This window comes from Mycobacterium kyogaense, from assembly GCF_036946525.1.
GTDB lineage: Bacteria > Actinomycetota > Actinomycetes > Mycobacteriales > Mycobacteriaceae > Mycobacterium > Mycobacterium kyogaense_A.
The window spans coordinates 55,931-110,596 of the sequence record NZ_JAQIIY010000016.1; the positions used below are offsets into that span (position 1 = coordinate 55,931).

At 67.5% G+C, this 54,666-nt stretch carries 63 protein-coding genes (2 of these 63 only partly in view); 35 read left to right on the forward strand and 28 right to left on the reverse strand.

Translation table 11 applies throughout. The annotated features are described in order from the left end of the window. The 3 genes in view from PGN37_RS14335 to PGN37_RS14345 are tightly spaced (each overlapping or abutting the next) and all read right to left on the reverse strand, a layout consistent with a single transcriptional unit that may run on beyond the window. A protein-coding gene (locus PGN37_RS14335) for a sugar phosphate isomerase/epimerase family protein (RefSeq protein ID WP_335331690.1) crosses the window boundary here: on the reverse strand, positions 1 to 142 show its start. 692 nt of this gene lie to the left of the window's left edge; 142 of the gene's 834 nt are visible here — the first part of the coding sequence; it begins with the start codon at positions 140 to 142; its stop codon lies off the left edge, out of view. Then, positions 139 to 1,332, reverse strand: a complete 1,194-nt coding sequence (locus tag PGN37_RS14340; protein ID WP_442932932.1) for a dihydrodipicolinate synthase family protein — start codon at positions 1,330 to 1,332, stop codon at positions 139 to 141. The genes PGN37_RS14335 and PGN37_RS14340 overlap by 4 nt, the downstream gene beginning before the upstream one ends. After that, on the reverse strand, positions 1,329 to 2,483 hold the full coding sequence (locus tag PGN37_RS14345; RefSeq protein ID WP_335331691.1) for a Gfo/Idh/MocA family protein: 1,155 nt from the start codon (positions 2,481 to 2,483) through the stop codon (positions 1,329 to 1,331). Before PGN37_RS14345 ends, PGN37_RS14340 begins: the two co-directional genes overlap by 4 nt. Positions 2,484 to 2,597: 114 nt before the next feature. On the opposite strand from PGN37_RS14345, the gene PGN37_RS14350 reads away from it, so the two are divergent. The 5 genes from PGN37_RS14350 (at position 2,598) to PGN37_RS14370 (ending at position 6,542) form a co-directional block, all read left to right on the forward strand. Next, entirely contained in the window at positions 2,598 to 3,671 is a 1,074-nt protein-coding gene (locus PGN37_RS14350) for a LacI family DNA-binding transcriptional regulator (RefSeq protein ID WP_335331692.1), read from the forward strand. Positions 3,672 to 3,805: 134 nt separating this feature from the next. Further along, the gene (locus PGN37_RS14355) at positions 3,806 to 4,042 is read left to right on the forward strand and encodes a hypothetical protein (protein ID WP_335331693.1); all 237 of its coding nucleotides are present in this window, start codon (positions 3,806 to 3,808) and stop codon (positions 4,040 to 4,042) included. An 18-nt stretch (positions 4,043 to 4,060) separates the two neighbouring features. Further along, the gene (locus PGN37_RS14360; protein WP_335331694.1) at positions 4,061 to 4,669 is read left to right on the forward strand and encodes an ABC transporter permease; all 609 of its coding nucleotides are present in this window, start codon (positions 4,061 to 4,063) and stop codon (positions 4,667 to 4,669) included. A 20-nt stretch (positions 4,670 to 4,689) separates the two neighbouring features. Then, positions 4,690 to 5,724: an ABC transporter substrate-binding protein gene (locus PGN37_RS14365; RefSeq protein WP_335331695.1), complete on the forward strand. Its 1,035-nt coding sequence runs from the start codon at positions 4,690 to 4,692 to the stop codon at positions 5,722 to 5,724. Positions 5,725 to 5,732: 8 nt separating this feature from the next. Continuing rightward, positions 5,733 to 6,542, forward strand: coding sequence for an ABC transporter ATP-binding protein (locus PGN37_RS14370; RefSeq protein WP_335331696.1), 810 nt, complete (start codon positions 5,733 to 5,735; stop codon positions 6,540 to 6,542). 104 nt (positions 6,543 to 6,646) lie between these two features. Here the strand turns inward: PGN37_RS14370 and PGN37_RS14375 are convergent, their stop codons facing one another. Then, on the reverse strand, positions 6,647 to 7,954 hold the full coding sequence (locus tag PGN37_RS14375) for an MFS transporter (protein ID WP_335331697.1): 1,308 nt from the start codon (positions 7,952 to 7,954) through the stop codon (positions 6,647 to 6,649). Between the two features lie 81 nt (positions 7,955 to 8,035). Here PGN37_RS14375 and PGN37_RS14380 point away from each other — a divergent pair, with 81 nt between their 5' ends. The 3 genes from PGN37_RS14380 to PGN37_RS14390 are packed head-to-tail and all read left to right on the forward strand — an operon-like array spanning position 8,036 to position 10,181. Next, a complete protein-coding gene (locus PGN37_RS14380) occupies positions 8,036 to 9,004 on the forward strand; it encodes a GlxA family transcriptional regulator (RefSeq protein WP_335331698.1) in 969 nt (322 codons plus the stop codon). Positions 9,005 to 9,043: 39 nt separating this feature from the next. Then, positions 9,044 to 9,490 (forward strand): hypothetical protein, encoded by a 447-nt coding sequence (locus PGN37_RS14385; protein WP_335331699.1) that lies wholly within the window; start codon positions 9,044 to 9,046, stop codon positions 9,488 to 9,490. Beyond that, positions 9,471 to 10,181, forward strand: coding sequence for a hypothetical protein (locus PGN37_RS14390; protein WP_335331700.1), 711 nt, complete (start codon positions 9,471 to 9,473; stop codon positions 10,179 to 10,181). Before PGN37_RS14385 ends, PGN37_RS14390 begins: the two co-directional genes overlap by 20 nt. 11 nt (positions 10,182 to 10,192) lie before the next feature. Here PGN37_RS14390 and PGN37_RS14395 read toward each other — a convergent pair whose 3' ends face one another. The 4 genes from PGN37_RS14395 to PGN37_RS14410 all read right to left on the reverse strand — a co-directional run bounded on the left by PGN37_RS14395 (position 10,193) and on the right by PGN37_RS14410 (position 13,296). Beyond that, positions 10,193 to 11,590, reverse strand: a complete 1,398-nt coding sequence (locus PGN37_RS14395; protein ID WP_335331701.1) for a hypothetical protein — start codon at positions 11,588 to 11,590, stop codon at positions 10,193 to 10,195. A 73-nt stretch (positions 11,591 to 11,663) separates the two neighbouring features. Continuing rightward, the gene (locus PGN37_RS14400; protein WP_335331702.1) at positions 11,664 to 12,071 is read right to left on the reverse strand and encodes a transcriptional regulator; all 408 of its coding nucleotides are present in this window, start codon (positions 12,069 to 12,071) and stop codon (positions 11,664 to 11,666) included. Positions 12,072 to 12,238: 167 nt separating this feature from the next. Next, positions 12,239 to 12,877: an HAD-IA family hydrolase gene (locus tag PGN37_RS14405; RefSeq protein ID WP_335331703.1), complete on the reverse strand. Its 639-nt coding sequence runs from the start codon at positions 12,875 to 12,877 to the stop codon at positions 12,239 to 12,241. Beyond that, positions 12,874 to 13,296 carry a GIY-YIG nuclease family protein gene (locus PGN37_RS14410; RefSeq protein ID WP_335331704.1) on the reverse strand — a complete coding sequence of 141 codons (423 nt, stop codon included), beginning with the start codon at positions 13,294 to 13,296 and terminating at the stop codon, positions 12,874 to 12,876. The genes PGN37_RS14405 and PGN37_RS14410 overlap by 4 nt, the downstream gene beginning before the upstream one ends. Before the next feature lie 727 nt (positions 13,297 to 14,023). Between PGN37_RS14410 and PGN37_RS14415 the strand changes: the two genes are divergently transcribed. Then, positions 14,024 to 14,179 (forward strand): hypothetical protein, encoded by a 156-nt coding sequence (locus PGN37_RS14415; RefSeq protein ID WP_335331705.1) that lies wholly within the window; start codon positions 14,024 to 14,026, stop codon positions 14,177 to 14,179. A 10-nt stretch (positions 14,180 to 14,189) separates the two neighbouring features. Here the strand turns inward: PGN37_RS14415 and PGN37_RS14420 are convergent, their stop codons facing one another. Both PGN37_RS14420 and PGN37_RS14425 read right to left on the reverse strand, forming a co-directional pair. Then, positions 14,190 to 14,660, reverse strand: coding sequence for a hypothetical protein (locus tag PGN37_RS14420; RefSeq protein WP_335331706.1), 471 nt, complete (start codon positions 14,658 to 14,660; stop codon positions 14,190 to 14,192). 70 nt (positions 14,661 to 14,730) lie between these two features. Next, on the reverse strand, positions 14,731 to 16,614 hold the full coding sequence (locus PGN37_RS14425) for an alpha/beta hydrolase (RefSeq protein ID WP_335331707.1): 1,884 nt from the start codon (positions 16,612 to 16,614) through the stop codon (positions 14,731 to 14,733). Between the two features lie 168 nt (positions 16,615 to 16,782). Between PGN37_RS14425 and PGN37_RS14430 the strand changes: the two genes are divergently transcribed. After that, the gene (locus PGN37_RS14430) at positions 16,783 to 18,039 is read left to right on the forward strand and encodes an HNH endonuclease signature motif containing protein (protein WP_335331708.1); all 1,257 of its coding nucleotides are present in this window, start codon (positions 16,783 to 16,785) and stop codon (positions 18,037 to 18,039) included. Between the two features lie 10 nt (positions 18,040 to 18,049). Here PGN37_RS14430 and PGN37_RS14435 read toward each other — a convergent pair whose 3' ends face one another. Further along, the gene (locus tag PGN37_RS14435) at positions 18,050 to 18,937 is read right to left on the reverse strand and encodes a phytanoyl-CoA dioxygenase family protein (protein WP_335331709.1); all 888 of its coding nucleotides are present in this window, start codon (positions 18,935 to 18,937) and stop codon (positions 18,050 to 18,052) included. Positions 18,938 to 19,001: 64 nt separating this feature from the next. Then, positions 19,002 to 19,583, reverse strand: coding sequence for a TetR/AcrR family transcriptional regulator (locus PGN37_RS14440; RefSeq protein WP_335331710.1), 582 nt, complete (start codon positions 19,581 to 19,583; stop codon positions 19,002 to 19,004). A 185-nt stretch (positions 19,584 to 19,768) separates the two neighbouring features. Here PGN37_RS14440 and PGN37_RS14445 point away from each other — a divergent pair, with 185 nt between their 5' ends. From PGN37_RS14445 to PGN37_RS14455, 3 genes are all read left to right on the forward strand, one after another. Continuing rightward, a complete protein-coding gene (locus PGN37_RS14445; RefSeq protein ID WP_335331711.1) occupies positions 19,769 to 20,203 on the forward strand; it encodes an MmpS family transport accessory protein in 435 nt (144 codons plus the stop codon). Next, entirely contained in the window at positions 20,182 to 23,022 is a 2,841-nt protein-coding gene (locus PGN37_RS14450) for an MMPL/RND family transporter (protein ID WP_335331712.1), read from the forward strand. The genes PGN37_RS14445 and PGN37_RS14450 overlap by 22 nt, the downstream gene beginning before the upstream one ends. A 161-nt stretch (positions 23,023 to 23,183) precedes the next feature. Further along, complete coding sequence (locus PGN37_RS14455) at positions 23,184 to 23,387, forward strand: hypothetical protein (protein WP_335331795.1); 204 nt, start codon at positions 23,184 to 23,186, stop codon at positions 23,385 to 23,387. Between the two features lie 4 nt (positions 23,388 to 23,391). On the opposite strand, the gene PGN37_RS14460 is transcribed toward PGN37_RS14455, so the two are convergent. Continuing rightward, positions 23,392 to 23,574 (reverse strand): hypothetical protein, encoded by a 183-nt coding sequence (locus tag PGN37_RS14460; RefSeq protein WP_335331713.1) that lies wholly within the window; start codon positions 23,572 to 23,574, stop codon positions 23,392 to 23,394. A 56-nt stretch (positions 23,575 to 23,630) separates the two neighbouring features. Further along, positions 23,631 to 24,191 (reverse strand): hypothetical protein, encoded by a 561-nt coding sequence (locus PGN37_RS14465; protein ID WP_335331714.1) that lies wholly within the window; start codon positions 24,189 to 24,191, stop codon positions 23,631 to 23,633. A 121-nt stretch (positions 24,192 to 24,312) separates the two neighbouring features. On the opposite strand from PGN37_RS14465, the gene PGN37_RS14470 reads away from it, so the two are divergent. Together PGN37_RS14470 and PGN37_RS14475 are read left to right on the forward strand one after the other, a co-directional pair. Then, positions 24,313 to 25,269, forward strand: coding sequence for an NAD(P)/FAD-dependent oxidoreductase (locus tag PGN37_RS14470; RefSeq protein WP_335331715.1), 957 nt, complete (start codon positions 24,313 to 24,315; stop codon positions 25,267 to 25,269). Beyond that, positions 25,266 to 26,246 (forward strand): MOSC domain-containing protein, encoded by a 981-nt coding sequence (locus tag PGN37_RS14475; RefSeq protein WP_335331716.1) that lies wholly within the window; start codon positions 25,266 to 25,268, stop codon positions 26,244 to 26,246. The genes PGN37_RS14470 and PGN37_RS14475 overlap by 4 nt, the downstream gene beginning before the upstream one ends. 4 nt (positions 26,247 to 26,250) lie before the next feature. On the opposite strand, the gene PGN37_RS14480 is transcribed toward PGN37_RS14475, so the two are convergent. After that, the gene (locus PGN37_RS14480; protein ID WP_335331717.1) at positions 26,251 to 27,183 is read right to left on the reverse strand and encodes a LysR family transcriptional regulator; all 933 of its coding nucleotides are present in this window, start codon (positions 27,181 to 27,183) and stop codon (positions 26,251 to 26,253) included. A 135-nt stretch (positions 27,184 to 27,318) separates the two neighbouring features. Between PGN37_RS14480 and PGN37_RS14485 the strand changes: the two genes are divergently transcribed. From PGN37_RS14485 to PGN37_RS14515, 7 genes are all read left to right on the forward strand, one after another. Next, positions 27,319 to 27,984: a cysteine hydrolase gene (locus PGN37_RS14485; protein ID WP_335331718.1), complete on the forward strand. Its 666-nt coding sequence runs from the start codon at positions 27,319 to 27,321 to the stop codon at positions 27,982 to 27,984. Continuing rightward, entirely contained in the window at positions 27,981 to 28,442 is a 462-nt protein-coding gene (locus PGN37_RS14490; protein ID WP_335331719.1) for a nuclear transport factor 2 family protein, read from the forward strand. The genes PGN37_RS14485 and PGN37_RS14490 overlap by 4 nt, the downstream gene beginning before the upstream one ends. After that, a complete protein-coding gene (locus PGN37_RS14495) occupies positions 28,439 to 29,065 on the forward strand; it encodes a pyridoxamine 5'-phosphate oxidase family protein (protein ID WP_335331720.1) in 627 nt (208 codons plus the stop codon). The genes PGN37_RS14490 and PGN37_RS14495 overlap by 4 nt, the downstream gene beginning before the upstream one ends. 148 nt (positions 29,066 to 29,213) lie before the next feature. Continuing rightward, positions 29,214 to 30,644: an amino acid ABC transporter substrate-binding protein/permease gene (locus PGN37_RS14500; RefSeq protein ID WP_335331721.1), complete on the forward strand. Its 1,431-nt coding sequence runs from the start codon at positions 29,214 to 29,216 to the stop codon at positions 30,642 to 30,644. A gap of 12 nt (positions 30,645 to 30,656) precedes the next feature. Next, positions 30,657 to 31,427 (forward strand): amino acid ABC transporter ATP-binding protein, encoded by a 771-nt coding sequence (locus tag PGN37_RS14505; protein ID WP_335331722.1) that lies wholly within the window; start codon positions 30,657 to 30,659, stop codon positions 31,425 to 31,427. 51 nt (positions 31,428 to 31,478) lie between these two features. Next, entirely contained in the window at positions 31,479 to 31,901 is a 423-nt protein-coding gene (locus PGN37_RS14510) for a nitroreductase family deazaflavin-dependent oxidoreductase (protein ID WP_335331723.1), read from the forward strand. 6 nt (positions 31,902 to 31,907) lie between these two features. After that, positions 31,908 to 33,206 carry a ClC family H(+)/Cl(-) exchange transporter gene (locus PGN37_RS14515; RefSeq protein ID WP_335331724.1) on the forward strand — a complete coding sequence of 433 codons (1,299 nt, stop codon included), beginning with the start codon at positions 31,908 to 31,910 and terminating at the stop codon, positions 33,204 to 33,206. A gap of 9 nt (positions 33,207 to 33,215) precedes the next feature. Here the strand turns inward: PGN37_RS14515 and PGN37_RS14520 are convergent, their stop codons facing one another. Then, a complete protein-coding gene (locus PGN37_RS14520) occupies positions 33,216 to 33,359 on the reverse strand; it encodes a hypothetical protein (RefSeq protein WP_335331725.1) in 144 nt (47 codons plus the stop codon). A gap of 51 nt (positions 33,360 to 33,410) precedes the next feature. On the opposite strand from PGN37_RS14520, the gene PGN37_RS14525 reads away from it, so the two are divergent. Together PGN37_RS14525 and PGN37_RS14530 are read left to right on the forward strand one after the other, a co-directional pair. Next, complete coding sequence (locus PGN37_RS14525) at positions 33,411 to 34,238, forward strand: GNAT family N-acetyltransferase (RefSeq protein WP_335331726.1); 828 nt, start codon at positions 33,411 to 33,413, stop codon at positions 34,236 to 34,238. A 307-nt stretch (positions 34,239 to 34,545) separates the two neighbouring features. Next, entirely contained in the window at positions 34,546 to 35,274 is a 729-nt protein-coding gene (locus PGN37_RS14530; RefSeq protein ID WP_335331796.1) for a TMEM165/GDT1 family protein, read from the forward strand. Here the strand turns inward: PGN37_RS14530 and PGN37_RS14535 are convergent. The 5 genes from PGN37_RS14535 to PGN37_RS14555 form a co-directional block, all read right to left on the reverse strand. Further along, positions 35,271 to 35,519 carry a hypothetical protein gene (locus tag PGN37_RS14535; RefSeq protein WP_335331727.1) on the reverse strand — a complete coding sequence of 83 codons (249 nt, stop codon included), beginning with the start codon at positions 35,517 to 35,519 and terminating at the stop codon, positions 35,271 to 35,273. The genes PGN37_RS14530 and PGN37_RS14535 overlap by 4 nt on opposite strands. Positions 35,520 to 35,618: 99 nt before the next feature. Then, positions 35,619 to 35,921, reverse strand: a complete 303-nt coding sequence (locus PGN37_RS14540) for a hypothetical protein (protein WP_335331728.1) — start codon at positions 35,919 to 35,921, stop codon at positions 35,619 to 35,621. 160 nt (positions 35,922 to 36,081) lie between these two features. Then, a complete protein-coding gene (locus PGN37_RS14545) occupies positions 36,082 to 36,405 on the reverse strand; it encodes a hypothetical protein (protein ID WP_335331729.1) in 324 nt (107 codons plus the stop codon). A gap of 112 nt (positions 36,406 to 36,517) precedes the next feature. Continuing rightward, positions 36,518 to 37,528, reverse strand: a complete 1,011-nt coding sequence (locus PGN37_RS14550) for a cobalamin B12-binding domain-containing protein (protein WP_335331730.1) — start codon at positions 37,526 to 37,528, stop codon at positions 36,518 to 36,520. Continuing rightward, positions 37,516 to 38,667, reverse strand: a complete 1,152-nt coding sequence (locus PGN37_RS14555; RefSeq protein WP_335331731.1) for a PP2C family protein-serine/threonine phosphatase — start codon at positions 38,665 to 38,667, stop codon at positions 37,516 to 37,518. Before PGN37_RS14555 ends, PGN37_RS14550 begins: the two co-directional genes overlap by 13 nt. Before the next feature lie 311 nt (positions 38,668 to 38,978). On the opposite strand from PGN37_RS14555, the gene PGN37_RS14560 reads away from it, so the two are divergent. From PGN37_RS14560 to PGN37_RS14575, 4 genes are all read left to right on the forward strand, one after another. Continuing rightward, positions 38,979 to 39,317 (forward strand): STAS domain-containing protein, encoded by a 339-nt coding sequence (locus PGN37_RS14560; RefSeq protein ID WP_335331732.1) that lies wholly within the window; start codon positions 38,979 to 38,981, stop codon positions 39,315 to 39,317. Between the two features lie 109 nt (positions 39,318 to 39,426). Then, positions 39,427 to 39,663 carry a microaggregate-binding protein 1 gene (gene mbp1 / locus PGN37_RS14565; RefSeq protein ID WP_335331733.1) on the forward strand — a complete coding sequence of 79 codons (237 nt, stop codon included), beginning with the start codon at positions 39,427 to 39,429 and terminating at the stop codon, positions 39,661 to 39,663. 145 nt (positions 39,664 to 39,808) lie between these two features. After that, entirely contained in the window at positions 39,809 to 40,099 is a 291-nt protein-coding gene (locus tag PGN37_RS14570; RefSeq protein ID WP_335331734.1) for an STAS domain-containing protein, read from the forward strand. A 493-nt stretch (positions 40,100 to 40,592) separates the two neighbouring features. After that, on the forward strand, positions 40,593 to 41,600 hold the full coding sequence (locus PGN37_RS14575; protein WP_335331735.1) for a YVTN family beta-propeller repeat protein: 1,008 nt from the start codon (positions 40,593 to 40,595) through the stop codon (positions 41,598 to 41,600). A gap of 7 nt (positions 41,601 to 41,607) precedes the next feature. On the opposite strand, the gene PGN37_RS14580 is transcribed toward PGN37_RS14575, so the two are convergent. Together PGN37_RS14580 and PGN37_RS14585 are read right to left on the reverse strand one after the other, a co-directional pair. Beyond that, a complete protein-coding gene (locus PGN37_RS14580) occupies positions 41,608 to 42,300 on the reverse strand; it encodes a response regulator (RefSeq protein WP_335331736.1) in 693 nt (230 codons plus the stop codon). Continuing rightward, on the reverse strand, positions 42,297 to 43,856 hold the full coding sequence (locus PGN37_RS14585; protein ID WP_335331737.1) for a sensor histidine kinase: 1,560 nt from the start codon (positions 43,854 to 43,856) through the stop codon (positions 42,297 to 42,299). The genes PGN37_RS14580 and PGN37_RS14585 overlap by 4 nt, the downstream gene beginning before the upstream one ends. 113 nt (positions 43,857 to 43,969) lie before the next feature. On the opposite strand from PGN37_RS14585, the gene PGN37_RS14590 reads away from it, so the two are divergent. After that, a complete protein-coding gene (locus PGN37_RS14590; protein WP_335331738.1) occupies positions 43,970 to 45,352 on the forward strand; it encodes a cation:dicarboxylate symporter family transporter in 1,383 nt (460 codons plus the stop codon). A gap of 64 nt (positions 45,353 to 45,416) precedes the next feature. Here the strand turns inward: PGN37_RS14590 and PGN37_RS14595 are convergent, their stop codons facing one another. Then, a complete protein-coding gene (locus PGN37_RS14595) occupies positions 45,417 to 46,604 on the reverse strand; it encodes a lipid-transfer protein (RefSeq protein ID WP_335331739.1) in 1,188 nt (395 codons plus the stop codon). Positions 46,605 to 46,692: 88 nt separating this feature from the next. Here PGN37_RS14595 and PGN37_RS14600 point away from each other — a divergent pair, with 88 nt between their 5' ends. Genes PGN37_RS14600 through PGN37_RS14610 form a run of 3 tightly spaced genes read left to right on the forward strand, consistent with a single transcriptional unit; the run spans position 46,693 to position 49,458 of the window. Continuing rightward, positions 46,693 to 47,739 (forward strand): NAD(P)H-dependent amine dehydrogenase family protein, encoded by a 1,047-nt coding sequence (locus PGN37_RS14600; protein WP_335331740.1) that lies wholly within the window; start codon positions 46,693 to 46,695, stop codon positions 47,737 to 47,739. Continuing rightward, a complete protein-coding gene (locus PGN37_RS14605) occupies positions 47,740 to 48,591 on the forward strand; it encodes a class II glutamine amidotransferase (RefSeq protein ID WP_335331741.1) in 852 nt (283 codons plus the stop codon). A 9-nt stretch (positions 48,592 to 48,600) separates the two neighbouring features. After that, positions 48,601 to 49,458, forward strand: a complete 858-nt coding sequence (locus PGN37_RS14610) for a patatin-like phospholipase family protein (RefSeq protein WP_335331742.1) — start codon at positions 48,601 to 48,603, stop codon at positions 49,456 to 49,458. Positions 49,459 to 49,463: 5 nt separating this feature from the next. Here PGN37_RS14610 and PGN37_RS14615 read toward each other — a convergent pair whose 3' ends face one another. Beyond that, complete coding sequence (locus PGN37_RS14615) at positions 49,464 to 50,441, reverse strand: patatin-like phospholipase family protein (RefSeq protein WP_335331743.1); 978 nt, start codon at positions 50,439 to 50,441, stop codon at positions 49,464 to 49,466. A 51-nt stretch (positions 50,442 to 50,492) separates the two neighbouring features. Between PGN37_RS14615 and PGN37_RS14620 the strand changes: the two genes are divergently transcribed. Further along, complete coding sequence (locus PGN37_RS14620; protein ID WP_335331744.1) at positions 50,493 to 50,858, forward strand: VOC family protein; 366 nt, start codon at positions 50,493 to 50,495, stop codon at positions 50,856 to 50,858. On the opposite strand, the gene PGN37_RS14625 is transcribed toward PGN37_RS14620, so the two are convergent. Continuing rightward, positions 50,855 to 51,310 carry a lipoprotein LpqV gene (locus tag PGN37_RS14625; RefSeq protein ID WP_335331745.1) on the reverse strand — a complete coding sequence of 152 codons (456 nt, stop codon included), beginning with the start codon at positions 51,308 to 51,310 and terminating at the stop codon, positions 50,855 to 50,857. The two genes, PGN37_RS14620 and PGN37_RS14625, sit on opposite strands and share 4 nt — an antisense overlap. A 177-nt stretch (positions 51,311 to 51,487) precedes the next feature. Here PGN37_RS14625 and PGN37_RS14630 point away from each other — a divergent pair, with 177 nt between their 5' ends. Together PGN37_RS14630 and PGN37_RS14635 are read left to right on the forward strand one after the other, a co-directional pair. Then, positions 51,488 to 52,006: a cysteine dioxygenase gene (locus PGN37_RS14630; RefSeq protein ID WP_335331746.1), complete on the forward strand. Its 519-nt coding sequence runs from the start codon at positions 51,488 to 51,490 to the stop codon at positions 52,004 to 52,006. Position 52,007: 1 nt separating this feature from the next. Next, positions 52,008 to 52,379: a rhodanese-like domain-containing protein gene (locus PGN37_RS14635; RefSeq protein ID WP_335331747.1), complete on the forward strand. Its 372-nt coding sequence runs from the start codon at positions 52,008 to 52,010 to the stop codon at positions 52,377 to 52,379. Between the two features lie 5 nt (positions 52,380 to 52,384). Here PGN37_RS14635 and PGN37_RS14640 read toward each other — a convergent pair whose 3' ends face one another. Together PGN37_RS14640 and PGN37_RS14645 are read right to left on the reverse strand one after the other, a co-directional pair. Then, complete coding sequence (locus PGN37_RS14640) at positions 52,385 to 54,076, reverse strand: alpha/beta hydrolase (RefSeq protein ID WP_335331748.1); 1,692 nt, start codon at positions 54,074 to 54,076, stop codon at positions 52,385 to 52,387. 22 nt (positions 54,077 to 54,098) lie between these two features. Further along, on the reverse strand, positions 54,099 to 54,666 hold the 3' portion of the coding sequence (locus PGN37_RS14645) for an enoyl-CoA hydratase (RefSeq protein WP_335331749.1). 209 nt of this gene lie beyond the right edge of the window; 568 of the gene's 777 nt are visible here — the last part of the coding sequence; its start codon lies off the right edge, out of view; its stop codon occupies positions 54,099 to 54,101.

The window sequence follows — 54,666 nt, forward strand, 5'->3', positions numbered from 1 at the left end:
CGCCGGCCTCGGCGACGCGGTCACGCCACAACCCGACCGCGGGCAGTCCCGCGGCTGCAGCTCCCTCGACCGCCTCACGCAGAGTCCACGAGTTCGTGGTCTTGGTGTTGAGCGAGAGCCGAGAGAAATCTGTGCCGCTCATTGCGCGATCCCGTTCAGCTCGAGGAACACTCGCATCCGATGGGCTGCGCGGTCGGGATCGGCGAGCAGTCCGGCCCGGTCGGCGAGGACGAAGATTTTGGTCAGGTGCGTCACCGACCGACCGGAGGCCAGCCCGCCGACGAGAGCGAACCCCGGCTGATGGCCGTTGAGCCAGGCGAGGAATGCGATGCCGGTCTTGTAGTAGTACGTGGGGGCCTCGAAGATGTGCCTGCCGAGTTCCTGTGTCGAGTCGAGGATCTCGCGGGCACGCACCGGGTCACCGGCGTCGATCTCCTGCAGGGCCGTCGACGCGGCGGGATAGATCGCCGCGAAGATGCCGAGCAGGGCATCGGAGTGTCCGTGCTCGTCGCCCATGATCAGCTCGGGGTAGTTGAAGTCGTCGCCGGTGTACAGCCGGACTCCCGCGGGCAGCGCCCGGCGCAGCATGACTTCATGCTCGGCGTCCAGCAGGGATACCTTGACGCCGTCGACCTTGTCCGCGTTCTCCTCGATGAGACGCACGAATGTGGCTGTAGCTGAATCGATGTCGGTGCTTCCCCAGTATCCGCGCAGCGCCGGGTCGAACATCTCACCCAGCCAGTGCAGGATCACCGGGCGCTCCACCTCCGACAGCAGCGCCCGGTAGACCGAGAGGTAGTCGTCGGCGGAGGCGGCCACGGCTGCGAGCGCACGCGACGCCATCACGACCACGTGCGCACCAGCCTCGCCGACGGCGGCGATCTGCTCACGGTAGGCGTCGGCAACCGTGGTCAGACCCGCCGTCCCCGACGGGACGTCGGCGAGCTCGAGCTGATCGGTGCCCGCGCCGCAGGCCAGTCGCCCGCCGACGGAGGCGGCCTCGGATGCGCTGCGGCGGATCAGCTCGGCCGTGGCGGCCCAGCTCATGCCCATCCCGCGCTGCGCGGTGTCCATCGCATCGGCGACACCGAGGCCGTAGGACCACAACTCGTGCCGATAGGCCAGCGTCGCGTCCCAGTCGAGATCGGCAGGCGCACCAGGGGTGTTGTCAGCGGTCACCCTCGGCACGACGTGCGCTGCGGCATAGGCGATCCGCGACGTGATCGGACCGTCGGGCCGTCGCCACGCACCCGGCGCGGACAGCTGGTAGGGACGTACGGCGCCGTCGAGGGGGAGCGCGATGCGTGCGGTGGTGTCCGCGGTGACGGTCACAGCACGATCTCCGGAACCTCGAGGCGCACGCCGCGTGCGGAACTGTCGAGGCCCAGCTGCGCGAGCTGGACACCGCGTGCGGCCGAGAGCAGTCCGAAGCGGTGCGGCCGCTCGGCGAGCACGTCGCGCAGGTACTCCTCCCACTGCAGCTTGAAACCGTTGTCGAGTTCGGCGTTGGCCGGCACGTCGAGCCACTGGTCGCGGAACTTCTCGGTGGCGGGCAGGTCGGGGTTCCACACGGGCTTCGGCGTGTGCGCTCGCTGCTGCGCGACGCAATTCCGCAGTCCGGCAACGGCAGAACCGTGCGTGCCGTCGATCTGGAACTCGACGAGTTCGTCGCGATGCACGCGCACTGCCCATGACGAGTTGATCTGCGCGATGACGCCCCCGGCGATCTCGAAGATGCCGTACGCGGCGTCGTCGGCGGTGGCGGTGTATTCCTTGCCCGCCTCGTCCCAGCGCGTCGGGATGTGGGTGACGGTCTTCGCCGTGACGGCTTCGACCTTGCCCAGCAGGCCCTCCATGACGTAGTTCCAGTGGCAGAACATGTCGACGGTGATCCCGCCGCCGTCCTCGGCACGGTAATTCCAGCTCGGCCGCTGCGCGGCCTGGCTGTCACCCTCGAACACCCAGTAACCGAACTCGCCGCGCATCGAGAGGATGCGGCCGAAGAAGCCCTCGTCGACCAGACGGCGCAGCTTGACCAGGCCGGGCAGGTAGAGCTTGTCGTGCACGACGCCGGCCACGATCCCGGCGTTCTCGGCCATCCGGGCGAGCTCGACGGCCTCGACCAGCGTTTCGGCCGTGGGCTTTTCGGTGTAGACGTGCTTGCCCGCCTTGATCGCGGCGGTCAGCGCCTCCACCCTGCGGGAGGTCACCTGGGCGTCGAAGTAGACGTCCACGGTCGGATCCGCGATGACTGCGGCGGTGTCGGTGGTCCAGTGCTCGACCCCGTGCTGTGCGGCCAGATCGGCGAGACGGTCGGCGTTGCGGCCGACGAGGATCGGCTCGACGGCCACGCGGGTGCCGTCCTCGAGCACCAGGCCCGAGTCGCGCAACGGCAGGATCGAGCGCACCAGATGCTGGCGGTAGCCCATGCGGCCGGTGACGCCGTTCATGGCGATGCGCAGGGTCTTGCGGGGAGTGGTCATGGGAACGTGCTCCATCGTGGGGCGCGGCGTCGACGACGCCGTGCGAAAGGGCGGTGGATTGCACTTCGGAATGCGCTTTCCAAGGTAAGCTGACAGCCGCGCATCGGTCAACCCATGCGCGAAAACTCGCCCCGCGACGTGGCGATCGAGGAAGGCGTGCGGATGGCGGTCACCCTGCAGGACGTGGCGACCCGTGCGGGCGTGTCCCAGGCGACGGCGTCCCGGGTGCTCAACGGGTCCGCACGTGTACCCGGGGAGGGCGTCGCCGATCGGGTCAGGGCGGCGGCGAAGGAACTGGGTTACGTACCGAACGCGCAGGCCCAAGCGCTCGCGCGGGCGTCGACCGGACTCCTCGGTCTGGTCGTGCACGACATCGCCGACCCGTACTTCTCGTCGATCGCCCGCGGCGTGCAGAAGGCCTCGCGCGCGGCCGGAAAGCAGGTGCTGCTCGCCAGCACCGACCGTGACTACGACGTCGAACGCGACGCAGTCAGCACGTTCATCTCGCACCGCGCCGACGCCATCCTGCTGGCCGGTTCCCGCCAGAGCGGACACCTCGACCGCGACATCGAAACAGAGTTCGGGCGCTACCGGGACAACGGCGGCCGCATCGTCGTCATCGGTCAGCCGCTCGCCTTCGGCGGCGCCGTCGAACCCGAAAATGCCTTTGCTTCAGCGCAACTCGCGGATCAACTGGTCGAGCTCGGACACACCCAGTTCGCCGTGATCGGCGGGCCGGGCAGCATCCGCACCGCGGTGGACCGCCGCAACGGATTCGTCGATGCACTAGGCAGGCGGGGAATCACTCCGCTGGTGGAGGTCTCTGGCGACTTCACCCGCGACGGCGGACACTCGGCCGCCCGGCGGCTCGCCGCTGCGCTGCAGCTCAGCCCCGGTGCGGGCACCCCGCCGGTCTGCGTCTTCGCCGTCACCGACGTCATGGCCATCGGCGCCATCGCCGCGTGGCGGGAGCTGGGCCTCGAGGTCCCGCGCGACGTCTGCATCGCCGGCTTCGACGACATCCCCACGCTGCGCGACCATTGGCCGAGCCTTTCGACGGTGGCGCTTCCTCTCGAGCGCATCGGGGAGCGGGCCGTGGAGCTCGCGCTCTGCACCGATCCGGGGGCCGACGATCTGCGCGAACGCATTGCCGGCGAGGTCGTGCTCCGCACCAGTACACAGCTCTGACCTCGGCTGACGCGCGCTTGACGGGTAGCGTCGTTGACAGTGTGTGCTGCATCACGTTAGTGTCGGAACTACTTCGGAAAGCGCATTCCCATCGGGTGCTCACCCACCCGGACCTTCGAATCAAGGATTCATCCATGGCCGTAACCGCACCCGCGGAATCGCGCCGGGCCACGCGCCCCGCCGCCCAACAGAAACGCCCGCGGAGGTCGCTGTCGCCGATGGCCACGCTGTCGAGCCTCTGGCGTCCGTCTTCTCTGCTGCTCGCCCTCCTCATCGCGTGGTGGGCCGTCACCGAGGCCGACCTCGTCGCGCCCTACATCCTGCCCTCACCCGCAGATACATGGCAGACCGCCGTCGACAACGCTGCGTAACTTGCCCAGAACACCTGGGTGACCACCTGGGAGACGGTGGTCGGCTTCGCGATCGCCACCGTGGTAGGCGTTTTCGTCGCAGTCGTGATGGTCTACTCGTCGAACATCGAGAAGACCGTCTATCCGCTGATCCTGTTCGCTCAGGTGATCCCGAAGATCGCTATCGCGCCCTTGTTCATCGTCTGGTTGGGTTTCGGCACGTCTCCCAAGATCCTGGTCGCCGTCCTGATGGCGTTCTTTCCCATCGTCATCTCCGGGCTGGCCGGCTTGCGGTCGGTCGATCCCGAGATCCTCGAGCTGACGTCGACCATGGGTGCGAGCAAGCTCAAGACCTTCGCCAAGATCCGTTTTCCTGCCGCGCTGCCCCAGTTGATGTCGGGACTCAAAGTCGCCGCCACCCTCGCCGTCACCGGTGCGGTGGTCGGCGAGTTCGTCGGCTCCAACGAGGGACTCGGATACGTCATCCTGCAAGCCAACGGAAACGTCGACACCGCAATGCTGTTCGCCGCACTCGTGATCATGTCCGCGCTGGGCATCGCGCTCTTCGCCATCATCGAGATCGCCGAGAAGCTCCTCATCCCGTGGCACTCGTCGCGCCGCATCAATTCATCCACCACCCAAGCCTGACCCGGAAACCAGGAGACACCATGTCGTTGCACCGACGGGCCGTCGGCATCGCTGCCGCAGCCACTGCCACCCTGCTGACGCTGACCGCCTGCGGCGGAAGCGGATCCGAAAACACCACCGCCGCTGACGGATCGACTCAACCGGCGACCCTGATGCTCAACTGGTACCCCTATGGCGAGCACGCGCCGTTCTACTACGGCGTCGAGAAGGGCATCTTCGCCGAGCACGGAATCAACCTGAAGATCGATGCCGGACAAGGGTCGACGAAGACCGTGCAGGCCGTCGGTTCCCAGCAGGTCGACTTCGGTTGGGCCGATACGCCTGCCGTCCTGAGCAACATCGACAAGGGCGTCAAGGTGAAGAGTGCGGGCGTCTTCCTGCAGACGACGCCGTCTGCGGTGCAGGTGTTCGCGGACTCGGGCATCAACACCCCCGAGGATCTCGTCGGCAAGACCATCGCGGTGTCCGCCGGCGACGCGCCGACCACGACGTTCCCGATCTACCTCGAAAAGGTGGGAGTTTCCGCGGATCAGGTGAAGCAGCAAAGCCTCGATGCCGCGGGCAAGATGTCCGCCGTCATGTCGGGTCGCGTCGACGGTTTGATCGGCTTCGCCCACGACCAGGGCCCGACGATCGCGAACAAGAGCGGGCGCGAGATGCGCTACCTCCGGTACAGCGACGCCGGCTTGAACTTCTACAGCAATGGACTCATCGCCAACACCGAAACACTCTCCGACAACAAAGAACTCGCGCAGCAGATGGTTGAAGCCACCAGTGAGGCGTTCGAAGCCGCGGTCGCCGACCCCGAGGGTGCCGTGGACGCCATGGCGGGTAAGGACCCGCAGATGCCGCCGCGTGAGGTGCTGCTCGAACAGTGGCGTCAGACCATCCCGCTGCTGAGCACCCCCGCGACCGCGGGCCAGGCGCCGGGCGTCAACTCCGAAGCCGACTGGAAGTCCACGATCGCCACGCTGAACGAGGCCGGTCTGCTCGAGACGGCCAAGGAGCCCAGCGAGTACTGGGAGTCCTCTATCAGCCCGCGCGGCAACGAGTAGGAGATCAGATGACCACCGCCACCATCGATCCGTCGACCGGAGTGACCCCCGCCGGCATCACCGTCGATGGCCTCACCGTGACGTTCTCCTCCAAGCGCGGAACCACCACCGCGCTGCAGGACATCGATCTGCAGGTCGCCGACGGCGAGTTCGTCACCATCGCGGGCCCCTCGGGATGTGGAAAGTCGACGCTGCTCAAGGTGATCGCCGGGCTGACCGGTTCCACCAGCGGCGAGGTGCGGCTGCGCGGCAAGGCTGTGCGCGGCCCGCAGCGCGAGATCGGCTACGTGTTCCAGCGAGCCGCCCTGCTCGAATGGCGCAGCGTGCGGAAGAACATCCTGCTTCAGGCCGAGATGCGCGGTATGTCCCGCCAAGCCGCTGCGCGCCGGTGTGACCACCTCCTGGAGATGACGGGGCTCGACGGCTTCGCCAACGCGATGCCGTATGAGCTCTCGGGCGGTATGCAGCAACGGGTCTCGCTGTGTCGAGCGTTGCTGCACGAACCGGATGTGCTGCTGATGGACGAGCCGTTCGGCGCACTCGACGCGTTGACTCGGGAGAAGATGAACGTCGAGCTGCACCGCATCTGGCGGGAGACTCAGACGACCGTCGTCCTGGTGACCCACTCCGTGGCCGAGGCTGTGTACCTGGCCAACCGCGTCGTGGTGATGAGCCCCCGTCCCGGCCGGATCGTCGAAACGCTCGACGTCGACCTGCCGGCGGACCGCGACTACTCCGACACCATGGAGCGGCCGGAGTTCATCCGCGTCGCCAACCGGGTCCGGGATCTCCTGGGGAGTTCGACCGCCGCGGACTGATCGGCCGGCGCCGGAAAGGGGGCACTCGCGCCCCTTCCGGCGGGGTGGTCAGGTCGATGTCCATCGCATGTGCTCGTCAGCGCCGGCTGCCCCGCGGGTAGCGGCTATTTTCCAGGCCCCACCTGGCTGACGGACGAGTGTGCCGTGCCCACTCTGCGCACCGACAGGCACATCACCGCCGCCACAGCGCACAGGCCTGCCGCGAGGTAGAACGCGAGGTCGTAGTCGCCGCGCAGGTCGCGAATCCAGCCGGCGCCCGCGGCGGCGACCGCCGCTCCGAGCTGGTGCGAGGCGAACACCCAACCGAAGACGATCGGCGTCTTGTCACCGAAGTACTGGCGGCACAGCGCGATGGTCGGAGGAACCGTCGCCACCCAGTCCAGGCCGTAGAAGATGATGAACACCCATGTTCCGGGCTCGGCGTGCGGAGAGAGCAGGGCCGGAAGTGCGAGCAGCGACAACCCCCGCCCGCTGTAGTAGATGACCAGCAGCACGCGGGCATCCACGCGGTCGGTCAACCATCCGGAGAACACCGTGCCCGCGACGTCCATGATGCCGACCACCGCGAGAAGGCCGGCCGCCACGGTCGTCGGCATCCCGTGGTCGTTGGCGGCGGGGATGAAGTGGGTGCCGATCAGCCCGTTGGTCGTCATGCCGCAGATCGCAAAGCTGCCGGCCAACAGCCAGAACGCCGGCACCCGCGCACCGAGCCCCAGCCCCGAGAACGCCGCCGCGAAACTGCTGCCCGGCGGACGTGACGCCGGTCCCGCATCGACGGTCGGCTGCTGCCCGTAGCGGCCAAGGCCCCTGTCCTGCGGCCAGTTTCGCATCAACAGCAGGACGGGCGGGAGCACGGCGAGCGCGGCGGCAGCGACCAGCAGCGACGCCCACCGCCAGCCATGGTGGGTGGTGATGGCGGCGACCACCGGCAGGAAGATCAGCTGACCCGTCGCGCTGGCGGCGGTCAGCACGCCGGTGACCAGTCCGCGGTGTGCGTCAAACCAACGGGTGGCGATCGTCGCAACGAAACCCATCGAGATGGCTCCGGTCCCTGCGCCGACCAGCACCCCCCACAACAGGACCAGCTGCCAGCTTGCGGTCATCGTCACGCTCAGCGCACTGCCGGCCGCGATCAACGTCAGCGCGACGGTCAACACGGGCCTGATCCCGAAGCGGTCCATCAACGCCGCGGCGAACGGCGCGGTCAGGCCGAACAGCGTCATGTTCACCGACATCGCGAGCCCGACGGTCCCGTGCGACCAGCCGAATTCGTGATGCAGCGGGTTCATCATCACCCCGGGCACGGAGCGGAAGCCGGCGGCACCCAGCAGCGCAACGAAGCTGACGGCCGCCACAACCCAGGCCCAATGCAGGCCGACGATGCTGCGCGGGGAGCGGTCGGTCACGGTCACCGCTCGACTATGGCGGCCGGCGGCCTTGGCGGCTAGTGGCAAGACTGCCGTTATTCGTCGAAAACGTGCCATCATGGCGTCATGTCCGCTCACCGGGTCGCCGTGTTGCTGCTCGAGCCGGTCATCGGCTTCGACGCCGCGATCGCGCCCACCCTGTTCGGGGCGGCCGTGGGTTCCGACGGCAATCCGCTCTACGAGGTGATCACCTGCGGGGTGACCGCCGAACCCGTCCTCGCCAACACCGGGTTCGCGATGATCCCGGCCGCGGGAGCCGAGGTCCTGGCCACCGCCGACACCGTTGTGGTCCCCGGGACGCGGTATGAGCCCGCCCGCGTGGACGGCCGGCTGGACCCCGAGGTCGCTGCTGCGCTGGCCACGCTCTCACCCTCGGCCCGCGTCGCCTCGATCTGCACGGGCGCCTTCGTGCTCGCCGCGGCGGGACTTCTCGACGACCGCCCGGCCACGACCCACTGGCAGCACGCCGACGCGCTGCGCGCGCTGTACCCGCAGGTGCTGGTCGACGAGAACGTGCTGTTCGTCGACGACGGCGACGTGCTCACCTCCGCGGGTCTCGCCGCGGGTATCGACCTGTGCCTGCACATCATCCGGCGCGACCACGGGACGCAGGTCGCGAACGCGGTCGCCCGTTACTGCGTCGTCCCGCCCTGGCGCGAGGGCGGGCAGGCCCAGTTCATCGAAAGTCACGTTCCGATGGACGATTTCGCGTCGACAGCGCAGACCAGGCACTGGGCCGCCGAGAACCTGCACCAACCGCTGACGATCCGTCAGCTCGCCGAGCATGCGGGCATGAGCACCCGCACGTTCATCCGCCGGTTCCGCGAGGAGACAGGCCAGCCACCCGGGGAATGGCTCCGGCACCGCCGCGTCGATCGCGCTCGCGAACTACTCGAAAGTCATGACCTGAGTGTCGACGAGGTCGCCCGCCGCTCGGGGTTGGGCTCCGGCGGCAACCTCCGTCACCACCTGCGGCGTGGCCTGGGCATGTCGCCGTCGAGTTATCGCAAGGTCTTCGCCGGCCACGAGCGGTAGCCGAAACGGCACATCCGCGTCCGTCGCTACTCTCGAAACATGCAGATCGTCGGCGCCTTCCTCGCCGAGCACGCTGAGATCGTGGACGGCAAGCTCAACGTGACGGGCGGCGTCCTCGACGTCGTCAAGGTTCCGGCGGTAGGCCTGACGAACGGCAACGGTGAGCAGTTGGCCCTGCCCCTGGCCCTGGTGACGCTGATGCAGGCAGGCCCCGACGACGAGGGCAGGCCCTACCGCATGAAGCTCGAAGTGGTCTCGTCCAACGACGACATCACGGTGCTCGGCGACCAGGAGATCCCCGGCGCACATCTCGCGGGAGAGAACCACTTCTGGATCAGCGCCTTCGGGCTGACCACCCGGACAACCGGACGCGTCGCGCTGATCGCCAGCATCGAAGGGGGCGGCAGCGTCAGTGTCCCCGTGTTCGTCGAGCGGGTCGACCGTCACCCGGCCGAAGCGGGTCGAGATGACACGCAGTCCGGCTGACGGTCCCCGCCGGGCGGTGGGCGCGACTGCGCTGCGCGCATCGGTCGCGGTCCTCCACATCGCCGTGATCGCAGGCGGATTCACCGTCCTCTCCGGTCATGCAGCGCACTCAGATCGCGGCGCTGGTCGGCCCGTGCTGCCCGACATCCATGTCCTGACCGAGGACATGCCCATCGACGACAGCGCGGTGCCACCGCTGCCCGGCACCCAGTGGGGCACCATCATCGCCGTTCCGCAGGGCGGACCCGCCCCGGTCGAACCGCCCCAGTGTGGGATCTTCCTCTCGCAGGGCGAGGTCACGCAGAAGGCGCTCGCGATGCGCTCCTCAGGTGGTGCGGCGATCGGCATCGAACTGGCGGTCACACCGCGACCGGTTCAGGTACACGGGCTCGACGCGCACTGCGAGTCGTTCTCACTGACCACACCCGAGTTGCAGTCCACTACCCGCGTCGAGCCTGCCGACTTCGGTCCGATTCCGGCGGAGGCGATCAGTGTGGTGATGCACACGCGGACGACCACGAAGACCCAGTCGCTGGCCTGGGACATCGCCATGATCGTCGGCGTCCACCGCGGCCTGTTGGTGACCGCCGAATACACCCCCGGCCCTCGCGGTGCAGCCTTCGATTCATCACTGGCGGAACAACTTCCGGCCCTGTACGAGGCTCAGACCACGAGGTTGGACAAGAGCTGATCCGCAGGACGTCAGGCGCTGTCGCGCAGATGCGTGGCGACGGCGTGCAGGCGTGGCCGTTCAGCATTCGGGCGTCGCGACCCGATCTGCACGAACCCTGCGTCCCGCACGAGGCCCAGCGGGCCGGGGCCGCTGAATCGAGCCAGGCCGGCGGCCCGCAACGCGTAGCCCGCCTTGGCCTGACGGAAGCCGACCATGGCCCCGAGGCCGGTCATGCTGATCATGCCGAAGATCCCGAGGGCGGCAGCCGTGAACAGGGCCCATATCGACACGTTGCGGATGAACGCGCCGACGCAGGGCGCGCTCAGCTGGAGTCCCGAGCGCGCGTTCACCTGATCGGTCAGCGCCTTCGCGATCGCGGGCAGCCGTGCCGTCTCGGCCGCCAATGTCGCCGACGTTCTCTGCAGCAGCGCAGGATCGACCGGGAGGCCGAGTAGTCGCATGCCCTGAAGGGCGTCCAGTGTCGTTCTGAGCCACGATAATTGCATCGGAGGATCAGCCGTCGTGGACAAATTCGGGTACACAGCGCTGATCAGTCGAGGGTCTGCACCGCCGAGGCGGCCCAGGACGGGTGTGACACCCGGTCCACCCAGCTGCTGTTGTATGAGCCACTGCAGCTGTGCCCAGGTCAACAAAGCGAACCACTGCAGAATGCTGGGCGGCGCGATCGCCGCCGTCAGCGAGGCGAGTGGCACCGTCGTGACGACTGCCGAAACCGGCACGGAGACAACGGTGTTGGCTTCGGCGGCGGAGACGACCGGTGCATCGACGGTGACGGGAGAGTTGTCCACGGCAGGGGACACGCTGACGACCGGCGCGGGCTCGACGTCGGGCACGGAGATCGTCGAGGTGTCCGTGCTGACCGGGTTTTCGGTGATCCCCGCGGTGGCGTCGCCCGACGTCGGCCCCGTAGTGATCACGGTGGCGGCCGGCACCGATCCTGAGGACGAATCCGGCTGTGTGGTCGACGGATCGGTCTCGGTCTCGGTGCCGGCTCCGGTGTCGACGGTGGGTGGGTCGATGGTCGGATCATCGTCGGGCGGCACATCGCCTGGTATCTCAGGCGACGGATCCACGGTGCCGTCCGTCGACGTGTCCTGGTAACCAGGCGGCACGGCGGGATCGTCGGTCCGCGGAGACTCGTCGGAACCGTCCGCGTCGTGGGGGTCCGTGGCTCCGGTCTCCGCGGTCTCCGTTTCTGTCTCTGTCTCCGTCTGTGACGACGATTCCGTCATTCGGTGCCGAGGCGTCGAGTCTTGCGAGCGGTCCGTGATGGAGGGAGTGTCTCGGCTGCCCGAGTCGACGGCGCTCGGCGCGCGATCGTCGGCGTACGCGACGGCTCCGCCGCCGAAGACGAGGAGGATCGACGAGATCGCGCCGCCTGCGGCGATGTATCGCCATGCCGGCACCGTGCAGTTGCTGGGCTGCCGGGCCCGTGGCCCCATCACTATGTCCGGGCTCGGTGGCGCGAGGCGGGCCTGATCACACCGACTCATCGTCGGCGAGGTGTTCCTTGCGCCGCAATTCGTCGACCTTCTGCACCACATCGCGCTGAGATTCCGGCGATAGTCCGATGGTTCGTGCGGCCACGCGGCGTACCCCTTCGTCGCGGAGACCGGCCAGAAGCGTCAGTTCTTGGTCGAGTTTCGCGTAGTAGGAGTCATCGGTGAAGAATTCAGGTCTGATGCGGAAAAAGTTTGCCAATGCGGCCATTGTCGAACTCGATGGATTGGTTCGGTTTCCCGATCTCAACTGCGACAAATAGGGAGCCGACATCGTCAATCCCTCGGCTTTGAGCGCCGTGACCACTTCGGCGGATGTGTGCGGTCCACGCCCCGGCGGATACACCGTGTCGAAAAGCCGGTTCAGTCGATCTGCGAATGTGTTCATCTCTGCTGTCCCCCTCGCGCGGCCGGTGAGCGGATTCCGGGCCGATCGAATCAGGATAAGTTCTGAACCCGCAATTCCCCGGCTATTCCAGAATTCGAGATCTATTGGTAAGAATCGCTGTCACCGCCGCGCTGCGCAGAATGGCTTTCGAAACTTTGTGCACACGTTCACGGCATTCTCAGGACATCGCCGACGAGCGGGTGGAGATTGTCGTGTTCGGCCATCGGTGCGGGCTGATCACCGCGGTCCATGTGCACGCGGTTGTGCCACCAGACGGGCATGCCGAGGGTGCCCGCTCCGGCGATGTCATAGCGTGAGCCGGCGACGAAAAGGACGCGGTGCGGTTCGAGCCGCAGCTCCTGCAAGGCCAGAGAATAGGGCGCCGGCTGCGGCTTGTATGCACCCGCCGCCTCGGCCGTGACGACGACGTCGAGGGGAACGCCCAGCCGCGCGGCGGCGAGCTGCCCCAGACGTTCTGAGCAGTTGGTGACGACTCCGAGCTTGACACCGGCCGAGGCCAATTCGGCCAGGACCGCGGGGGCATCACTCCACGGCTGCAGCTCAGCCCATCGGGCGGCCAGCCGCGCGGCCAGGCCGCGATCGAGGCCGCAAGCCTCGGCCGCCTCGGCGACCAGGGTCTCGTAGTCGCGATACGACCCCTGTCCATAGGTGATCGCGAGGTACGTGTTTCGCCACAGGGCTCCGGTGCGAGAATCGCCGGCGACGTCGTTCCACACGGTCCACGAATCAAGCAGCGCGGTGAGCAGATCGAACAGCACCGCGTCGTACCGCGGGCGGCGACTCACGACCACTCGGCGAGCACCCGCATCTTTCCGGCCTTGACCGCCGCGTCCCGACGCAGCCGCTTCAACTCCGGTGCAAAAGCGTTGCGCTCGTTGCCCTGCAGGTTCAACGGCAGCACCAAAGCGGTCAGTAGCCTGGCTTCCATGTGCCAGGGCTCCGGGTGCAGCACCCAGGACACCGCGGCGTTCTCCGCCATCCATTGAGTCAGGATCGCCTCTCCGCCGGCGAACGTCTGGCGCTTACCCGACCCGACCCTGCGTAGCGCGAAACCCAGTTCTCCGCCCAGCAGGACCCCCAGCGACTTACGGAGCGTCGAGCCGTCCGCGCCGGCGTTCCCCGCGCCGAAGTGGTAGCGGATGCGTTTGCGAAGATCCTGCGGGGTCTGCGGCTTGCCGTCGGCCCGCGGCGGGCCGGGGCTCACGCCGACCGTAGAGCAGGGTCCAGCCGTCGCGCTGCTCGCATGCGGAGGCGTCGATCCCGCCCGGGATCTCCCGGAACCACCATCCGTGCGCCCCCCGCCTGAGCCGGCACCGGATCAGCGTCGGAGAACACCTCGTCGCGCGTATACCGTTGCGCTGCAAGGAAGGTGGACACAAGGTCCGCGGTGCGTCGTTCGGACATCCGGCCGGCCATGCCCCACAGCCTAGCCGTCGGTGAATCAGGCGAAATGCGACTTGTACACCTACCCGTGCACCCCGACCGTCCAGATCACTGCCCTGCCCGCCGCCCGACCCCCGGCTTGCACACCGACAAGCCGGCGTCGAGCGAAGTCGGTCATCTGTCACCTTTCGTCGGAAGACACGAAAGGTGTTCCCGCGCAGTGTTTCCATCGTGCTACGCGGGCGGAACGTCTGAGTTAGGCGGCGGCTGGGTACTGTCGAGGTACCGCCGACGAGAGGGACTGCCATGCCGGAAGGCGACGTACGGACGTCAGCGAGAGCGTTCCTCGTCACGGCCAGGGGCTTCGCGCTGGCGTCGGTCGCGGTGCTGATCGTCTCGTTCGTGACCGCGGGTGAACTGGTCCAGTTGCACGAACTCGAAGACATCCACGGCGGCGCGGCGATCGCGCTGCACGTCGTCACGGGCGGGCTGACCGTCGCGCTGGCCGGGTTGGCCTACTACCCGGCGCAGCGGGTGGGTGGACGGCGGTGGTCGCAGGGCTCGCGTTCGTCTACTCGTTCATCCAGGCCGCCCTGGGCGAGGGCGACCTGCTGAAGTTCCACATCCCCGGCGCCCTGCTCATGGTCGTCGCCGTCGTCTGGGTCACCGCGTGGCTGTTCTCGTCGTCGGTCGCTGACCGCTGACGCGAACGCCTCAGCGGTTCTTCACCTCACCGGTGATGTCTTTCAGTGCGCTGTCGTCGCGGTGATCGGTCATGTTCCGGCATTCGCCGAAGATCTGCAGCGAACCCCGCTCGGGGTAGTTGCCCACCGAAGCGATCGCCATCACGCCACCCTTGTGCACCACTTCGCCGTACGGATTCAGTCCCGGCGGTGGACCGGGCGCCCAGCCGGGCTGCTGTGCTGCGGTCGCCGCGACCTGCTTGGCCATCGTCGCGCTGTCGGTGCCCTGCGGCACTTCGTATGCCACGTCCACGCGACCGTGGTACGGCGGCTCACCCTGGTCGTTGCACCACTCCCACTCGAATGTGGCATACGTGACGCGCAGATTCGCCGCTCTGGCGATATCCCTGGCCGCATCGACCACCTGCGCTCTGGCCTGATCGTCGGGTAGGCCTTGGGCCGTCGGACCGGCGGACGCGGTGTTCTCGGGTGGGGGAGACATCGATGAACAACCTCCTGTGAGGACGGCGAGCACGACGAACGACGCTGCCGCGCAGACGCGTAACCGCATTTCAATACCTGTGGTCATTGGTGACGTTCTCTCGGTCCCATTCTGGGTCGTAGATGATCGGGGTCTGGACGTCCACACCGGGGATCGGCACCTTACCGATGATGGGTACGTCGACCTCGCGGGGTGTACTCACGGTCACCGGATGGCGGTGCTCGGCGATGAGGTTGTCGGTGGCCAGACGATCGGCGTTGCCGGACGCGATGTCGGTGATGCCGCGCAGTGATTCGCTGCCGACCTTGTAGTAATTCGAATGGTCGGCCGGGTCGATACCGTCGGCGCCGGCGACCTCGGCCCGGAACCTGACCGACCCGAAATCCTGGCCCGCAGGATCGGTTCCCAGCCCGGCGGACACACCCATCATGTTGCCCAGCTTGTCGTTGAGCGCATTCGGCAGACCGGGGCCTGCCTCGCCGAGCATGCCGACCGGATCGGTCGAGGCGTCCCCGACGTAGACCTGACCGCCGTTGAGATGGAAGTCGGCGGCGCTGCGGGCGGCGTCGGTGCCCGGGCAACCGAGCAGCACCGCATCGTTGGCCTGCATCCCGCTGCGCGCGAACGCATCCGCCACCGTCGTCGACCCGTACGAATGCCCGATGACCGTCGTGTGTTGCGGCACCGACGGATCGTGGGTGACCCCGAGGCTGTTGACGTCCCAAGCCAGCGCGTCACCTCCGGTGCGCGCCAGGCCGGGGGTGGCGATGTTGGGATCGGTGAAGCTCTCCGGCGTGTCGTAACCCATCCACGAGATCACCGCCGTGGGGTTGCTCGGGTCGGCCTTCAGAGACTGGTCGTAGAGATTGCGTGCGTCGTTGTGGCCGTCGGAGAGCCACCCGTCGCGGACGCTGGACCCGGTGCCGGGCACGATGACCGCGGTGTTGGGCGACTTGTCGGGATTGCCGATCGAGACCGCCGCCCGGCCTTTGCCATCGAAAGCCGTTGGCTCGTAAGCCCACAGCATGGTGGGGCGGAGGTTTCGGTCTTTCCGCTCCTGCGGGCTGATATCGCTGTAGCGGCGGTTGTTGCGTTCGTCGCCGTCGATGCCCATCTGGTGCAGGAGACCGTCCTGCGTTTTCTTGGCGTTCTCGAACCGCGTGACGTCGTCGCGGGAGAGGCCGAACCTGCTCGGGTCGGATGTCACGTCGTCGACCGACACGCCGTTTCGCTGGGCGGTGTGCTCGACGCGGTCCAGATCGTCGTCCATCACCGCGACGTTGACCTGATCGCGGACCTCGGCCGGCACCCCGTTCAGATTGCCCAGGATCGGCGGGTGCTTCGCGATCAGCTCCTGGCGCTGCTGCTCGGTCAGGCTGTCCCACCACTGCTTGACGTCCGCGGGCGCGGTGTCCATCGACGGGATCGGTACATCCTGACCGCCGACGTTGAGCGTCGGGTTGTCCAGATTCGGGCCGTCCGCCTGATCGATCGCGGACGCCGTGTTCTCGTCTAGATCGGTGAACAGCTGCAAGATCTTCTTCAGCATGGTGCTGCAGTTGGCGGCGATGCTGTCCAGGAAGCGTCCCACCAGCCACTGATGCGGGGTCACCGTGCCGTCGTCGGCGACCGAGAAACCCATCGTCTCCAGTGACGAGACCAGGTTCAGCAGCGTGTCGCGTAGTGCGCCCATCTGCAGGCCGGCGTTCTGCAGCGCCGACTGCAGTTGTTGCAGACGCATCGCGGTCCGCTCCTGGATCGCGATGTCCTTGAGTCCGCGGGCGATGGCGGCCTCGGCGGCCGCGCCCTTCCAGTGGTCCTGCAGGTGCGAGAGTGTCTCCCGCTCGCCGGCGATCGTGGTCTGGACCTCGGAGTACTGGCGACCCAGCTCGGTGGCCGCATCGACCAGCGAGCCGGGCTGCGTCGCCCTGACCACCGAGATCGATACCGGCATGACCCTCCGCTCGTTTGCGCAAGACGATGGTGTCACATGGTGGGGAGTGGGTCGGCGCGTTCCTCGCCGGTACCACATCGTGGCGACTGCGACGGTGAGTTGTCCCCAGAGCCGATTTCATCCCCAGGCTCGGGGTGAATTGTCGGTGGGCGCTGGGAGATTGGGGTCATGTCTCCGAGCAGTTCTCTGGCCATCGATGAGCGGTTGTCGGTGTTGCATGAGGAATTGGCGGAGCTGACGGGGCAGCGCAATGCGATCGATGCGCGGATCGTGGGGATCGCCGCGGAGATCGATCGGGATGAGTTGTGGGCGGCCGCCGGAGCGCGGTCGACGGCGGGGTGGGTGGCGTGGAAGGCGGGGGTGTCGCGGTCGCGGGGTGAGACGATCGCGGCGATCGCAGCGCGCTACGACGAATTCCCCACCTGCATCGAGGGATTAAGGGAGGGCCGGTTCTCGGTCGATCAGGTCGGGGTCATCGCCGAACATGGTCTACCCGGCTCGGACGCCCATTTCGCGACCATGGCCCAGTGCGCGACGGTCAGCCAGTTGCGCACCGCACTGAGCATGCAACCCAAACCCCAGCCTGAACCAGCACCCGAACCCGACGATGACGGCGAGGAGGCCGCGACAGTCGATCCGGGGCCGCAGCCCTCGATCACCTCGACCTCCGATGAGCAGTACACCTACTGGCAGATCGCGTTACCGCATGTCGAGGCCGCGGCGTTCGAAGCTGCGCTGGCATCTCATCGCGACGCGTTGATCACCGAGTGGAAAGCCGCCGACCCCGATGGGCGGGCAGCGATGCCGACCACCGCGGCGGCGTTTCTGCGTCTGGTCCACATGAGTTGGGACGCCGAGGCCGCGGCTCGCCCGCACGGGCAGCGCACCACCGTCGTCGTGCATGTCGATGTCGCGGACAAGGTCGCAGCGCTGCACCTGGGACCCGTTCTCTCAGACCGTGACCGCCACTATCTGACCTGCGATGCCACGTGCGAGGTGTGGTTCCGTCGCGACGGGCGGGTGATCGGGGCCAGCCGCTCAACCAGGACGGTGAACCGGCGGCTGCGTCGCGCGCTCGAGCATCGCGACCGCTGCTGTGTGGTGCCCGGCTGCGGGGCCACCCGGGCGCTGCACGCCCATCACCTGGTGCACTGGGAAGACGGCGGCCCCACCGAGCTGTGGAACCTGGCGCTGGTGTGTCCGTATCACCATCGGGCACATCACCGCGGCCTGATCACGATCACCGGCCCCGCCGACCAGCTCGTCGTTACCGACGCCGCCGGTCGAGCGTTGACCTCCGCCTCCCTGGCCCGCACACCCACGCAACCACCGCCAGAGGTCGCGCCGTGTCCCGGTCCCACCGGCGAACGCGCGAACTGGTGGTGGTACCAACCCTACGAACCACGCCCACCCTCGACGGACTAGTGCATGCGGATCACTCGCTGTGCGTGAGCGAGTCGGTGAAGGCCGCGTTCGCCGCGCCGGTGAGGCGGTTGCCGTCGAAGCCGTACTCGACGGCGTCACCGCGGATCGCTCGCAGCGGATCCTCGAAGTCCCGGAAATACCCCATCGCCCAGGCACCCTCCTGATAGCCGATGAGCTTCAGCAGATCGTCGTCGAGAGTTCGCGCGACATCGAGAGGCACCGAGAGGAATTGGTTCTCCTCCTGGCGAACCCAGCCGACGCAGTAGTTGACGTTGATCGCGCGCCGGACCCGATCGGAACGATTCGCGGCCCCACTGTGCACGATCTTGCCCGTGTAGATCAGCACCGAACCGCGCGACATCTCGGCCTGCAGGCACTCGTCGTCGCCGTAATCGGTGGGCTTCTTGTCGCCGACCTGACTGCCGGGAACCACTCGGGTGGCGCCCATTTCGGCGGTGTAGTCCGACAGCGCCCACAGCGTGTTGCACTGCACGTGATAGTCGTCGGGGAAGGGGTAGAAGTCGAAGGCGTTCTGATCGCGGTGCAGTGCTTGCGCCGACTCGCCGGGTTCGATCGAGATCACCTGCGTGAGCATCAGCTGGAAGGCCGACGCGTGGCCGAGGAAGTCGGCGCACACGCCCATCACCGTGGGGTTCTGGATCAGCGTGCGGCACGCAGGGGACCGCGCGACCAGCGCGCCGGTGCGACGGGTCCGCCGCCCGATCATCGCGTTGTAGCCGAGCGGCGTGGCGTCGAAGTAGGGCGCGAGTTCGCGATCGATGTCGTCCATCAACTCGGTGGACGCGAGATCGTCGACGATCACATAGCCGTCGCGACGCAGTAGATCGGAGATCTCCTCAGGCGGTGTGGTGGCGGGGACGTGATTCAGTTCCTGCATGCCGTCGAGTATCGCGATCGCGTGTGTTGACCTGGTAAAACAGCGTCACGTCGCCGTTACGTGATCAGGACACGGGTGCGGCGGTCGGCGCCGGCGCGAGAAGGCGGATCGACAGCTCGACGAGGTTTCGCTGCAATTCGCCGTCGTCGATGTCGGACATGTCGGGATCGGCGGCGACCCGGCAGACGCCGGAGAGGAAGACCCGCAGGGCGATGCGGTCGGCAACACACGGCTGCGGTCCCTCGAGAAGCTCCTTGAGGCGAACGGTGACGACGCTGAATTCTGGTTCGTCGCGCACCATTTGGTCGATTCCCGGATCGCCGTAGAACAGGACCGACAACTCGCGGTGTCGGACCACCATCTCGATGAGGCCGCTGACCAACACCTCGCGACGGCGCTGCATGTCGGGAAGTACTTCGGCGATCCGGATGACCCGGGCCATGTCGTCGATCGACGGCCGCAGGACTTCCAGAGCGATGTCTTCCTTCGAGCGGAACTGGTAGTAGACCGCCGCTTTGCTCACTCCGATGCGGTCCGCGATCATCTGCAGCGACGTTCCGTGGACGCCGTGTTCGGCGAACAGCGCCAGAGCGGCGTCGAGGACCCGCTGCCGGGCCAGGCCGCGTGGTGCCGTCGGTCGCGCCATCCGTTCGCCCTCTCCGTCCCGCCGGGTACGCGCCCAACAATAAACGCCCAGCCTACCGGCGCCGGTGTTTCGACCTATACGGATCAATTAATTAGAGCTAGCCGATCGGCTTGCTGAAATTATTCAGTCCATCTATGTTTGCTTGGCCGACACACGTGGTGTCGCGCGGCGCATAAGGGGCGTGCATGGTCGGGATCTTGAAGCGGGCCTGGATACCACTCGTCATCGTGGCGGTGATCGCTGTAGCGGCGACCGTGGTCTACCGCATGCACGGGTTCTTCGGATCGGACAACGAGACGACCCGGCCAGGGGCCGGTCTGGCCCAGGATGCCGAACCCTTCAACCCGAAGGCCGTCACCTACGAGATCACCGGGGACTCCGGTGCCGTCGCGACCATCAACTACCTCGACCTGGACGCCAATCCGCACCGCATCGACGATGCGCCGCTGCCGTGGTCGCTCACGTTGGAGACCACCAAGCCGTCGGCCGCGGCCACCATCATCGCTCAAGGCGACGGATCGTCGATCAGCTGCAAGATCCTGGTGGACAACGAAGTTCGAGACCAACAGACCTACGACGGAGTGAACGCACAGACCTCATGCCTGGTGAAGTCACTGTGAGCGCGGCGCAGACCGGCCACGCCCGGATTCCCCGCTTCCTGCGGCTGTTCTGCGTTCCCGTCCTGCTGGGCTGGCTCGCGCTGACCGCTCTGCTCAACGTCGTCGTACCCCAGCTCGAAGCGGTGGGCGCCGCGAACTCCACATCGCTGACACCCAACGACGCGCCGTCGCTGCAGGCCACGCAGTTGGTGGGGAAACTGTTCGGAGAGTACACATCCAACAGCTCGGCGATGATCGTGCTGGAGAGCGACACGCCACTCGGCGCCGAAGCGCACCGGTACTACGACGGATTGATCGCCGCGCTGCGCAAGGACACCACCCACATCCAACACATCCAGGACCTGTGGGGTGATCCGCTCACGTCGTCGGGCTCCCAGTCGGCGGACAACCTGTCCTCCTACGTTCAGTTGTATCTCGCGGGGAACCAGGGCGAGACGCTCGCCAACGAATCCGTCGAGGCGGTGCGCGACATCGTCGCGGCCAACCCGCCGCCGCAAGGTCTGCGCGTCTACGTCACCGGTGCCGGACCACTGCTCTCCGATCAGCAACACGCGGGCGACAAGAGCCTGCAACTGGTGACAGCGCTGACCTTTCTCGTGATCATCACGATGCTGCTCCTCGTCTACCGCTCGATCGTCACCGTGCTCATCGTGCTGGTGACCGTCGTACTCGAACTCGCGGTGGCGCGGGGTGTGGTGGCGTTCCTGGGTTACCACCACATCATCGAACTGTCGACGTTCGCGGTGAACCTGTTGACACTGTTGGCCATTGCCGCAGCGACCGACTACGCCATCTTCCTGGTCGGCCGCTATCACGAGGCGCGCAGCGCCGGCGATGACCGCGAGAGCGCCTTCTACGTCATGTATCACGGCACCGCGCACGTGATCCTGGGGTCCGGCCTGACGATCGCCGGAGCGACGTTGTGCCTGCACTTCACACGGCTGCCCTACTTCCAGACCCTCGGCATTCCACTGGCGATCGGCATGTTCGTCGTCACGGTGGCTGCGTTGACGTTGGCGCCGGCGATCATCACCGTCGCGTCCCGGTTCGGTCTGCTCGATCCCAAGCGCAGCCAGCGGACCCGGGGCTGGCGGCGCGTCGGAACCGCCGTGGTCCGGTGGCCCGGCCCGATCCTGGTGGCCTCGCTGGCGGTGACGCTGGTGGGCCTGCTCGCCCTGCCGTCCTACACCACGAGCTACGACGACAAAAAGTACCTACCCTCTGACGTCGAGGCCAATGTGGGCTATCAGGTTGCGGCCAAACACTTTCCGCAGGCACGGCTCAATCCTGAGGTGCTGATGCTCGTCGCCGACCACGATCTGCGCAACCCGACCGACATGCTCATCGTCGACCGGGTCGCCAAGGAGGTCTTCCATCTGCCGGGCATCGCGCGGGTGCAGACGATCACGCGACCGCTCGGGACTCCGATCGAAGGCTCCTCGATTCCGTACATCGTCGGCCAGCAGGGCGTGAATCAGAAGCTGACGCAGTCCTCCGCCGAAGCGCGCACGGCCGACCTCCTCCGGCAGGCCAGCGACATCAACGATCAGATCGACGTTCTGCGGCGGCAATTGGAGCTGCAGAAGGAAAGCGCCAACGCACAGCAGGAGCAGACCGACGTTCTCAAGCAGACCGTCGCCGTCACCAACGACCTGCGCGACAAGATCGCCAACTTCGACGACTTCTTCCGGCCCATCCGGAACTACTTCTACTGGGAACCGCACTGCTACGACATCCCGGTCTGCTACTCGCTGCGCTCGCTGTTCGACGCGCTGGACGGGATCGACGAACTCTCCGGACTTCTCGCCGAGACCACAATCAGCCTCGACAAGATCAACGCCCTTCAGCCCAAGCTGTTGGCGCTGATCCCGCCGCAGATCGCCAGCCAAGAACGAAACCGCGATCAGATCATGACGAACTATGCGACGCAGAAGGATCAGCAGGATCTGCAGGACCGGCAGCAGTCCGACCCCGCCGCGATCGGAAGAGCGTTCAACCAGTCCAAGATCGACGACTCGTTCTACCTACCACCCGAGGTCTTCGACAACCCCGACTTCAAGCGCGGGCTCAAGCAATTCGTCTCACCTGATGGCAAGGCGGTGCGCTTCATCATCTCCCACCAGGGGGATCCGGCGACGCCAGAGGGTATTTCGCACATCGACCAGATCAAGAACTCGGCGTTCGAGGCCATCAAGGGCACCCCGCTCGAGACCTCCAAGATCTATCTGGGCGGTACGGCGGCCACCTACAAGGACATGCGGGACGGCTCGAACTACGACCTCGTCATCGCGGCGATCTCGGCGATCTGTCTGATCTTCATCATCATGCTGATCATCACCCGGTCGGCGATCGCGGCGCTGGTCATCGTCGGAACGGTGGTGCTGTCCCTGGCCGCATCCTTCGGCTTGGCAGTTCTGTTGTGGCAGCACATCATCGGGCTCGAACTGCACTGGCTGGTGCTGGCGATGTCGGTGATCATCCTGCTGGCCGTGGGATCGGACTACAACCTACTGTTGGTCTCGCGGTTCAAGGAAGAACGCGACGCGGGACTGAACACCGGGATCATCCGCGCCATCGCGGGCAGCGGCAGCGTGGTGACCTCCGCCGGTCTGGTGTTCGCGTTCACGATGATGTCGTTCGCGATCAGCGACCTGAAAGTGATGGCTCAGGTCGGGACGACGATCGGGCTGGGACTCCTGGTCGACACCCTGATCATCCGGTCGTTCATGACGCCGTCCATCGCGGCGTTGATGGGTCGGTGGTTCTGGTGGCCGCAGAACGTCCGTCCCCGGCCGGCCCGGCAGGTGAGCGCTCCCTGACCCGGCAACCGGGAAGGACGTTGCCGACCGTCGGTGCAGGAAACGCGGTTGATCCGAAAAGCGAACAGCTGCCGCGTTTTGGGTTCACCGTCCCGTAGCGGCAGTTAGCGTCGGGTCTCGTGAGCAAAGTGAGTGCGGCGGTCGTCGTGGCCATCGGTCTGATGACGTGGGTCCCCACGCCGGTTGCGCAGGGCGCGGACTGCGATCCGAACTACTCGGGTGCATGCGTGCCGATTGCCAGCGACGTCGACTGCGCGGGTGGCAGTGGAAACGGGCCGGCCTACGTACAGGGTCCTGTCACCGTCGTGGGCACCGACATCTACGATCTGGACCGCGACGGCAACGGAACTGGTTGCGAATCCTAGCCTTTCACGACGGTGTGATCTGACCGTTCGGCGTGACGTGCACGGTGCCGTCTTCGTGCGCGCCGGGAAGGTCCGGCATCTCGTGCCGACCGCCGGCGGACCGGCGACGGGCAGACCACACCACCCCGCCGACCGCAGAGACCGCTGCCACCGCGAGCGGCAACACCAGCCGAGACCTCTCACCCATGTGCCCAGGTATGCCCACGGGGCGGAGCCGAGAAACCGACCCGCGCCGGCCGCGTGTCAGCAGGGGTAGAAGAAGCCGCCGCCCGCCAACCGCCACGACACCTTGCGCCAGTCCTCGAACCACGACACGTAGTCGCGGTCGCGGATCACGTAGTAGGCCTCGTGGTTGTCCCATCCGCAGTCGGTGGTGAAGTCCTGGTACGGGAATCCCCATGAGAACATCGGGCCGCCGTCGCGATTGAGGAAATAGAGCCCGTGCGGCACCCCCAGCGTCTCGCCGGCCAGGGAGCCCCTGCCGGTCCGCCAGCCGCGCGACGTCACCCGATAGCCGAACGCGATGAACAACCAGTGCGTCCCATCGTGCGGATCGGTCATCTTCGTCACGGTGGTCGACATCCCGGTCAGTGATGCGAGCACCGTGTCGTCGTTGGCCAGGATGTCCCGATCGCGCATCCTGATCGTTCTGGTGGTGGCGCTGCGCTGCGGGTGGTGCTCGAGACCGAGCATGTCGCTGATGTCGTGTCCCAGGTAGAAGTCGTCGTGGACCACCTCGTCGCTCAACGTGTCGGTGATGTCGACGTCGGTGCTGCGCGCGACGCGGGAGGCGATGTGAGTCATGTCTGCTCCTGATTCCCGGCCCCCTGCGGGCCGTCGGCTCCAGCCAACGCCGGTCGCGATCCGCACACATGCGTAGTGAGGTACTCAGGTGTCGAGCACACGGCAGGGCTACCGTGGCCTGATGACCGAGATGCCCCGCCCGCGCGTCGCCGTGCTCGGGGCGGGACTGTCGGGGGCGGCCTGCGCGCAGGCGCTGCGCGAACGCGGCGTCACCGTCGAGATCGTCGAACGCGGCCGCGGCCCCGGCGGCCGGATGGCCTCGCCCACGGTGCAGGGGCGCCGGGTCGACCTGGGGGCGGCGTACTTCACCGTCAAGGAGTCGGCGTTCCAGACCGTTGTCGACGACTGGGCGAGCCGCGCACTGGCCCGACCCTGGACCGACACCTTCGACGTGCTGTCGCCCGGCGGTCGCGACAGCACCACCGGCCCGATGCGCTTCGCCGCAGGCGGGGGACTGCGCTCACTCGTCGCCGACCTGCTGCCCGACGATGTCCGCTACGGGACTCCGATCGACACCCTCGACGACCTTCCCCACGACGCCGTGGTGCTGGCGATGCCCGACCCGCAAGCCGCGCGACTCACCTCCGCGCCGCCCGGCGACTGGGCGGCCTACGACCCCGTGATCGCCGTCGCCGCCGGGTGGCCGCAGCGCAGCTGGTCGACCGATGCCGCCTTCGTCAACGACGACCCGGACCTGTCGTTCCTCGCCGACGACGGATCCCGCCGCGGCGACGGCGCCGCCGTGCTCGTCGCGCACAGCACCGCCGACCGGGCGCGCCGGCACCTCGAGAACCCCGACCAGGCCGTGGCGCCCATGGTGGCGGCCATGCGCCGACTGCTGGACATCGCAGGCGAACCGGACTGGACACACGTGCACCGGTGGACGTTCGCCAAGCCCGCCGACACCCACGGCGACGCCGAGTTCCACCTCGACACCACGGGACGGCCGGTCGGGTTGTGCGGCGACTCCTGGTGCCCGTCCGGTGCGCCACGTGTCGAAGCGGCCTGGCTGTCCGGGCAGCGTCTCGGCGCCGCACTGGCGGCCCATCTCACGGAGGGAATGGCACAAAAGTCATGAAAATCACTGAGCTCTGGCGCTTTCCGGTCAAATCGATGGGTGGCACCCGCGTCGACGAGCTGCGCATCGACGAGCGGGGCGTGCACGCCGACCGGCTGTGGGCGGTGCGCGACATCGAGAAGGGAGTCACGGCATCCGCCCGCAGAATCCCCACGCTGCTGCAGTGCTCGGCGCGCTACGTCGAGGACCCCGGCCCCGATGCCGGGCCCGGAAAGGTGCCCGCCGTCGTGATCTCACTGCCCGACGGGCGGGAGATCACCAGTGACGACCCGACCGTGCACGCCGCGCTCAGCGAGCTGGTCGGGCGGGAGGTACGGCTCACCGCGCTTCCGTCGGTGAACGACACCAGCGCCCACCGCATGTCGCTGCAGACCTCGCTGGGAAACTTCGCCGCCGACCAGGTCCGGCAGGACTTCGGTCTCGGCGACAGCGACGAACTGCCCGACACCTCCGTGTTCACCACGCGCCAAATGGTCACGCTGGCACGGTATTCCACACCCCCAGGCACGTTCGTCGACCTCAGCCCGGTGCACCTGCTCAGCACAGCGAGCCTGCGTAGCCTCTCGGTCGACGGGACGCCGTACGACGTGCGACGCTTCCGGCCCAATGTGCTCGTCGACATCGAGAGCCCCGACCCGTTCCCCGAATCCGCCTGGGTCGGTGGCGAAGTGCACCTCGGCACCGTCGTGCTGTCGGTGACCAACCCGACGATCCGGTGCGTGGTCGGATCACGCCCGCAGCCCGGCCTGGAGAAAGACCTGTCGGTGACCCGGCAGCTGGCCGAGAAGACCAACCGCTTCCTCGGCATCTACGCCGACGTCGCCACCGCAGGCACCGTCCGCGTCGACGACGAGGCGACCGTGTATCTGCCGCCGCCGCCGAACGTGGTCGAACGCACGGCAACCGCGGTCGGCAAGTCGGCAAGCCGGGGCCTGCAGAAGATCGTCGAAGCCACGGTGCTGCGCTTCGCCAAGTGACGGATCACCGGCCCGGGTGCCGGAGGTGGTCGGGCTGGCTCACCCAGCCGGGCGGCACGTCGACCGACAACGCCAGATGCACGAACCTGCCCACGGCGGCGGTCGTCGCCCGAATCGGGCACCACTGCAACGTGTAGGGGATGAATCGCGGAGGATCCAGCGGTACGAGGGTGACCCCGGGCGCACTGCCTGCCACGGCGGCGGTGGTCAGCGTCCAGTCGACCTCGCGCTGTTCGGGCCAGCGGTGCGCCGACAGGTCGATCTCCGTCAATTCCACTGTGGGCGGCGCGATTCCAGCGTCATCGAGGATCTGCTGCAAGGCCAGAGACCACGCGGGGAACAGCGCCTCGCTGTGCGCACCCAGGGTCTCGCCGGCCAGCTCGACGAGGTCGAGAGCCGCGCAGTGAGCGAGGCGGTGGGTGGCCCGCAACCCCACCACCGCGGGCTCCGCGCAGAACACCTCGCTCAAGATACCCGGGGGATTGGTGACCGGTCCGCACGTGATGGCGACGTCGAGCGCACCCTCGCCGATGGCCTGTTGCAGGTCGGGAAGCCACATTCGGCGCACGGCCAGCTCCACCTCGGGCGCGGCTCGTTGAAGCGCCTGCGCGAGGTGCGGCGTGAGCAGCGGGGCGGCGGGCGGCGTGATGCCCAGCCGAACGGTGCCGGTGTCACCGTCGGCGAGCCGGCGCACCGCCGCTGCGGCCCCCTCGACATCGTCGAGGATGCTGACCGCGCGCCCGAACAGCTCAACGCCGGCCTGCGTGAGGGCCACCCGGCGGGTGGTTCTGGTCAACAGCGGGGCCCCGACCTCCCGCTCGAGGCGGCGGATCAGTTCACTCAGCGTGGGCTGCGAGATGTGGAGTTTCTCGGCGGCGCGACCGAAATGCAGCTCCCGCGCCACCGCGACGAACGCCTCCAGTTGGCGCAACTCCACCCGACGATCGTAGAGCGTGCGACGCGATTGATCAGCCGGCCTGATGAATGCGATCGGAAGATCAGCCTTGTTCGCCGCACCGTGCACGCGCAGGCTGAGTAGGTGTCCGACCCTCAGCCGAAAGTTGGTGCAGCAGTGAACTACACGACAGCCCACACCGCGGTGGTCGTGATCGACCCGCAGAACGACGTCCTCAGCCCCACCGGGAAGAACTGGGAGGTGTTGCGCGACAGTGTCACCGAGAATCGGACCGTCGAGCATCTGGTCCAACTGCTCACCGCCGCCCACGACGGCGGGTACGGCGTGTTCGTCTCGCCGCACTACTTCTATCCCACCGATCACCGGTGGTTGTTCAACGGCCCGCTGGAGACCGACGAGTTGCGCACCGACACCTTCGCCCGCCGCGGCCCGCTGACCCTCGACGGGTTCGCCGGCTCCGGGGCGGACTGGCTGCCCGAGCTGGCACCGCTCATCGACCACCCGGACACCGTCGTCGCCAGCCCACACAAGGTCTGGGGACCACAGACCAACGACCTGGTCCTGCAGCTGCGTAAACGCCGGATCAGCACGGTGGTGCTGTGCGGGATGCTGGCCAACATCTGCGTCGAATCACACCTGCGCGACCTCCTCGAGCAAGGCTTCGAGGTCGTCGTCGTCACCGACGCCACCGCCGGTCCGCGTCATCCGGTGTTCGGCGACGGCTACCAGGCCGCCCTCGTCAACTACGCGTTCCTCGCCCACGCAGTCGTGACGACGAGCGACGTGATCACCGCGATGACACAGGAAGGTGCCCGATCATGACCGGATCCCGCCCACCGTTTCCCCCGTTCGACCTGACCGCCGCGCTGCAGAAAGTGCAGGCCGCCGAAGACGCCTGGAACACCTGCGACCCGCACCGCGTCAGCCTCGCCTACACCGAGGACAGCGTGTGGCGGAACCGCGACCAGTTCGTCACCGGGCGTGCGCAGATCGTGGAATTCCTCACCGCCAAGTGGGAGCGGGAACACGACTACGCACTGCGCAAGAGCCTGTGGGGTTTTCGCAACAACCGCATCGGCGTGCGCTTCCAGTACGAATGCCGCGACGCTTCAGGGCAGTGGTGGCGCAGCTACGGCAACGAGCTGTGGGAGTTCGACGATCGCGGCCTGATGCGGCGGCGGGAGGCAAGCATCAACGACGTCGCGATCGACGAATCGCAACGGCGCTACTTCGGCCCGCGCCCCGAGTCTGAACACGGCCACGAGATCCCGCTCCAATGAGCAAACGCTACGGATCGATCGCGTTCACGCGGGCGGTGCGGTCGGTACAGGAGCAGCACGGCAGCGCCACGTTCTACGGACGTAAGGCCGACTCCGGTGCCGCGACATCGGGGCCGGACCGGCTCACCGACGACGAACGCGGCTACCTGGCCGAGCAGGACCACTTCTACCTCGCGACGGTCGGGGAGACCGGCTGGCCCTACGTGCAGTTCCGGGGCGGACCCGCCGGATTCGTCCGGGTTCTCGACGACCACTCCGTCGGGTGGGCCGATTTTCGCGGCAACCTGCAATACATCAGCACCGGCAACATGGGCGGCGAGCAGCGCGTCGCACTGATCTTCCTGGACTACGCACACCGGCGGCGCCTCAAGGTCTTCGGGCATGCCCGCATCGTGACCGCCGAGCAGAACCCCGAGCTGGTCGCGTCGATGACCGATCCCACCTACGACGCGGTCGTCGAACGCGCCGTCGTCGTCGGCATCGCCGCCTACGACTGGAACTGCCCGCAGCACATCACCCCCCGCTACACGGCGGCCGAACTGGACGGCGCCCTGGAGCCGATGCGGCGCAGACTCGCCGCGCTGGAGGCCGAGAACGCTGAGCTGCGGGCACGACGATTGTGACCGTGTCGCGTCGATAACCGGCTCCCGCGCCCCCCGGAGGGCTAGCGTGTTCGCGTGATCATCGCCGACAGGGAGGTTCAGCATGCGAGCCGGTAGGTGGGGACGCGCAGTCCCGCACAGAGCTCGATCGTGGACGCGTGGGAGCGCCATGTTCATCTCGCTGCTCGGGGTGCTCCTCGTGCTCGGCGTCGGCTCCGCGCTGACGGTTCCGCAGACCCTCCCTGAGGCCAAGGCGCAGGGGCAGACCTACACGGTCGCCACCGACACCACCTTCGCGCCGTTCGAATTCCAGGACAAAGAGGGCAAATTCGTCGGTATCGATATGGACCTGATCCGGGCGATCGCCAAGGACCAGGGCTTCACCGTCGACATCAAGCCCCTCGGATTCGACGCCGCACTGCAGGCTGTGCAGGCCAACCAGGTCGACGGCGTCATCGCCGGCATGTCGATCACCGACGATCGCCGCAAGGTGTTCGACTTCTCCGAGCCGTACTTCGAATCCGGCATCCAGATGGCGGTGCTGAAGTCCAACAACGACATCAAGTCCTACGAGGATCTCAGGGGCAAGCGGGTGGCCGTCAAGAACGGCACCCAGGGCTCGGATTTCGCGAACTCGATCAAGGACAAATACGGCTTCCAGGTGGTCTCCTTCGCCGACTCGTCGTCGATGTTCGACGAGGTGCGGACCGGTAACTCCGATGCGGTGTTCGAGGACTACCCGGTGCTGCTGTACGGCATCGCGCAGGGCAACGGCTTCAAGACCGTGACCCCGAAAGAAGACCCGACCGGCTACGGCTTCGCGGTCAACAAGGGCCAGAACGCCGAATTGCTCACCAAGTTCAACGAGGGCTTGAAGAACCTGAAGGCGTCCGGCGAGTACGACAAGATCATCAGCGTCTACCTCGGCGAAGAGGCGAGCACCGACGACAATTCGTTCCTCGGTCTGATCAAGAGCACCTTCCCGCTGCTGCTCGAAGGCCTCAAGATGACGATCATCCTGACGGTCGTCTCGATCTTCTTCGCCCTGATCCTGGGCGTCATCTTCGGGTTGTTCCGGGTGTCGCGGGCCATTTGGCTACGCGCCATCGGCACCACGTTCGTCGACATCTTCCGCGGCACACCGCTACTGGTGCAGGCGTTCTTCATCTACTTCGGCATCCCGTCGGCGCTGGGCTTCCAGATGTCGGCGCTCACCGCGGGCATCATCACGCTGTCGCTGAACGCGGGCGCCTACATGACCGAAATCGTGCGCGGCGGCATCAATTCCGTGGACAAGGGACAGATGGAGGCGGCACGCAGCCTCGGTATCGGCTACCTGCCGACCATGCGCAAGGTGATCCTTCCGCAGGCCATCCGCACGATGATCCCGTCCTACATCAACCAATTCGTCATCACGCTGAAGGACACCTCGATCCTGTCGGTGATCGGCATCGCCGAACTCACCCAGACGGGGCGCATCATCATCGCCGGCAACTACCAGTCGTTCAACATGTGGCTGATCATCGGCATCATCTACTTCATCGTCATCATGGCGCTGACCAAACTCTCGGACCGACTCGAACGCAAGTTAGTCAAATAGGGGCATCGTGAAATGAACCAACTGGCACCCGAAAGCGCGACGGAATCCACGGGCGCGGTCAAGATCCGCATCGACAACCTCAAGAAATCGTTCGGTGATCTGGTGGTGCTCGACGGCATCACCACGACGATCAAAGAGGGCGAAGTCGTCTGCGTCATCGGGCCGTCGGGCTCGGGCAAGTCGACGTTCCTGCGCTGCCTGAACAAGCTCGAGGACATCACCGACGGCACGGTCGTCATCGACGAATTCGACCTGACCGACAAGAAGATCGACCTCGACAAGGTGCGCCAGCGCATCGGCATGGTGTTCCAGCACTTCAACCTGTTCCCGCACATGACCGTGATCGACAACGTCACGCTGGCGCCGCTGCTGACCAAGAAGATGGACAAGGCCGCCGCCGAGAAGCGGGCGATGGAGCTGCTCGGTCAGGTCGGTCTTGCCGAGAAGGCGCAGGTCAAACCCGCGACGCTGTCCGGTGGGCAGAAGCAGCGCGTCGCGATCGCCCGCGCGCTCGCGATGAGCCCCTCGATCATGCTGTTCGACGAAGCCACCAGCGCACTCGATCCGGAGATGGTCGGCGACGTGCTCGAAGTGCTGCGCACGCTGGCCGCCGAAGGCATGACGATGGTCGTGGTCACCCACGAGATGGGCTTCGCGCGGGAGGTCGCCTCCCGGGTGATCTTCATGGCCGACGGCAACATCGTCGAGGACGACACCCCGGCACAGGTGTTCGATCATCCCAAACACCCACGGCTGCAGGATTTCCTGTCCAAGGTGCTGTGACAAGTCGTCGGTCACCGGAATATCGCCGCGCCGGTGGTGTTGACTGGTGGCATGACCGAGCAACCGGAGCTGAGCCCCACCGACTGGGTTCGCGATCAGACCAAGCAGATCCTCGAGCAGGGCACCACCGAGGGTGTCGAGATCATGGATCGGCCCGTCGTGCTGTTCACCACGATTGGCGCGAAGTCCGGCCAGAAGCGCTATGTGCCGCTGATGCGCGTCGAAGAGAACGGCACGTACGCGATGGTCGCGTCCAAGGGCGGCGACCCGCAGCACCCGTCGTGGTACCACAACGTCAAAGCCAACCCCTCGGTGACAGTGCAGGACGGCACCGAGATCCGCGAGATGACCGCGCGTGAAATCTCAGGAGACGAGCGCGAGCACTGGTGGGCACTGGCGGTCGACGCCTACCCGCCGTACGCCGAGTACCAGACCAAGACCGACCGGCAGATTCCCGTTTTCGTCGTCGAGTAGCCGCTGGTGACCACGCGGGGATCACTCGTCCTCGCGGTGACCGCGACACTTGCCGGCATTGTCATCGGCCTCGTGGGAGGCGCCTTCCGCTGGTGCCTGCAGCAGGCCGAACGGCTCCGTCTCGACCTGATCGACTGTGCGCACCACCTCCCCGGCCCGGGGTGGCTGATCCCGGTGGCCGCGTCGGCGCTGGGGGCCTGGCTGGCCGCACTGATCGTGCGTCGGCAGCCGCTGGCCGCCGGCAGCGGCATCCAACACGTCGAGGCGGTCTACCACGGGCACGCACGACCGCCGCTGATCGAGTTGCTGGTCGCGAAGTTCGTCGGTGGGGTGCTGGCCCTCGGCTCGGGCCTGGTGCTCGGCAGGGAAGGGCCGACCGTCCACATGGGTGCTGCGGTGGGCGCCCAGGCGGCTCGGCACGCGCGCCTCAGCGACGCCGACGTGCGCATGATGCAGACCGCGGTCGGCGGCGCCGGACTGGCCGTGGCGTTCAACGCGCCGATCGCCGGCGTGCTGTTCGCCGTCGAAGAGGTCAGCAAGTCGTTCCGCATGCAGCTGGTGCTGGCCACCACACTGGCCTCGGCGACCGCGGTCGGGTGCACCCGCCTGATCCTCGGCAATCACCCGGACTTCGCGGTCGAACCGCTGGCGGCCCCCGCGCTGGGGTGGCTGCCCCTGTTCCTTCTGTTCGGCGTGCTCACCGGGCTTCTCGGGGCCGCCTACAACGTCACCGTGCTGTGGTTCCTCGATCACGTCGCCGCCATCGCCCGCATCCCGACCACCGTCAAAGCGCCCGTCATCGGCGCGTTCGTCGGGCTGGCCGCCGTGCTGCTGCCCCTGTCGGTCGGCGACGGGCAGACCATCACCCAACTCATTCTCAGCGGGCACAACCTGATGCTGGCCGCGATCGTCGGCTACCTGGCCGTGCGGTTCATCGCCGGGCCGCTGAGCTACTCGGCCGCGCTGCCCGGCGGGCTCTTCGCCCCGCTGCTCGCCATCGGAGCGTTGTGGGGTGTGGGCTTCGTCGCGATCGTCGACGCCGTGTGGCCGCACGACCTGTCGGCGCTGACCATTCCGATGGCGATCGTCGGCATGGCCTCCTTCTTCTCCGCGACCGTGCGCGCGCCGGTCACGGGCATGGTGATCGTCATCGAGATGACGGCCACCACGTCGGTCACCGTGCCGATGCTGGCGGCGAGCGCGGCGGCCGTGATCGCGGCTCAGCTCACCGGGTGCGCACCGATCTACGACAGCCTGCGGGACCGGATGGTGCCAGAACGGGGTCCGGCGGACTCCGACGACTGAGCGGGCGGCTCAGTTCTCGTCGGGAATCTGGTCGCGGGTCTGCCAACCCCCGGGGGCGTCCGGGTCGTCGTCCTGATGATCGAGTTTGTCCTGCAACTCGCGTTGTTCCTCGGTGGCCTGCGTTGCGTCCTCGGGCGTGTTGGGATCGGTCACGGTCCGAATATTCTCTTTTCGCTCGGCCGCCAAACACCACACACTGGCGCAATGCTGTTTTGCGGTATCGAGCTGGCCCAGCGCATCGAACGCGCCGAAGTCGATCTCATCGGAGCGGCGACTCGAGCCGCCGCCCGTCGCGGCGCTCCCGGCGTGACCCTGCCCGTCGCCGGCGGACTCGCGTGCTACGCCGATGCGAACTCCCCGATGAACAAGGTGGTGGGGCTCGGCTTCGAGGGCGTGCCGGCGGCGGGCGTGCTGGACGACATCGAGCGAACCTTCGCCGACCACCGATCGGCCGTCGCCGTGGAGCTGTGCACAGTGGCCGACCCCGGTATCGCGCCGATGCTCTGTGATCGTGGCTATCGGCTCGTCGGATTCGAGAACGTGCTGGGGTGTGCGTTACCGACCGCAACCGGCTTCGCCGCAGAACCGCGTGTGTGGCGCGCCGACGCAGGTCAGAGCCGAGCTTGGGTCGACGTGATCGTCGAAGGATTCGCGCACCCGGACGGCGAAGGCGTGCCCAGTCACGAGGAGTTTCCCCGAACTGTCATCGCCGACGCGATGAACGACATGGAGCAGGCCGGCGCGGTGCGCTACCTGGCCGCATTCGGTGAGACAGTGGCGGGCGGCGCAGGCATGCGCATCGCGGGCGGCGTAGCCCAACTGACCGGCGCTGCGACCGCTGCGCAATTCCGGCGCCGCGGCGTGCAGGCTGCGTTGTTGGCGCATCGTCTCCGTGCTGCGTCCGAGGCCGGATGCGACATCGCGGTGGTGACCACGGCGCCTGGCTCTCTATCGCAGAAGAACGTGCAGCGCAAAGGTTTTCATCTCCTGTTCACTCGGGCGATCCTGGTGCACGACGCCGGCGAGCCCTAGACCCGTCACTTCTGGATGCGGGTACCCGAACAATTACGGTCGATCGCTCAAACTTACTGTGAGACAGTCTCTTTCGAAGCGGTTGAGTTGCACTCGATCAGACCCGAGGGTAGCCTTACCCGAAGCGAAGGGGAGTAGCCCCCAATCGGATGGTCGACATACTGGCTGAGCGCCTGCGCATCAGCCCGGTCATCTGAACCGGACCTGTGGTCCGGTGGGCGAGACCTTCGGCCGTGCATCGTATTTCGGTTGCCGGCCGGAGGCGTGACCCGATCCGGCCGACAGCCACGAGAAGAGGAGTGTGTCGGTGATCGCCGCCCTGCTGCTGAGTTTCGCCGTGATCTTCGTGGCCGAACTCGGCGACAAGAGCCAGCTGATGGCGATGATGTTCGCCCTGCGCTACCGGTGGTGGGTGGTGTTGTCGGCGATCCTCGCGGCCACCACGGCTGTCCACGTGCTCTCGGTCGCCATCGGGCACTACCTCGGCGCCGCCCTCCCCACGCATCTCCTCGGCCTCATCGCCGGCGCGATGTTCGTGTTCTTCGGCCTCTGGACGCTGCGCGGCGATTCGCTCACCGACCAGGAGGCCTCTCGAGCCCAACGCGCCACCGCGCCCGCGTTCTTCGTCGTGACCTCGGCGTTCATGCTGGCCGAACTCGGCGACAAGACGATGCTCGCCACCATCACGCTCGCCGCCGACAACAACTGGCTCGGCGTGTGGATCGGCTCCACCATCGGAATGGTCGCCGCCGACGCGCTGGCCATCCTGGTGGGCGCGGTGGCCGGAAAGCACCTGCCCGAACGGCTGATCCAGGTGGTCGCCGCGGCGTTGTTCGGGGTGTTCGGCATCTTCATGGTGGTCGACAATTTGCGTCCGAGTCTGCCCGCGATGGTCGGCATCGGAATCGCGGTCGCGGTCGTCGCTGCCGTGGGTCTCCTTCTACGAGCCCTGCCGGAACGCCTGCGCCCGGCGGTCCTGCGGCCCGCGCCCCAGCTGCCCGCCGAGGCATTGCCCGTGGACGCTGCCCGGGACTAGATCGGTGCCACCGACCGGATCGCGATCTGCTCCGTCTCGCACAGCCGGCACGTCAGCGGCCGAACGTTCAATCGCACGTTGGCGATTCGCAGAGCGCGCCGGCACATCGGGTAGGGGCATCCGCACGACAGGGTGACCCACCACTGCGCCGGGTGCGCCAGCGGGCCGCAGAAACGTCGGCATGTGCACAGGATGTCGGGGTCGAAATCCAGGTCCGCCAACGACGGTTCCAGCAAGGTGGTCACGGCCCCCAAGGCTAAAGTGGGGGTCGAGGGTTTTCCGGGAGGCGCGCGCGAGCGGTGCGGCCAGTTCTCGCCGGCCGCACCGCTCGCGAATGCTCGGTCCTACAGCCGAATCCACCTGCCGAGGAACCAGAATCCCCATCCGTCGCCGTTTCCGGCAGGCAACGGGTGAACCTGCTGGCCCTGGTACTGGAAGGGCTGGTGGTCCTGGCGTCCCTGGTCGATGCCCCGACGCTGCCAATCGTTGTTCGGCGCCGCCGGTCCCGGCTGGCAGGGCGATGCGCCGGGGCGATCGCACGGCCCGCCGGGTTGCGCACCGGCGATACCTGATCCGCCGAGTGCAACGCCAGTCAACGCCAATGTCCCGGCGATCACCGAGGCGCTCAGCGTACGGGTGAAGGTCATGTGTCTCTCCGTTCGTCCTGCATGGCCGGACAGCCATACGGGCGATGACGTTAAGTCGCCGGTGTTGGAGCGCTCTATGTCCTGCCTAGGTGTGCGCTTTGTTTTCGGTCACGACTCCGACACCGAACGGACACAGGATGATTCAGTCCGTCTTGCTGCATCACGAGCAGTTCAACGTGACCGTCACCTTCGGCTTCGGGAACCTCGTGAAGACGGTGATGTCGTCGTCGTCGATCGGAATGATCTGCGCCGGACGCGAGAACGTGTTCACGTTGGTGACTACACACTCGTCCAGCGGGGCGCTGCCGACGCGGTTGACCCGGACGTCGGCGCCGGAGGCCTTGAGCTGGTTGATGGTCGCCACGGCGTTGCCGCCGGAGCCGCCGCCGGAGCCGCCGTCTGTGCCGGGGGCGGCCTGGGCCGTAGCGGCCATCGCCAGCATCGCACCCCCGGCGATCAGGGTGGCGGTGATGGTTCTGGTCATGATGAAAACTCCCTGTGGTGTCTCTGTGAGCGTGTCATCCGAAGACACGGTGCCCGCAGCCGTTTGGTTCACCGTCACCGGAAAGAGAATGGCGGGCGCGGAATCCGGCGCTTTAGCGGCCGTCGGCGAAGTGGGTGTCGAGGATCGCATGCGACAGCGGGTAGCTGCGCAACGCTGCCGAGGCCATCACGCCCAGTTCGTCGACGACGGCGGCATCGAGTCCCCGCGTTGTGACGACGTCGGCGATCCAGGCCACCGTCTCGGGGACCGGTCTGCTGTCGCCAGTCAGCAAGACCGCTGACACCGCGTGCAGCAGTTGGTTGAGCGCGTCGATGGCCATGGCCGTGTCGGCGGTGTCGAGGCGGCCGCCCGCGGTCACCGACCACGATGACGCGAGCCCGTCGACGATCCTGCGATGGTCGTGTTCGAGATCGGCCTGCTCGGCCGCGGCCTGGGGCGGCAACGGCGAGACGGGCGGGACCACCGGGGGCAGGCTCGCGATAGCGGCCAGCGCCCCGTGCGCGTCGGCCGCCCACGCGGTGGCCCCCAGGGCTTTCGCGCGCACGTCGTCGCGTCCGAACGCGGGCCCGCCCACCACGATCGGTACTCCCGCGGCGGTGCTCGCCTCGATGAACCGTCGCGTCGCCGGCAGAGACCCCAACACCGAGCAGCTGACTGCCACCGCCTCGGGACCGTAGTCCTGCAGATACTGGTTCAACCGCACCGGCGACGTGGCCGCGCCCATCAGGATGCTGTCCCACCCGGCGCTGCGCAGTGTGCAGTCGATGATCATCGCGGGCAACGCATGCCACTCCCGCTCGGCGCAGGCGACCAGGACCCTGCCGCGTGTCGGCGCCACCGCCCGGACGTGCCGACCGACCGCCTTGGTCGCGGCCACCGCCATCGCGGTCGCCGCGTGTTCCTCGGCGATGGTCCACTCTCCGCGCTGCCACCGCTCCCCGTTGTCGCGCTGCACCGCGGCGACCACGTCGGTCAGCACCGTCACCGGGTCCAGCCCGTCGGCGAGCATGTGCCGGATCACCGACTGCACGCCCGCAGCATCGCGCGTGGCGACGGCCTCCCGGTACGGCCGCACCCGGTCGGACCCACTCAGCCCGGACACGTCACCGCCAGTAGCGCGATGTCGTCATGCGGTCGCCCGTCGACGTACTCGATGACCTGCTGTTCGACCACCTCACACACCACATCGGGGGAGGCACCCGCATAGGCGGGCAGCAGTCCGATCAACCGCTCGACTCCGAGCAGGCCCTGTGCGCCGTGCGCCTCGTCGACGCCGTCGGTGAACATCAGCATCGTGTCGCCGCGCTCCAGGCGCAGCTGGATCGTCCGGTACTCGACGTCGGGGATCATCCCGCAGGCCGTGCCGAACACCTCGAGCTGTTCCACGTGCCCGTCGCCGCGCATCACCAAGGGTGCCTGGTGGCCCGCGGTGGCCAACTCCACGTCGACGTGCGAGCCCGACTCGGCGATGTGTATGCCGGCGCAGAGCACCGTCACGAACTGCTCGGGCCGCGTCTCGTACAGCACGCTGTTCAGCGCGCGCAGGAGCATCGCCGGCCTGCGGTCGAAGTAGGCGGCCGTGCGAATGCTCTGCCGAGTACGTCCGGTCAGCGCGGCCGCTTCGACGCCCTTGCCGCTGACGTCGCCGAGCGTGATGAGCCAGTCCCGATCCCCGCCGAGTACGTCGTAGAAGTCGCCGCCGATGTCGATGTGTTCGGCTGCCGGACGATAGCGCGCGGCCAGGTGGAGGTGCTCGATCTCGGGCAGCGATGGCGGCCGCAGAGCACTGCTGAGCACCGTAGCGATCTGGGTGCGCTCCTCGTAGAGCCGGGCCGAGTCGAGCGCGATGGCGGCTCGGGCGGCGAGGTGGCCGGCGAACGCGGTGTCCTCGGCGTCGAACGCTCCGCGCCGGCCGAGCAGCAGCGACCCCAACGTGGCGCCGCGCGCGTTGAGCCCGACGGCCAGAAGGTGCGTCACTCCCAGCGCGGCGACCTCGGCGCGCAGGGCGGGGTGCGGCAGGAGCTCCGCGAGCGCCGGGTCACCGACATCGGAGCTGACGTCACTGTTGCCGGTGCGCAGCACCCGGTCCAGGCGGCTACCGGCGATCGCGGTCTGCGAGATCGTCGCCGTGAACCCCACCGATTCACCACCCTGGAGAAGAAGGCCGCCGCTGCGCGCGTCGGGCATCGCCAGCAGGGCCCAGTCGGCGAGTTCGGGTTTGAGCAGCGTCAGGAGCCGCATCGCCGTACGTCTGGGGTGCAACGAGCCGGCGAGGCCGAGCTCGACCTCTTCAGCCAGTTGAGTGCGCGTGCGAACGAAACACCTCCGATTGCAGCTCTGTGCCCGATGAATTCGCCAACGTCAGACGTGGTCCACGGTAGTCGCCGCCGACGTCGTTACGCGCAGGTCGGCGAATCCGGTCCACCCGCCTGTCCTAGCTCTCCGTTAACCTGTAGCCGGTTGTCGGTTCCGGCACCCCGTCGAACAGGTTCAGACTGCAGCCTCATGACATCATCGCCCCCCGCAGGGCGAACAGAGAAGAGGCATCGCACGTGCAGCAATTCAGCGAACACCAGGTCGACGGCGTGGTCGTGATCGCGGCGGTTGGTGCTGTCGACATGCTGTCTGCGCCCAAGCTCCAGGATGCGATGAGTGCGGCGGCCGATCGCCGCCCCACCGGGCTGATCCTCGACATGACCGAGGTGGACTTCCTCGGAACGGCGGGCATGGAAGTGCTGGTGACCACGCGCAAACAGCTCGACGGGAGCACCCGATTCGCGGTCGTCGCCGACGGTCCCGCCACCAGCCGCCCGCTGACGATCATGGGCCTCACCGATTACATCGAACTGTTCTCGTCATTGGACGACGCGCTGAGCGACTTCGCTGGTTGAATGTTTGGTGTTCCGAGGGCCAGGGAACAGACGCATCGCTGAGCGGCCGGGCCGCTCCCCGGAGCGGAGATGATCCATCCGGGCACAACACTGAAGAGGGAGCGCTCCCGTGGGTGACAACAATTCTGGTCCCGAAGAAGCCGTCAAGGGTGTCGTCGAAGGCATCAAAGGCAAAGCCAAAGAGGTCGCCGGTGTCGTGACCGGCCGCGACGATCTACAGGCCGAAGGCGAAGCTCAGCAGGACAAGGCCGACGCCCAGCGGGAAGCGGCACAGAAAGAGGCCGAAGCCGAGAAGGCGCGCGCCGAAGCCAAGGCCAACGAGGCCCGTCAGAAGGCTGCGGAGTAACAGCCCATGCTGCAGTGATGTCCGTGCCATGACCGTCACGTCCATTCGGAGCAGGTCAAAAGACTGTCGAAGCTTCTTCGTGGCTTCGACAGAGCTGACTGTTGCGACTCGGACGCGCGGTCGTGGCCGGGCGAGGGAGGCGACGGTGGCGATCGCCGGTGAGGTGGACGCCGCCAACGCCAAACATTTCGCGCACACGCTCCGTGAGGCAGCCGGTGCCGCACGCGCGGTGGTCGTCGATCTGACCGCCGTGCACTTCATGGCTTTCGACGGTGCGTCGGCGTTGTATGCGCTCAGCGCGCATTTCGCCCGCGAGGGCGTCGAGTGGTGCGTGGTCGGAAGTCCCGCTGTGACCCGGGTGTTGGCGCTCTGCGACCCCGAGGGTCTGATTCCGCGGACCGACGTCGCAATCTTGCGCGGGGCCGAGCTGGCCTGAGCGCGCCGCCTCCGAACGTGAATCGTCCGTTCGGCTGTCTCACGCGACAATTTCGCCGCCGTGTCACGGTGTGATCTGGCGCTCATTTCACAGCCCGGACTCTAAGAAACCTGAGTGCGCCGAATTCGTCACAGTCGGTAACGCCAGTAGCGGATCGGCGGTTCCGCGCTGTTCACCGAGTGTTTGCTCGTTGCCATCGCAAGGTAACGACTCGATAAACAAGAGAAGTCTAAAGATGTCTTGAGAATTTCGCGTCAGCCGCCGGTGCGAGTGACCATTGGCACCTCTGACCTTGATTTTTCGCCGATACACTCGGTCCAGACCGCGCCCGCGAGGGTTGCTGACAGACGTAATCGGACCCGGGCGACGTTGTCCCGGGGGAGGTGAGACTTCGATGGCCAAATTTGCGATGCCTTCTGCGATGCCCCTGTTGAAGGCGATGCGAAAGCACGCTCCTGCGCACGACGAGACCCCTGCGACCGACGTGTCGGTTGTGAATGGCACCGCAGTCGTGCGCGACACCGACGGCGCGCGTCGTCTGACGACGGGACGCGGACCGATCGGCGACCTCGCCGCCGGACCCCGTGCGGTCGCTGTCGCGAACCCGACCAGCGACACCCTCACCTTGCTCGACCCCCACACGCTGGAGGAGCGTGCCGTCGTGCGCCTCGGTGGCGAGCCGACCGGTGTCGTGGTCAGTGACGACCGCGCCTACGTCAGCGTGACGTCCGCTCACCAGGACAAGGTGATGGTCATCGACGCGGAGACGGCCGCCGTGACGGCGACGTTCCCGGTCGCGTCCGGCATCACCGCGCTGGCGGTCGGACCCGACGGCAAGCGGCTCTACGCCGGTCGTGCGACCGGTGAGCGCGTCGAGGTGACCGTCATCGACGTGACCGCCGAGCGCGCCGGCACCATCGACATCGGGCAGGGCCCGGCAGCCAACATCGATGCCTTGGCGCTCGATCCCCGCGGGCAACGACTCCTGGTCGCCGTCACCGACGAGCGCGGCAGCCAGCTGATCATCGTGAACGCCGAGACGACGCGCGTGCAGCGGGTCGTGCCGGTCGGGTCGCCGCTGCGCGATCTGGCCTGCGCGGCCGACACGGTGTACGCGCTGACGTCCGATCGCGAAGTCGGCGGCGCCGTGCACGTCATCGACCTGGCCACCGCCCGTGTCGCCGACACGGTCGTCGTCGGCGGAGCGCCCACCCAGCTGTCACTCAGCCGCGACGAGGCGCGCGTCTACGTCGTCGACTACGACCGCGTCCACGTCATGTGCACGATGCGGCTCGAGGTCGTCGACGCCCTGACGGCGCCGGCCCGCCCGTCATGCGTGGCGCACAGTGCCAACGGCGGCGAGCTGTTCCTCGCGGACTACGCCGGGGATGTGACCGTGCATGCGGTCGAGTCGACGCTCGGCATGCTCTACTCGCAGTTCCTCGCGACGGAGCCGTTCGCGCTGACCCCGCCGCGCATCCGCCGGCCGGTCACCGTCTGAGTTCCGCTCAGCGCCACTGATACCGGGTCTTCGGTCGGCCCGCCTTCCCGTAATCGGTCTCGCGGCGCACGGTCCCCTCGTCGGCGAGCCGCTCGAGGTAGCGCCACGCCGTCACCCGTGACACTCCTATCTGCTTGGCGACGGCGTCCGCGGTGACACCGGCGTCGCCGGAATCGCGTACAGCGCGGGCGATCTCGTCGTTCGTCCCCGGGGCGATGCCCTTTGGTGCGGCGGCTCTGTCGGGGCCGATCCGCAGCTCGGACAGAGCGCGGTCGACCTCGGCCTGGCTGGCGGCATCGGTGCCGGCCGGAAGTGCTTGGCGATACCGCGCATACCGCTCGAGGCGATCGCGGAACGCCGCGAACGTGAACGGTTTCAGCAGGTATGCCAACGCTCCGTGGCCGACCGCGGCCCGCACCATCTCCAAGTCGCGTTCCGAGGTGATCGTGATGATGTCAGGCGCGGGGCGCAGACCCGACAGCGCCGATGCGAGGGCGATGCCGTTCGCGTCGGGCAGGCCGATGTCGAGCAACACCAGATCGATCGCCGCGCCGTCGGCCGCCGCCTCCGAGGCCGCGCGCATCGCGTCGCGGGCGGTATGCGCCACCGCCGCAACCGTAAAACCCTGCAGGCGACCGAGATACGCCTGATGTGCCTCGGCTATCAACGGCTCGTCCTCGACGATCAGAACCTTGATCACGCGCTGACCTCCACGGTGACCACCGAGCCGTAGGTCACGTCTGCGCGCAGCGAGCCGCCGTGCCGCTTGACCACCTGGGCCACCAACGCGAGCCCGAGGCCGTGCTGTTCGGCGTCGCTGCCCGTCTTGGTGGAGTAACCGCGTCGCATCGCCTTGTCAAAAGTTCTGGCGTCCATGCCTTCTCCGCTGTCGGCCACCCGGATCAGCAACCGTTCCTCGCTCTGGTTGACCGTGACCTCCACCCACGGATCGGCCCTGTCGCAGGCGTCCATCGCGTTGTCGATCAGGTTGCCCAACACCGTCACCATCTCCGAGCCCGTCAGCGGATGCCCGTCACCGGCGGGTAAATGGGTGTCCTCGGTGACGGTCAACTCGATCCCGCGTTCATCGGCCTGGGCTGTCTTGCCGAGCAACAGCGCCACCAACGCCGGTTCGGCGACCGCGCCCGACAGGCGATCGACGAGATGCTGGGACAGTTCCAACTCGGCGGTGGCGAATCGGACCGCCTCGTCGGCGCGCCCCATCTCCACCATCGTGACGATGGTGTGCAGGGTGTTGGCTGCCTCGTGAGCCTTCGCGCGCAGCGAATCGGTGAGCACCTTCAGAGAATTCAATTCGCCCAGCGCGCCCTGCAATTCGGTGCGATCGCGGATCGTCACCACCTCCGAGGACCGGCCGGCCGACGCCACCGGAGAGCGGTTGACCACGAGCACGCGGTCGTCGGTGACGTGGACCTCGTCCCGTGCGCCGGGCGCGAAGGACTGCAGGAATTCAGGCAGGTCCGCTCTGTCCACGGCGCCCGCGGGCAAGGACAACAGCCGCCGCGCCTCGTCGTTGACCACCGCCACGCCGTTGCCGTCGAGCACGATGAGGCCCTCCGACACGGAGTGCAGGATCGCGTCGTGATGGTCGTACATCACCCGCAGCTCCTCGGGCCGCAGACCGTGGGTCTGCCGCAGCAACCGGCGCCGGATGCCCCAGACCCCGACCAGAGCCACGGCGAGCGCACCGGCGCCCACCGCGGCGATCACCGGCCACTGCGAGCGCCACCGCTGCGCCAGGCTCTTCTGCAGGATGCCGGCGGCGACCAGTCCGACGATCCGGCCCGACCCGTCGCGCACCGGCGCGACCGCACGGATCGACGGTCCCAGCGTCCCGGTGTAGGTCTCGGTGAACGTCTCGCCCTGCAGCGCAGGCTCGATCGTGCCCAGATACCTGCCGCCGATCTGAGTCGGGTCGGTGTGGGTGAACCGAGTCCGGTCGGGGGCCATGATCGTGATGAACGCGATGTCGGTGTGGGTGCGTACCAGCTCGGTCATCGGCTGCAGGACCTCGGTGGCGCGGCCCGACTCGATCGCCGCCGCCGTCGACGGGGCATCGGCGAGAGAGGTGGCGATCCCGACGACCTGGTCGCGGGCTGAGGCGTCGCCGTCCTGCCGTGCATCGATCAGCGCGAGAACGCTGCCCGCCGCCACGATCAGCGCGATCACCAGCACCTGCAACGCGATCGCCTGGCCGGCCAGCGATCGCGGCCAGGCCGCCCGGAACCGTCGCATCGTGGTGCGCAACCTCCCGCCGCGTGAACGAAATGAACTTAAGCGTGACCTGGCTCACGCCGTGGCTGACCATCCTTTCAGACCACATCGTCACCTGAGTTCGGAGGAACCCCATGACCACCACCGTCGACCGGCCCCCCGCACCGGAAGCGCCCAAAAAGCGCGACCGCACCCACTGGCTCTACATCGCGGTCATCGTCGCGGTGGTCGCAGGCGTCGGCGTCGGCATCCTCGCCCCGGAGGTCGGCAAGAGCCTCGGCGTGCTCGGCACGATGTTCGTCGCGCTGATCAAGATGATGATCGCGCCGGTCATCTTCTGCACGATCGTGCTGGGCATCGGCTCGGTCCGCAAAGCCGCCACCGTCGGCAAGGTCGGCGGGCTCGCGTTCGTCTACTTCCTGGCGATGTCGACCTTCGCACTCGCGATCGGTCTGGTCGTCGGCAACCTGCTGCACCCGGGCGCCGGCCTGAACGTCAGCTCGACCACGGCCGCCAAGGGCGCCGAACTCGCCGACAAGGCGCACGAGGCCGGCGGGCTGATGGACTTCGTCCAGGGCATCATTCCCACCTCGATGTTCTCCGCGCTCACCGAAGGCAGCGTGCTGCAGGCCCTGTTCATCGCGCTGCTGGTCGGCTTCGCCGTGCAGGCCCTCGGCTCCACCGGTGAGCCCATCCTGCGCGGTGTCGAGCACCTGCAGAAGCTGGTCTTCAAGGTCCTGAGCATGATCCTGTGGCTGGCCCCGATCGGCGCCTTCGGCGCCATCGCCAACGTCGTCGGCCAGACCGGCTGGTCCGCGGTCGGCCAGCTGCTCACCCTGATGCTCGGCTTCTACATCACCTGCGCGATCTTCGTCTTCGGCATCCTCGGCTCCCTGCTGCGGGTGGTCTCCGGGATCTCGATCTTCAAGCTGGTGCGCTACCTGGCCCGCGAGTACCTGCTGATCGTGTCGACCTCGTCGTCCGAGTCGGCGCTGCCCCGCCTCATCGCCAAGATGGAGCACCTCGGTGTGGACCGCTCGACCGTCGGCGTGGTCGTGCCCACCGGCTACTCGTTCAACCTCGACGGGACCGCGATCTACCTGACCATGGCGTCGCTGTTCATCGCCGGTGCGTTGGGCGACCCGCTGTCGGTCCCCGAGCAGATCGGCCTGCTGGTGTTCATGATCGTCGCCTCAAAGGGCGCGGCCGGCGTGACGGGTGCGGGGCTGGCGACGCTGGCCGGCGGCCTGCAGGCGCACCGCCCCGACCTGCTCGACGGCGTCGGCCTGATCGTCGGCATCGACCGGTTCATGTCCGAAGCCCGCGCGCTGACCAACTTCTCGGGCAACGCGGTCGCCACGCTGCTGGTCGGCTCCTGGACCCGCACGATCGACAAGACCAAGGTCGACAACGTGCTCGCCGGGCGAGATCCGTTCGATGAGCTGACAATGGTCGACGACGGACACGGCTCACGCGTTCAGGAGCCGCAACAGGAGAAGGTCCCTGCCGCGGTGTAGGACGCGAGGAGGAAAGACCCGGCCGGTGCTTCCCGGCCGGGTCTTTTCATGTCCGTTCCCTATGTCAGCGGTCGGCGCGCTGGTAGGCCGTCACGACGGCCGCGCCGCCCAGCCCGATGTTGTGCTGCAGCGCCGCCGTCACACCGTCGACCTGCCGCTTGTCGGCATCGCCGCGCAACTGCCAGGTCAGCTCGCTGCACTGGGCCAAGCCCGTCGCGCCCAGTGGATGCCCCTTCGAGATCAGCCCGCCCGACGGATTGACCACCCAGCGCCCGCCGTAGGTGGTGTCGCCGTCATCGATCAACGCCGGCGCCTCGCCCGGGCCGCACAGGCCGAGGGCCTCGTAGAGCAGCAGCTCATTGGCCGAGAAGCAGTCGTGCAGCTCGATCACCTGGAAGTCCTGCGGGCCGAGCCCGGACTGGTCGTAGACCTTCTGCGCGGCCTGGACGTTCATGTCGTAGCCGATGATGTTGGCCGCACTGCCGTCGAACGTCGACGCGAAGTCGGTGGTCATCGCCTGCCCGACGATCTCGACCGCGCGGCCCGCCAGACCGTGGGAGTCCACGTACTCCTCGCTGGCCAGCACCACGGCCGCCGAGCCGTCCGAGGTCGGCGAGCACTGCAGCTTCGTCAGCGGGTCGGAGATCATCTTCGCGCCCAGGATGTCCTCGAGGCTGTACTCGTCCTGGAATTGCGCGTAAGGGTTGTTCACCGAGTGCTTGTGGTTCTTGTGGCCGATCTTCGCGAAGTGCTCGGCGGTGGTGCCGTACTTCTTCATGTGCTCGCGGCCCGCGGCGCCGAACATCCACGGCGCCACCGGGAACTGCATCGCATCGACGTCATTGAGCGCCAGGATGTGTCGCTTCAGCGGTGACTCGCGATCATCGGCGCCACCGCCGAGCGAGCCCGGCTGCATCTTCTCGAAACCCAGCGCCAGCACGCAGTCGGCGAGCCCGCCGCGGATGGACTGCGCGGCCAGGTAGAGCGCCGTCGAGCCGGTCGAGCAGTTGTTGTTGACGTTGACGATCGGGATGCCCGTCATTCCCAGCTCGTAGAGCGCCCGCTGCCCCGAGGTCGAGTCACCCGAGCAATACCCGACGTAGCCCTGCTCGATCTCGGTGTACTCGACACCCGCATCGGCGAGCGCCTTGGTGCCGGACTCGCGCGCCATGTCGGGATAGTCCCAACCCTCGCGCCTCCCTGGCTTCTCGAACTTCGTCATCCCGACGCCCACGACGAACACTCGCTTCATGTGCTGATCCCTTCGCCAATCGCGACCGGCCCGCCGGGCGCTGGTGTACATCTGAGTAGAACACGTTCCAATTTCACGAGGAGTCGACATGGCGTTGCGCGTCGTGCAGTGGGCGACCGGCGGGGTCGGCGTGGCCGCCATCAAGGGCGTGCTCGAGCACCCCGAACTGGAACTGGCCGGATGCTGGGTCCATTCGTCCGCCAAGGCCGGTCGCGACGTCGGCGACCTGATCGGTGAGGCCCCGCTCGGGGTCACCGCCACCGACAGCATCGACGAGATCCTCGCGATGGACGCCGACGCGGTCATCTACGCCCCTCTGATCGCCAACCCGGACGAAGTGATCGCACTGCTGCGCGCCGGCAAGAACGTCGTCACCCCGGTCGGCTGGCTGTATCCCAGCGAGCGCAGCGGCGCGCCCCTGCGCGAGGCGGCGCTGGAGGGCAACGCGACGTTGCACGGCACCGGCATCGCGCCCGGCGGTATCAGCGAGAAGTTTCCGCTGATGCTCTCGGCGATGTCGACGGGAGTGACCTTCGTGCGCGCCGAGGAGTTCTCCGATCTGCGCACCTACGAGGCGCCCGACGTGCTGCGCCACGTGATGGGCTTCGGCGAGACGCCGGACAAGGCGCTGACCGGGCCGATGCAGAAGATGCTGGACGCCGGCTTCATCCAGGCCGTCCGAATGTGTGTGGACCAGTTGGGTTTTCACGCTGATCCGCGAGTGCGGGCCACGCAGGAGATCGCCGTGGCCACGGCCACCATCGACTCGCCGATGGGTCCGATCGAGCCGGGGCAGGTGGCGGGGCGCAAATTCCATTGGGAGGCATTGGTCGACGGTGAACCCGTGGTCCGGGTGACGGTGAACTGGCTGATGGGGGAGGAGCACCTCGACCCCGCCTGGACCTTCGGCCCGGCCGGGCAGCGCTACGAGATGGAGGTGCGCGGCAACCCCGACTTCACCGTGTCGGTGACGGGGTTCCAGTCCGACATCGGCGGGGAGGGCCCCGAATACGGCGTGGTCGGTACGGCCGCCCACTGCGTGAACTCGGTGCCCGCGGTCTGCGCTGCGCCGCCGGGCATCGCCACCTACTTGAATCTCCCCCTGATCAGCGGCAAGGCCGCACCCCACCTGTAGATGTGCCGTCTGTTCGGGATGCATGCCGGCGCGCCTGTCCCGGCGACGTTCTGGCTGCTCGATGCCCCCGACAGCCTCGCCGAGCAGAGCCGCCGCAATCCCGACGGCACCGGCCTGGGGTACTTCGATGCGGCCGGTCAACCGGTGGTGGACAAGCAGCCCCTGGCCGCGTGGCAGGACGCGGCGTTCGCCCGGGAGGCCGGCGACATCGTCGCCTCGACGGTCCTCGCGCACGTCCGATACGCCTCCACGGGCGCGCCCGACCTGACGAACACCCACCCCTTCGTCCAGGACGGACGGTTGTTCGCCCACAACGGCGTCGTCACCGACCTGGACGCGCTCGACGCGCGGCTGGCCGAGCTCGGCACCGCTGATCTGGTTGTGGGACAGACGGATTCGGAGAGAGTGTTCGCACTCATCACCGGCGCGACACGGGCCCACGGCGGCGACGTCACCGCCGGCCTGATCGACGCCGTGAGCTGGCTGGGCGCCCACGTCGGGGTGTTCGCGATCAACATCCTGCTCTGCACCGCGACGCAAATGTGGGCGCTGCGCTACCCGGACACCCACGATCTGTTCGTGCTCGACCGCCGCACGCCGGCCGAGCACGCCCGCTTCGAGATGCGCAGCAGCAGGATCAATGCCCGTGCCGGCGACGGTCCGTCGGTGGTGTTCGCAACCGAACGGATGGACGACGACCCCGCGTGGCGGCCCCTCGGCGACGGCGAACTGGTACACGTCGGCCCCGGGTTGGACCTCACCTCGACGACCGGCGTCTTCGACCCGCCCCGGTACCGCCTGACCGTCGCCGATCTGAACCCCGTCGCGGCGGCCAGTCAGATCGTCCGGTAGAGAAGAGGGGTGACCAAGCCCCACGCTCTCGTGCTCGCCGGCGGCGGACTCGCCGGAATCGCCTGGGAGACCGGTGTTCTGCGCGGTATCGCCGACGAGGCGCCCGCCGTGGCCCAGGCTCTGCTGGCGTCCGACGTGCTGCTGGGGACCTCGGCGGGGTCGACGGTAGCCGCGCAGCTGTCCAGCGGGCTGCCGCTGGACGAGTTGTTCGCCCGTCAGCTGTCGGACACCTCGCACGAGATCCACCCTGGGGTCTCCGTCGACGGCATCACCGCGCTGTTCCTGGACGCCGTCATGACCCCCGGGACCACCAAGCAGCAAAAGTTGCAGAAGATCGGCGCCGTCGCCGCAGACACCGACACCGTCGACGAGGCAGTGCGCCGCGCAGTGATCGCCCACCGGCTGCCAACGCACGACTGGCCGTCGCGCGATCTCAGGATCACCGGAATCGACATCGCGACAGGCGAACTCGTGGTGTTCGATCGCAGCTCCGGCATCGAGCTGGTCGACGCGGTGGCGGCCAGTTGCGCAGTGCCCGGCGCCTGGCCGCCGGTCACTGTCGCCGATCGGCGCTACATGGACGGCGGCGTCGGCAGCTCGGTGAACATGTCGGCCGTCTCCGACTGCGGCACCGCCGTCGTCCTCGTGCCGTCCGCCCCGGACGCGCCGTCGCCGTGGGGAACCGGCACGGCCGACGAGATCGCGGCCTTCCCCGGCGCCACGGTGGCCGTCTTCGCCGACGCCGACGCGCTGGAGGCGTTCGGCCCCAACCCTCTCGACCCGGCCTGTCGACTGCCCTCGGCACAGGCCGGCCGCGCCCAGGGGCGCCGCGAAGCGGCCCGCGTCGCCCAATTCCTAGGGCTCTGAAGCTGCTAGGGCTCTGACGCGACAGTCGCCTCGAGCGTGTCGAGCGCGGCGCTGGCCAGCTCCTGGCCGATGTCGATCACCTCGTTGGCGCGATGGAAGTCCAGGCTTCGGCACACCGTGCGCGGCACCTCGATCAACAGGTCGGGCGGATACGCGGCCAGCGTATGCCGGGCCAACGCCGCCTGCGCGATGTCGATGACACGGTTCATCACCTCGAAGCCGCCCAGCCTCGGCACCACCGGCATCACCGGTTCGCTGGGAGTCTCCACCGGCTCGTCGTCACCGACGACGAAGCGGCCCAGCACCGCCCGCCCCGTCGGGGTGTCCAGCAATGACCGTGCGGCCTTGGAGTCCAGCAGCGACGACGAACTGCGCCACATCCGGTTCAGCCAGTCTCCGGTGGCCTGCCGGGGTTCCCGGTCGCGGCGGTGCGCCTCGGGATCGTCTCCGGAGAGGCTCACCGCGATCGTGACGTCGGCGGCGACAGCGGCGATCGGGGCCATCGGCAGCGGATCGAGGATTCCGCCGTCGGCGAGCAGCCGGCCGTCGAGCACGTGCGGGGTGATGACGCCCGGGATCGCGATCGACGCGCGGATCGCGTCGTCGACCGGACCGCGCTGCATCCACACCGACTTGCCCGTGATCAGATCGGTGGCCACCGAGGTGTACGGAATCGGGAGGTCCTCGATCGTCACCTCGCCCAGGATCTCCCGGACCGCGTCGAGGATCTTCTCGGCCCGCAGCACACCCGCCGACGTGATCGACGGGTCGAGCAGGCGCAACACCGCACGCTGGGTCAACGACCCCGCCCACGTCGTGTACTGGTCGAGCCGGCCCGCAGCCTCCAGTCCGCCCACCAGGGCACCCATCGACGACCCCGCGATGCCGACGATCTCGTGGCCCCGCTCGTGCAGTTCGTTGATCACCCCGATGTGGGCGTATCCGCGGGCGCCTCCGCTGCCCAACGCCAATGCGACCCGCATCCGCCCATTCTCGCTTGCATGACCAGGACGCGGCGGGCAACCCTGTCCCTCATGATCGGAACACTGCGTTCAGTCGTCGTCGACTGCCCCGACCCACTCCTGCTGGCGCGCTTCTGGGCCGAGGTCCTCGGCGGCGACATCACCCAGGAGGACGCGGACTGGGTGGTGGTCACCGGTCCGGACGGACGACGGCTGGCGTTCCAGCTGTCGCCCGAGCACCAGCCGCCGCAATTCCCCGACCCGCACGCCTCGCAACAGATCCACTTCGACGTGATGATCTCCGAGGATCAGCTCGAGACGGCTCAGGCGGAGGTGCTCAGGCTGGGCGCGACGTGGGTGCAAGACGTCGACGAGGATCAGTTCCGGGTGTACCGCGACCCAGCGGGCCACACGTTCTGTTTCGTCTGGAACGACTAGCCGCACAGCGCGTCGGCGGCCGACTCGACCGCGACGATGATCGCGGACTGCTGGCCGGCCGACAGCTGCGTCCAGCTCTTGTCGAACTCGCCCGACCCCACCGTCGGCGCGCCCTGCAGCATCTTCAGGTACGGCTCGATCTGCGCCTTCGGGTCCCCGCCGCGGGTGTCCATGTAGGTGCGCGCAGCCCGGCAGTTCTGGAAGTAGTCATCCTCGGTCGATTCCGCGGGCGCACCCACCTTGGTCGTCACCCCACCCGGTGAGACCTCCACGGCGTTCGGAGCCAGCGATTCGCTGGTCGTGGGGGCCGCGCCCGCCTCAGTGGACGAGGACGTCTCGGTGGTGGGCGTCGCCGCGGTGGTGTTCGACGGGCTGGGATTCGACGAGCAACCCGCCGCGGCGAGGGCGCCCACCGCGACGACGACAGCGACCCGGGCAGCAGAAGGGACCATTCCGCCAATGTAGACGCGACGTGCGCAATTCCAGATTCACGGTGAGATTAATTCCCGGACCTGGCGAAGCGCGGGGTCTCGTGCCACAGTGGGGACGTGCGCAACGGAATGACTCGGGAGTGTTGTCGGGCCTGACCCCGACCCCCCAACCATCCGTTCCCTCCCTGGAGATCTCCCATGGTTCTCGCGCCTACCCGGCTGCGCCCAGCCGACCTGCTGCACGCCACCGACAGCTACGCCGCCGACGTCCTCGGCGGCCGCTACGACGACATCCTGCCGGTCGGCGGACCGCCCACGAGTGAGCGGTGGTACACCCGGTTGCACGGCGACGACGAGCTCGACGTCTGGCTCATCAGCTGGGTGCCCGACCATGCCACCGAACTGCACGACCACGGCGGCTCTCTCGGTGCGCTCACGGTTCTGTCCGGGGCGCTGAGGGAAACGCGTTGGGACGGAAAGAATCTGCGCCATCGTCGGCTCGAGGCGGGCGATCAGGCCGCGTTCCCGCTGGGGTGGGTGCACGACGTGGTGTGGGCTCGCGAGAGCGTCACGGTGGCATCCCCTATCTCGGTGCCGACGCTGAGCGTGCACGCCTACTCGCCGCCGCTCACCGCGATGTCCTACTACGAAGTGTCCGAACGAAACACGTTGCGACGCAAACGGACCGAATTGACCGACCAGCCGGAAGGTAAGTGACATGGGAAGCCGTATCGACGTGGTGTTGGAGAACGCCCGCACGAAGATCAACCGACTGACCGCAGACGAGCTACCGGTCGCGCTGCGGCGCGGAGCCATCCTGGTCGACATCCGACCCGCCGCCCAGCGTGCCATCGAGGGCGAAGTGCCCACCGCGCTGATCATCGAGCGCAACGTGCTCGAGTGGCGGCTCGACCCCACCAGTGATGCCCGCATACCGCAGGCCGTCGACGACGACGTCGAATGGGTGATCCTGTGCTCGGAGGGCTACACCTCGAGCCTCGCCGCCGCGGCGCTGCAGGAGATCGGCCTGCACCGCGCCACCGACGTGGTCGGCGGATACCACGCGCTCAAGGGCGTGCTGGTCTACTAGCCGGGTCAGCTGCTCTCGCCGCTGCGCAGCAGCGGTCGCAACTTCTCCGTCTTCGCCGCAGACCACCCGGGCGGCAACAGGATCGAGGCCCACGCGTCGGCGACGTTGCGCACGTACACGTGGCCGTGCCCGTCAGGCACGTCGACCGCCACCGCCATGTCGGCCGACACCTGCAGGAACGTCACGACCGGAATCCACTGCATGTCGGGGGAGACGTCGTAGCCGCGCGGCTCCCGCAACCAATCCGGTTTGGCGAACAGCAGATCCGGATTCCACCAGGCGATCGGATCCGATGCGTGCTGGAGGTAGACCACGCGTGGCTGACCCCACGGATCGTGCGGTCTCTGCAGATCGCGGGGCTCGGCGACGAACCGCACGTTCTCGCCCTTGTCGTAGATCGGCAGCCATTGCGGGGAACCGGGATCGCGATTGATCGTCAGATCGGTCCAGATCGTGTTGTTGAACGTCGGGCCGCTGAACAACGCGCCGTCGGTGCGGGCGATCAAATTGTTCAACGCCAGGAACGGTGCCTCGCCTCCGAAAGAGCCGAGGCTCTCGCCGAACACCACGAGCTTGGGCCGCTGCGCCTCGGGCATCGCGCGGACCAGCTCGTCGACGGCCTCGAACAGCGCCTGGCCCGCTTGCCGCGCGTTCTCCTTATCGACGAGAAACGACAACCAGCTCGGCAGGAACGAGTACTGCATCGACACGATCGCGGTGTCGCCGTTGTACATGTACTCCAGAGCCGTTGCCTCGGCGTTGTTGATCCAGCCCGTGCCCGTCGTCGTGGCCACCGCCACGACCGCGCGCTCGAGGCCACCGGTACGCTGCAGTTCGCGCGCCGCCAGCGCCGCGGTGGCCTTGATCCCGACCGCCGAATTGAGGCCCGCATAGGCGCGGATCGGCTCGACGGCCGGCCGCTCGTTGAATGCGCTGAGTTCGGAGACCGACGGCGCACCGCCGACGAACATGCGCCCCTGGTGGCCGAGCGACTCCCAACTGACCAGCGATCCCGGACCGCCGGAGCGCAGCGGTGTCTCAGGCGCCGGGTTGTCGGGATCGGTCTCGTCGTTGACCGCCGCGAACGTGCTGTTGATCGTGCTCATCGCGAACCGCACGACGATGCCGTTCAGTAGCGCAATCGTCAGCGCCAGCAGCAACGTCACCACGATGACCGCCGAAACCCGCGGCGGTGCAACACGATCGAGCTGACGAACCAGGTAGCGGACGAACCGGCCGACGAGTTGGCCGATCTCCACGAACGCGAACAGCGTGACCACCGAGATCACCGCGGCCAGCGGATAATCCCAGAACGTCAGCCGCGGCACGCCCATCAGATCCCTGACATCGTCCTGCCATTCGTGGAACCAGACGATCGCCAAGACCATGCCGACCGCACCCACGACGACGAGGATCAGCCAGGCGCGGCGGGGAGCCGGCGGGCTCGATTCTTTGGACCGCATGTAGCGCACCAGCCACACCGAGAACACGCCGAGCAGGTATCCGAAGGCGCCGGCACCGCCGCTCACCAGCCCCTGAAACAGGGGACCGCGCGGAAGCAGGGACGGCGTCAGCGACAGCCACAGCAACACGAGACCGACCGCGGTACCGGTGAACGTGTAGTGGCGCACCCACCACGGTTTGCGGGCTGCCTCGGCGGGCGGCTCGGCCGTCGGCGGAGCGGCGGTGGCGGTCACGAAGGCATGGTAGCGGCGCGTGTCAGCGGTGGGAGAAGTTCGGCGAACGCTTCTCGGTGAACGCGGCCATGCCCTCGCTCTGATCTTCGGTGGCGAACGCGGAGTGGAACAGTCGCCGCTCGTAGAGCAGGCCCTCGGCGAGCGTGGACTCGAAGGCGCGGTTGACCGCCTCCTTGGCCATCCGGGCAGCCGAGAGAGACATGCCGGCGATCGTGGCCGCGGTGGCAGAGGCTTCCTCGAGCAGGGCGTCGGCCGGGACCACGCGCGACACCAGGCCCGCTCGTTCGGCCTCCTCGGCGTCCATGGTGCGGCCGGTCAGGATCAGGTCCATCGCCTTGGCCTTCCCGATGGCCCGGGTCAGCCGCTGCGATCCACCCATGCCCGGCAGCACGCCCAGCTTGATCTCGGGCTGACCGAATTTCGCTGAGTCCGCGGCGATCAGGATGTCGCACATCATCGCCAGCTCGCAGCCACCGCCGAGCGCATACCCGGCGACCGCGGCGATCGTCGGTGTGCGTGTCGCTGCGAACCTGCCCCAAGCGGCGAAGAAATCCGACGAAAACACCTCGGCGAAAGACAGATTCGCCATC

Coding starts and splice junctions, on each gene's coding strand:
- PGN37_RS14345 (WP_335331691.1), bottom strand. CDS start 2,483: ATGACCACTCCCCGCAAGACCCTGCGCATCGCCATGAACGGCGTCACC.
- PGN37_RS14350 (WP_335331692.1), top strand. CDS start 2,598: ATGCGCGAAAACTCGCCCCGCGACGTGGCGATCGAGGAAGGCGTGCGG.
- PGN37_RS14355 (WP_335331693.1), top strand. CDS start 3,806: ATGGCCGTAACCGCACCCGCGGAATCGCGCCGGGCCACGCGCCCCGCC.
- PGN37_RS14365 (WP_335331695.1), top strand. CDS start 4,690: ATGTCGTTGCACCGACGGGCCGTCGGCATCGCTGCCGCAGCCACTGCC.
- PGN37_RS14370 (WP_335331696.1), top strand. CDS start 5,733: ATGACCACCGCCACCATCGATCCGTCGACCGGAGTGACCCCCGCCGGC.
- PGN37_RS14380 (WP_335331698.1), top strand. CDS start 8,036: ATGTCCGCTCACCGGGTCGCCGTGTTGCTGCTCGAGCCGGTCATCGGC.
- PGN37_RS14385 (WP_335331699.1), top strand. CDS start 9,044: ATGCAGATCGTCGGCGCCTTCCTCGCCGAGCACGCTGAGATCGTGGAC.
- PGN37_RS14390 (WP_335331700.1), top strand. CDS start 9,471: ATGACACGCAGTCCGGCTGACGGTCCCCGCCGGGCGGTGGGCGCGACT.
- PGN37_RS14400 (WP_335331702.1), bottom strand. CDS start 12,071: ATGAACACATTCGCAGATCGACTGAACCGGCTTTTCGACACGGTGTAT.
- PGN37_RS14420 (WP_335331706.1), bottom strand. CDS start 14,660: ATGTCTCCCCCACCCGAGAACACCGCGTCCGCCGGTCCGACGGCCCAA.
- PGN37_RS14425 (WP_335331707.1), bottom strand. CDS start 16,614: ATGCCGGTATCGATCTCGGTGGTCAGGGCGACGCAGCCCGGCTCGCTG.
- PGN37_RS14430 (WP_335331708.1), top strand. CDS start 16,783: ATGTCTCCGAGCAGTTCTCTGGCCATCGATGAGCGGTTGTCGGTGTTG.
- PGN37_RS14435 (WP_335331709.1), bottom strand. CDS start 18,937: ATGCAGGAACTGAATCACGTCCCCGCCACCACACCGCCTGAGGAGATC.
- PGN37_RS14440 (WP_335331710.1), bottom strand. CDS start 19,583: ATGGCGCGACCGACGGCACCACGCGGCCTGGCCCGGCAGCGGGTCCTC.
- PGN37_RS14445 (WP_335331711.1), top strand. CDS start 19,769: ATGGTCGGGATCTTGAAGCGGGCCTGGATACCACTCGTCATCGTGGCG.
- PGN37_RS14450 (WP_335331712.1), top strand. CDS start 20,182: ATGCCTGGTGAAGTCACTGTGAGCGCGGCGCAGACCGGCCACGCCCGG.
- PGN37_RS14455 (WP_335331795.1), top strand. CDS start 23,184: ATGACGTGGGTCCCCACGCCGGTTGCGCAGGGCGCGGACTGCGATCCG.
- PGN37_RS14460 (WP_335331713.1), bottom strand. CDS start 23,574: ATGGGTGAGAGGTCTCGGCTGGTGTTGCCGCTCGCGGTGGCAGCGGTC.
- PGN37_RS14465 (WP_335331714.1), bottom strand. CDS start 24,191: ATGACTCACATCGCCTCCCGCGTCGCGCGCAGCACCGACGTCGACATC.
- PGN37_RS14470 (WP_335331715.1), top strand. CDS start 24,313: ATGACCGAGATGCCCCGCCCGCGCGTCGCCGTGCTCGGGGCGGGACTG.
- PGN37_RS14475 (WP_335331716.1), top strand. CDS start 25,266: ATGAAAATCACTGAGCTCTGGCGCTTTCCGGTCAAATCGATGGGTGGC.
- PGN37_RS14490 (WP_335331719.1), top strand. CDS start 27,981: ATGACCGGATCCCGCCCACCGTTTCCCCCGTTCGACCTGACCGCCGCG.
- PGN37_RS14495 (WP_335331720.1), top strand. CDS start 28,439: ATGAGCAAACGCTACGGATCGATCGCGTTCACGCGGGCGGTGCGGTCG.
- PGN37_RS14500 (WP_335331721.1), top strand. CDS start 29,214: ATGTTCATCTCGCTGCTCGGGGTGCTCCTCGTGCTCGGCGTCGGCTCC.
- PGN37_RS14505 (WP_335331722.1), top strand. CDS start 30,657: ATGAACCAACTGGCACCCGAAAGCGCGACGGAATCCACGGGCGCGGTC.
- PGN37_RS14510 (WP_335331723.1), top strand. CDS start 31,479: ATGACCGAGCAACCGGAGCTGAGCCCCACCGACTGGGTTCGCGATCAG.
- PGN37_RS14525 (WP_335331726.1), top strand. CDS start 33,411: ATGCTGTTTTGCGGTATCGAGCTGGCCCAGCGCATCGAACGCGCCGAA.
- PGN37_RS14540 (WP_335331728.1), bottom strand. CDS start 35,921: ATGACCTTCACCCGTACGCTGAGCGCCTCGGTGATCGCCGGGACATTG.
- PGN37_RS14545 (WP_335331729.1), bottom strand. CDS start 36,405: ATGACCAGAACCATCACCGCCACCCTGATCGCCGGGGGTGCGATGCTG.
- PGN37_RS14555 (WP_335331731.1), bottom strand. CDS start 38,667: ATGCGGCTCCTGACGCTGCTCAAACCCGAACTCGCCGACTGGGCCCTG.
- PGN37_RS14585 (WP_335331737.1), bottom strand. CDS start 43,856: ATGCGACGGTTCCGGGCGGCCTGGCCGCGATCGCTGGCCGGCCAGGCG.
- PGN37_RS14590 (WP_335331738.1), top strand. CDS start 43,970: ATGACCACCACCGTCGACCGGCCCCCCGCACCGGAAGCGCCCAAAAAG.
- PGN37_RS14595 (WP_335331739.1), bottom strand. CDS start 46,604: ATGAAGCGAGTGTTCGTCGTGGGCGTCGGGATGACGAAGTTCGAGAAG.
- PGN37_RS14600 (WP_335331740.1), top strand. CDS start 46,693: ATGGCGTTGCGCGTCGTGCAGTGGGCGACCGGCGGGGTCGGCGTGGCC.
- PGN37_RS14605 (WP_335331741.1), top strand. CDS start 47,740: ATGTGCCGTCTGTTCGGGATGCATGCCGGCGCGCCTGTCCCGGCGACG.
- PGN37_RS14615 (WP_335331743.1), bottom strand. CDS start 50,441: ATGCGGGTCGCATTGGCGTTGGGCAGCGGAGGCGCCCGCGGATACGCC.
- PGN37_RS14620 (WP_335331744.1), top strand. CDS start 50,493: ATGATCGGAACACTGCGTTCAGTCGTCGTCGACTGCCCCGACCCACTC.
- PGN37_RS14625 (WP_335331745.1), bottom strand. CDS start 51,310: ATGGTCCCTTCTGCTGCCCGGGTCGCTGTCGTCGTCGCGGTGGGCGCC.
- PGN37_RS14630 (WP_335331746.1), top strand. CDS start 51,488: ATGGTTCTCGCGCCTACCCGGCTGCGCCCAGCCGACCTGCTGCACGCC.
- PGN37_RS14635 (WP_335331747.1), top strand. CDS start 52,008: ATGGGAAGCCGTATCGACGTGGTGTTGGAGAACGCCCGCACGAAGATC.